The sequence below is a fragment of the Allobacillus salarius genome, assembly GCF_007559425.1.
Taxonomy (GTDB): domain Bacteria; phylum Bacillota; class Bacilli; order Bacillales; family Alkalibacillaceae; genus Allobacillus; species Allobacillus salarius.
Window position 1 is genome coordinate 1 of the sequence record NZ_VMHE01000006.1, and the last position, 57,671, is coordinate 57,671.

The 57,671-nt window shown below is 38.5% G+C and carries 54 protein-coding genes (1 of these 54 running past the window's edge); 48 read left to right on the top strand and 6 right to left on the bottom strand.

Annotation, left to right across the window (positions count from 1 at the left end; all coding sequences use genetic code 11):
* From FPQ13_RS05195 to FPQ13_RS05240, 10 genes are all read left to right on the top strand, one after another.
* A partial coding sequence (locus tag FPQ13_RS05195) for an RNA-guided endonuclease TnpB family protein (RefSeq protein ID WP_144088269.1) occupies positions 1 to 281 on the top strand: 281 nt, incomplete at its 5' end.
* 335 nt (positions 282 to 616) lie between these two features.
* Positions 617 to 1,468 (top strand): VOC family protein, encoded by an 852-nt coding sequence (locus FPQ13_RS05200; RefSeq protein WP_144088270.1) that lies wholly within the window; start codon positions 617 to 619, stop codon positions 1,466 to 1,468.
* A gap of 41 nt (positions 1,469 to 1,509) precedes the next feature.
* On the top strand, positions 1,510 to 2,070 hold the full coding sequence (locus FPQ13_RS05205; protein WP_144088271.1) for an NADPH-dependent FMN reductase: 561 nt from the start codon (positions 1,510 to 1,512) through the stop codon (positions 2,068 to 2,070).
* A gap of 119 nt (positions 2,071 to 2,189) precedes the next feature.
* On the top strand, positions 2,190 to 3,062 hold the full coding sequence (locus FPQ13_RS05210) for a DUF1028 domain-containing protein (RefSeq protein WP_144088272.1): 873 nt from the start codon (positions 2,190 to 2,192) through the stop codon (positions 3,060 to 3,062).
* A gap of 252 nt (positions 3,063 to 3,314) precedes the next feature.
* Positions 3,315 to 3,668 carry a PadR family transcriptional regulator gene (locus FPQ13_RS05215; RefSeq protein ID WP_144088273.1) on the top strand — a complete coding sequence of 118 codons (354 nt, stop codon included), beginning with the start codon at positions 3,315 to 3,317 and terminating at the stop codon, positions 3,666 to 3,668.
* Positions 3,637 to 4,155 carry a DUF2812 domain-containing protein gene (locus tag FPQ13_RS05220; protein WP_186278691.1) on the top strand — a complete coding sequence of 173 codons (519 nt, stop codon included), beginning with the start codon at positions 3,637 to 3,639 and terminating at the stop codon, positions 4,153 to 4,155. The genes FPQ13_RS05215 and FPQ13_RS05220 overlap by 32 nt, the downstream gene beginning before the upstream one ends.
* Before the next feature lie 191 nt (positions 4,156 to 4,346).
* On the top strand, positions 4,347 to 5,099 hold the full coding sequence (locus FPQ13_RS05225) for a hypothetical protein (protein WP_144088275.1): 753 nt from the start codon (positions 4,347 to 4,349) through the stop codon (positions 5,097 to 5,099).
* Between the two features lie 234 nt (positions 5,100 to 5,333).
* Entirely contained in the window at positions 5,334 to 6,302 is a 969-nt protein-coding gene (locus FPQ13_RS05230; RefSeq protein ID WP_246065366.1) for an alpha/beta hydrolase, read from the top strand.
* A 146-nt stretch (positions 6,303 to 6,448) separates the two neighbouring features.
* Positions 6,449 to 7,027, top strand: a complete 579-nt coding sequence (locus FPQ13_RS05235) for a class I SAM-dependent methyltransferase (protein ID WP_144088276.1) — start codon at positions 6,449 to 6,451, stop codon at positions 7,025 to 7,027.
* 65 nt (positions 7,028 to 7,092) lie between these two features.
* A complete protein-coding gene (locus tag FPQ13_RS05240) occupies positions 7,093 to 7,326 on the top strand; it encodes a hypothetical protein (protein WP_144088277.1) in 234 nt (77 codons plus the stop codon).
* 69 nt (positions 7,327 to 7,395) lie between these two features.
* Here the strand turns inward: FPQ13_RS05240 and FPQ13_RS05245 are convergent, their stop codons facing one another.
* Positions 7,396 to 8,340, bottom strand: coding sequence for a DUF4349 domain-containing protein (locus FPQ13_RS05245; protein WP_186279553.1), 945 nt, complete (start codon positions 8,338 to 8,340; stop codon positions 7,396 to 7,398).
* Positions 8,341 to 8,465: 125 nt separating this feature from the next.
* On the opposite strand from FPQ13_RS05245, the gene FPQ13_RS05250 reads away from it, so the two are divergent.
* The 16 genes from FPQ13_RS05250 to FPQ13_RS05325 all read left to right on the top strand — a co-directional run bounded on the left by FPQ13_RS05250 (position 8,466) and on the right by FPQ13_RS05325 (position 29,741).
* Positions 8,466 to 9,131 carry a TVP38/TMEM64 family protein gene (locus FPQ13_RS05250; protein ID WP_144088279.1) on the top strand — a complete coding sequence of 222 codons (666 nt, stop codon included), beginning with the start codon at positions 8,466 to 8,468 and terminating at the stop codon, positions 9,129 to 9,131.
* A gap of 14 nt (positions 9,132 to 9,145) precedes the next feature.
* Entirely contained in the window at positions 9,146 to 10,831 is a 1,686-nt protein-coding gene (locus tag FPQ13_RS05255) for an ABC-ATPase domain-containing protein (RefSeq protein ID WP_144088280.1), read from the top strand.
* Positions 10,832 to 10,856: 25 nt separating this feature from the next.
* Positions 10,857 to 12,002: a tRNA epoxyqueuosine(34) reductase QueG gene (queG, locus tag FPQ13_RS05260; protein ID WP_144088281.1), complete on the top strand. Its 1,146-nt coding sequence runs from the start codon at positions 10,857 to 10,859 to the stop codon at positions 12,000 to 12,002.
* A 513-nt stretch (positions 12,003 to 12,515) separates the two neighbouring features.
* Entirely contained in the window at positions 12,516 to 13,037 is a 522-nt protein-coding gene (locus FPQ13_RS05265; RefSeq protein WP_186279554.1) for a methylated-DNA--[protein]-cysteine S-methyltransferase, read from the top strand.
* A 119-nt stretch (positions 13,038 to 13,156) separates the two neighbouring features.
* Positions 13,157 to 13,630 (top strand): tRNA (uridine(34)/cytosine(34)/5-carboxymethylaminomethyluridine(34)-2'-O)-methyltransferase TrmL, encoded by a 474-nt coding sequence (trmL, locus tag FPQ13_RS05270; RefSeq protein ID WP_144088283.1) that lies wholly within the window; start codon positions 13,157 to 13,159, stop codon positions 13,628 to 13,630.
* 328 nt (positions 13,631 to 13,958) lie between these two features.
* Positions 13,959 to 15,602, top strand: coding sequence for a P-loop NTPase family protein (locus FPQ13_RS05275; RefSeq protein WP_186279555.1), 1,644 nt, complete (start codon positions 13,959 to 13,961; stop codon positions 15,600 to 15,602).
* A gap of 250 nt (positions 15,603 to 15,852) precedes the next feature.
* Positions 15,853 to 18,678: a 2-oxoglutarate dehydrogenase E1 component gene (locus FPQ13_RS05280; protein ID WP_144088354.1), complete on the top strand. Its 2,826-nt coding sequence runs from the start codon at positions 15,853 to 15,855 to the stop codon at positions 18,676 to 18,678.
* Positions 18,679 to 18,693: 15 nt separating this feature from the next.
* Positions 18,694 to 19,968, top strand: coding sequence for a 2-oxoglutarate dehydrogenase complex dihydrolipoyllysine-residue succinyltransferase (gene odhB / locus FPQ13_RS05285; protein WP_144088285.1), 1,275 nt, complete (start codon positions 18,694 to 18,696; stop codon positions 19,966 to 19,968).
* A 543-nt stretch (positions 19,969 to 20,511) separates the two neighbouring features.
* Complete coding sequence (locus tag FPQ13_RS05290) at positions 20,512 to 21,534, top strand: ABC transporter ATP-binding protein (RefSeq protein ID WP_144088286.1); 1,023 nt, start codon at positions 20,512 to 20,514, stop codon at positions 21,532 to 21,534.
* Positions 21,534 to 22,571, top strand: a complete 1,038-nt coding sequence (locus FPQ13_RS05295; RefSeq protein WP_144088287.1) for an ABC transporter ATP-binding protein — start codon at positions 21,534 to 21,536, stop codon at positions 22,569 to 22,571. Before FPQ13_RS05290 ends, FPQ13_RS05295 begins: the two co-directional genes overlap by 1 nt.
* A 24-nt stretch (positions 22,572 to 22,595) precedes the next feature.
* Complete coding sequence (gene opp4A, locus FPQ13_RS05300; protein WP_144088288.1) at positions 22,596 to 24,377, top strand: oligopeptide ABC transporter substrate-binding protein; 1,782 nt, start codon at positions 22,596 to 22,598, stop codon at positions 24,375 to 24,377.
* Positions 24,378 to 24,413: 36 nt separating this feature from the next.
* A complete protein-coding gene (gene opp4B, locus FPQ13_RS05305) occupies positions 24,414 to 25,379 on the top strand; it encodes an oligopeptide ABC transporter permease (protein WP_144088289.1) in 966 nt (321 codons plus the stop codon).
* 59 nt (positions 25,380 to 25,438) lie between these two features.
* Positions 25,439 to 26,293, top strand: a complete 855-nt coding sequence (gene opp4C / locus FPQ13_RS05310) for an oligopeptide ABC transporter permease (protein WP_144088355.1) — start codon at positions 25,439 to 25,441, stop codon at positions 26,291 to 26,293.
* Between the two features lie 62 nt (positions 26,294 to 26,355).
* Positions 26,356 to 27,111 (top strand): hypothetical protein, encoded by a 756-nt coding sequence (locus FPQ13_RS05315; RefSeq protein ID WP_144088290.1) that lies wholly within the window; start codon positions 26,356 to 26,358, stop codon positions 27,109 to 27,111.
* 187 nt (positions 27,112 to 27,298) lie between these two features.
* Positions 27,299 to 28,486, top strand: a complete 1,188-nt coding sequence (locus tag FPQ13_RS05320; RefSeq protein ID WP_144088291.1) for a NupC/NupG family nucleoside CNT transporter — start codon at positions 27,299 to 27,301, stop codon at positions 28,484 to 28,486.
* A 181-nt stretch (positions 28,487 to 28,667) separates the two neighbouring features.
* The gene (locus FPQ13_RS05325; protein ID WP_144088292.1) at positions 28,668 to 29,741 is read left to right on the top strand and encodes an undecaprenyldiphospho-muramoylpentapeptide beta-N-acetylglucosaminyltransferase; all 1,074 of its coding nucleotides are present in this window, start codon (positions 28,668 to 28,670) and stop codon (positions 29,739 to 29,741) included.
* Positions 29,742 to 29,828: 87 nt separating this feature from the next.
* Here FPQ13_RS05325 and FPQ13_RS05330 read toward each other — a convergent pair whose 3' ends face one another.
* Genes FPQ13_RS05330 through FPQ13_RS05340 form a run of 3 tightly spaced genes read right to left on the bottom strand, consistent with a single transcriptional unit; the run spans position 29,829 to position 33,612 of the window.
* Entirely contained in the window at positions 29,829 to 30,977 is a 1,149-nt protein-coding gene (locus FPQ13_RS05330) for a Ger(x)C family spore germination protein (protein ID WP_144088293.1), read from the bottom strand.
* A complete protein-coding gene (locus FPQ13_RS05335) occupies positions 30,974 to 32,074 on the bottom strand; it encodes a GerAB/ArcD/ProY family transporter (protein WP_144088294.1) in 1,101 nt (366 codons plus the stop codon). Before FPQ13_RS05335 ends, FPQ13_RS05330 begins: the two co-directional genes overlap by 4 nt.
* Before the next feature lie 8 nt (positions 32,075 to 32,082).
* Positions 32,083 to 33,612, bottom strand: coding sequence for a spore germination protein (locus FPQ13_RS05340; RefSeq protein ID WP_144088295.1), 1,530 nt, complete (start codon positions 33,610 to 33,612; stop codon positions 32,083 to 32,085).
* Positions 33,613 to 34,105: 493 nt separating this feature from the next.
* On the opposite strand from FPQ13_RS05340, the gene FPQ13_RS05345 reads away from it, so the two are divergent.
* From FPQ13_RS05345 to FPQ13_RS05435, 19 genes are all read left to right on the top strand, one after another.
* Positions 34,106 to 35,857, top strand: a complete 1,752-nt coding sequence (locus tag FPQ13_RS05345; protein WP_144088296.1) for an ABC transporter ATP-binding protein — start codon at positions 34,106 to 34,108, stop codon at positions 35,855 to 35,857.
* Positions 35,850 to 37,865, top strand: coding sequence for an ABC transporter ATP-binding protein (locus FPQ13_RS05350; protein ID WP_144088297.1), 2,016 nt, complete (start codon positions 35,850 to 35,852; stop codon positions 37,863 to 37,865). Before FPQ13_RS05345 ends, FPQ13_RS05350 begins: the two co-directional genes overlap by 8 nt.
* Before the next feature lie 26 nt (positions 37,866 to 37,891).
* Positions 37,892 to 38,821: a S1C family serine protease gene (locus FPQ13_RS05355; protein WP_144088298.1), complete on the top strand. Its 930-nt coding sequence runs from the start codon at positions 37,892 to 37,894 to the stop codon at positions 38,819 to 38,821.
* Positions 38,822 to 38,868: 47 nt separating this feature from the next.
* Entirely contained in the window at positions 38,869 to 39,600 is a 732-nt protein-coding gene (gene sigI / locus FPQ13_RS05360) for an RNA polymerase sigma-I factor (RefSeq protein WP_144088299.1), read from the top strand.
* Between the two features lie 6 nt (positions 39,601 to 39,606).
* Entirely contained in the window at positions 39,607 to 40,941 is a 1,335-nt protein-coding gene (locus FPQ13_RS05365; protein ID WP_186279556.1) for an anti-sigma factor domain-containing protein, read from the top strand.
* Positions 40,942 to 41,144: 203 nt separating this feature from the next.
* Positions 41,145 to 42,326, top strand: coding sequence for an ABC transporter permease (locus FPQ13_RS05370; RefSeq protein WP_186279557.1), 1,182 nt, complete (start codon positions 41,145 to 41,147; stop codon positions 42,324 to 42,326).
* Between the two features lie 5 nt (positions 42,327 to 42,331).
* The gene (locus FPQ13_RS05375) at positions 42,332 to 43,315 is read left to right on the top strand and encodes an ABC transporter permease (protein WP_144088302.1); all 984 of its coding nucleotides are present in this window, start codon (positions 42,332 to 42,334) and stop codon (positions 43,313 to 43,315) included.
* Positions 43,316 to 43,338: 23 nt separating this feature from the next.
* Complete coding sequence (locus tag FPQ13_RS05380) at positions 43,339 to 44,040, top strand: ABC transporter ATP-binding protein (RefSeq protein ID WP_144088303.1); 702 nt, start codon at positions 43,339 to 43,341, stop codon at positions 44,038 to 44,040.
* A gap of 125 nt (positions 44,041 to 44,165) precedes the next feature.
* Positions 44,166 to 44,786: a YhcN/YlaJ family sporulation lipoprotein gene (locus FPQ13_RS05385; protein WP_144088304.1), complete on the top strand. Its 621-nt coding sequence runs from the start codon at positions 44,166 to 44,168 to the stop codon at positions 44,784 to 44,786.
* Between the two features lie 451 nt (positions 44,787 to 45,237).
* Entirely contained in the window at positions 45,238 to 46,245 is a 1,008-nt protein-coding gene (locus FPQ13_RS05390; RefSeq protein ID WP_144088305.1) for a hypothetical protein, read from the top strand.
* Between the two features lie 21 nt (positions 46,246 to 46,266).
* Complete coding sequence (locus tag FPQ13_RS05395) at positions 46,267 to 48,018, top strand: methyl-accepting chemotaxis protein (protein ID WP_144088306.1); 1,752 nt, start codon at positions 46,267 to 46,269, stop codon at positions 48,016 to 48,018.
* A 65-nt stretch (positions 48,019 to 48,083) separates the two neighbouring features.
* Positions 48,084 to 48,869, top strand: a complete 786-nt coding sequence (locus FPQ13_RS05400; RefSeq protein ID WP_144088307.1) for an ABC transporter substrate-binding protein — start codon at positions 48,084 to 48,086, stop codon at positions 48,867 to 48,869.
* Positions 48,870 to 48,897: 28 nt separating this feature from the next.
* Positions 48,898 to 49,632 carry an AzlC family ABC transporter permease gene (locus FPQ13_RS05405; RefSeq protein ID WP_246065368.1) on the top strand — a complete coding sequence of 245 codons (735 nt, stop codon included), beginning with the start codon at positions 48,898 to 48,900 and terminating at the stop codon, positions 49,630 to 49,632.
* Positions 49,629 to 49,922: an AzlD domain-containing protein gene (locus FPQ13_RS05410; RefSeq protein WP_144088308.1), complete on the top strand. Its 294-nt coding sequence runs from the start codon at positions 49,629 to 49,631 to the stop codon at positions 49,920 to 49,922. Before FPQ13_RS05405 ends, FPQ13_RS05410 begins: the two co-directional genes overlap by 4 nt.
* Before the next feature lie 108 nt (positions 49,923 to 50,030).
* Positions 50,031 to 50,627, top strand: coding sequence for an NAD(P)H:quinone oxidoreductase (gene wrbA, locus FPQ13_RS05415; protein WP_144088309.1), 597 nt, complete (start codon positions 50,031 to 50,033; stop codon positions 50,625 to 50,627).
* Between the two features lie 233 nt (positions 50,628 to 50,860).
* Positions 50,861 to 51,112 carry an IDEAL domain-containing protein gene (locus tag FPQ13_RS05420; RefSeq protein WP_246065370.1) on the top strand — a complete coding sequence of 84 codons (252 nt, stop codon included), beginning with the start codon at positions 50,861 to 50,863 and terminating at the stop codon, positions 51,110 to 51,112.
* An 84-nt stretch (positions 51,113 to 51,196) separates the two neighbouring features.
* Positions 51,197 to 51,979 (top strand): M15 family metallopeptidase, encoded by a 783-nt coding sequence (locus FPQ13_RS05425; protein WP_144088310.1) that lies wholly within the window; start codon positions 51,197 to 51,199, stop codon positions 51,977 to 51,979.
* 449 nt (positions 51,980 to 52,428) lie between these two features.
* Positions 52,429 to 53,820, top strand: coding sequence for a class II fumarate hydratase (gene fumC, locus FPQ13_RS05430; RefSeq protein WP_144088311.1), 1,392 nt, complete (start codon positions 52,429 to 52,431; stop codon positions 53,818 to 53,820).
* An 82-nt stretch (positions 53,821 to 53,902) separates the two neighbouring features.
* Positions 53,903 to 54,112 (top strand): alpha/beta-type small acid-soluble spore protein, encoded by a 210-nt coding sequence (locus FPQ13_RS05435; protein WP_144088312.1) that lies wholly within the window; start codon positions 53,903 to 53,905, stop codon positions 54,110 to 54,112.
* A gap of 56 nt (positions 54,113 to 54,168) precedes the next feature.
* Here the strand turns inward: FPQ13_RS05435 and FPQ13_RS13705 are convergent, their stop codons facing one another.
* The gene (locus FPQ13_RS13705; RefSeq protein ID WP_246065372.1) at positions 54,169 to 54,525 is read right to left on the bottom strand and encodes a hypothetical protein; all 357 of its coding nucleotides are present in this window, start codon (positions 54,523 to 54,525) and stop codon (positions 54,169 to 54,171) included.
* A gap of 213 nt (positions 54,526 to 54,738) precedes the next feature.
* Here FPQ13_RS13705 and FPQ13_RS05445 point away from each other — a divergent pair, with 213 nt between their 5' ends.
* Both FPQ13_RS05445 and FPQ13_RS05450 read left to right on the top strand, forming a co-directional pair.
* The gene (locus FPQ13_RS05445; RefSeq protein ID WP_144088313.1) at positions 54,739 to 55,875 is read left to right on the top strand and encodes a DUF445 domain-containing protein; all 1,137 of its coding nucleotides are present in this window, start codon (positions 54,739 to 54,741) and stop codon (positions 55,873 to 55,875) included.
* Between the two features lie 82 nt (positions 55,876 to 55,957).
* Positions 55,958 to 56,317 (top strand): YlbF/YmcA family competence regulator, encoded by a 360-nt coding sequence (locus FPQ13_RS05450; protein ID WP_144088314.1) that lies wholly within the window; start codon positions 55,958 to 55,960, stop codon positions 56,315 to 56,317.
* A gap of 68 nt (positions 56,318 to 56,385) precedes the next feature.
* On the opposite strand, the gene FPQ13_RS05455 is transcribed toward FPQ13_RS05450, so the two are convergent.
* Positions 56,386 to 56,571: a YhzD family protein gene (locus FPQ13_RS05455; RefSeq protein WP_144088315.1), complete on the bottom strand. Its 186-nt coding sequence runs from the start codon at positions 56,569 to 56,571 to the stop codon at positions 56,386 to 56,388.
* 153 nt (positions 56,572 to 56,724) lie between these two features.
* On the opposite strand from FPQ13_RS05455, the gene FPQ13_RS05460 reads away from it, so the two are divergent.
* Positions 56,725 to 57,671 carry the 5' portion of a metallophosphoesterase family protein gene (locus FPQ13_RS05460; protein WP_144088316.1) on the top strand. Its footprint extends 289 nt past the window's final position, so 947 of the gene's 1,236 nt are visible here — the first part of the coding sequence; it begins with the start codon at positions 56,725 to 56,727; its stop codon lies beyond the right edge, outside the window.

Genomic DNA, 57,671 nt, shown 5'->3' on the forward strand with positions numbered 1-57,671 from the left:
CTAAAGCAATCAGTGAGGTCAGTTGGTCACAGTTTCGCACGATGCTTGAATATAAAGCCAAGTGGTATGGAAAGAAGGTCATAACCGTTGCAAGAAACTTCCCTTCAAGCCAGCTGTGCTCAAACTGTGGCTACCGCAATCAAAACGTTAAAAATCTCTCCTTACGCGAATGGACCTGTAATGATTGTGGGAAACATCACGATCGAGACCTTAACGCAAGTATAAATATCAAAAACGAAGCCATAAGACTTCTAACCGTAGGTGCTACGGGGCTAGCCTAATCAATAACTGGCGGTTACGCTGGTGTTCTTAGGAATCCCCCACTTCAAACAACCGTAGTTTGTTAAGTGGTGGGTAGTTCAAAACTCTAATAAGAATCGATTTTAAGCATATCCGCGATAATGGTATAACCCAGAAATAAGTAGCCCGATAATCAGCTATCATATGCATCTAACTAACTGGATCGAATAACTTTATTGGTATACTTGTGTTGACAAATTTTATTTACTTAAATATACTAACTTACAGAAAGTAACTTGAAGTGACTTTACAACCACTTCATCCATCGAGCGTTTTAGCTAACTTCGCCTCGATGGTTTGTTTAGGAGGAAATATAATGAAATTTCATCAACAGCCTGCCACATTCGTGGAACATGTCCAGCTTAAAGTTACCGATATAAATCGTTCAATCGAATTCTATCAAAAGATTTTGGGATTTGATATTTTAGACAAGACTTCATCAACTGCCAATTTAACAGCTAATGGAGAGACGGCAATCTTAACCATTGAACAACCTTCAGGGGTAACACCGAAGCAAGGAAGAACAGCTGGTTTGTATCACTTTGCCATTTTGCTGCCGACGAAAGCGGATTTAGCGAATTTTGTGGTTCATATTTCCAGAAATAATATACCTATTGGTTCTTCTGATCACGATGTCAGCGAAGCACTTTACTTCAATGATCCGGATGGCAATGGAATTGAAGTGTATTACGACCGTGATCCAGCTGAATGGACATGGAATGGTGAAATGGTTCATATGACGGTCGATCCACTCGATTTCGATGAATTATTAAAACATGCTTCTCAGAATGAACTGTGGCAGGGGATGCCGTCCGATACGGTTATGGGACATCTTCACCTACATGTTTCTGAAATGCAAACTGCAGAAGAATTTTATGTGAAGGGTCTAGGCTTCAATGTGGTGAACCGGTTTGGTGCTCAAGCACCGTTTCTTTCAACCGAAGACTACCATCATCACATCGCAATTAACACATGGAATGGCGTTGGGGCTCCATCCATGCCAGAAAATGGCGCCGGTCTAAAAGCATTCACCGTGAAGTATCCATCAGAAGACTCGCGCAAAGAAGCAGTTAATCGATTAGAAAAAATCGGTACAGCTGTTTCACAAGAAGGAGAACATTGGGTGTCTGTTGACCCATCAGGAAATCGTGTTTTGCTAGTAATTTAATTTACCATAAATCACTACAACCAACATAGGAGGAATTCATAATGAGTGAAAACTTAAACATTGGAATTATCGTAGGAAGTACAAGAGAAGGTCGTGTCAGCCCGCAAGTAGCCGAGTGGGTGAAAGGGATTGCAGACGAACGCAAAGATGCAAACTATGAAATCGTTGATATAAAAGATTATCAGTTGCCACTAATGGGTGAAGGTGAATCTGAAGGAATCGCCAAGTGGAATGAAAAGTTGGATGAATTGGATGGCTTTGTATTCATCGTTCAAGAATATAATCACAGCATTTCAGCTTCATTGAAAAATGCTTTGGATTTAGCCCGCGAGCCATGGAACAACAAAGCGGCAGGAATTGTCAGCTACGGTTCAACAGGTGGTGCGCGTGCGGCAGAACATTTGCGTGGCATTCTAGGAGAGCTTTCCGTTGCTGATGTTCGTGCACATCCAACACTTTCCCTATTTGTCGACTTTGAGAATTACACAACATTCAAGCCACAGGAGCTTCATTTAACAAATATTAACATGATGCTTGATCAAGTGAATGCTTGGTCTGGAGCGTTAAAGTTATTGCGTAAACAACTAGTCAATCAAAAATAATTAATCAGAAATCATTCCTCAAACACAATGAGTAGAGGAATGATTTTTCTTTTTATAACTAAACGTTTAAAAATTTTGATCAAATAGAAAATGGTGTTGAACAAAAGGAGTTGGGATGTATGGGTAAAACAAAAGATAATTTAGTTGCTACATATTCCATTGTTGGGTTGGATCCGAAAATAGGCGAAATTGGTGTAGCCACACAATCAAAATTTTTAGGTGTCGGAGCAGTCGTTCCATGGGTGAAAGCAAATGTAGGTGCAGTTGCTACACAATCACTCGCAAATACAAGCTATGGTCCAAGAGGTCTGCAGATGATGGAAGAAGGAAAAACGCCTCAAGAAGTTTTGGACGAATTGGTAAAAGACGATCCAGATGCATCGCTTCGACAAGTTGGAGTGGTCGATTTTAGTGGACGTTCAGCTACTTTTACTGGAGATAATTGCTACGATTGGGCTGGCGGTAAATCAGGTGAAAATTATGCTGTGCAAGGGAATATCTTAGTCAGTGAAGAAACGGTTACCGCGTTGGCAGATACGTTTGAATCGACGGAAGGGAAACCACTTGCCGATCGCCTGCTAGCGGCTTTAGAGGCTGCGCAGCAAGCAGGTGGCGATAAACGTGGTATGCAATCAGCTGCTATTTTAATTGAAAAAGAAAAAGGTGGGTACGGTGGGTATAATAACCGAATGTTGGATCTTCGTGTCGATGAGCACCCATCACCAATTAAAGAATTGACACGAATTTACCGATTACATCAGTTATATTTCAACCGAACGAAAGAAGGAAACATCGTTCCAATTGATTCAGAACGAAAGCAAAAGATAGCTGAAGTATTGGTTAAACAAGGTTATTTAACAAATTCATCAGTTGATGATCAATCATTTTATGAAGGATTGACGAACTATATTCATACGGAGAATTTTGAAGAGCGTGAACAAGAACAAGGAAAAATTGATTTGGAAGTTTATGAGTATATGATTCAATCGTAAAATTATAAAACAGTTGAATAGTAAATTTTTGAATTGATCTGTCGGTTGAACATTTAGGATAATCAGGTATTTATGATTTTTTAATCAGAGCGGAAATCTGAATACTTACCAAATTTAAGGTTGTATTAACGGTACTAGACTATAGTAGGTACCGTTTTTATTTTTGGAAAAAAATGTTGACTAACTGTATCGTGAGGCGATATAATAAATATACAGTGTATCGTCAGACGATATAGTTAGGGGTGAAAGAAATTGACTAATCAACTAGAACCTCCATTGACTGAGACGGTCTTTTATATTTTATTAGCTGTCAGGAAACCGCTTCATGGTTATGGAATTATTCAGGAGGTTGAGGAGATCACTAACAAGAGAATTCAATTAGGACCTGGAACGCTATATGGTGCAATTAAGTCATTAGTTCAAAAAGAATTGATCGAGTTAGTTAATGAAGATCTCAATACACGACGAAAAGAATATTTATTGACTGAAAAAGGCCTCACCCTATTGAAAAAAGAGCTAAAACGATTACAGGAATTACTTCAAAATGGCACCGAAAAATTGGAGGTTTCGATCAATGACGATGATAAAACGAAGGATCTTTATTAATTATGAAAAAGAAGAAAAGTGGTTAAATGAGATGGCTCAAAAGGGCTATCATCTCGTGAAGTATTCATTGACAAAATACACCTTTGAAGAAGGAGAAGCGGGTAAATATATCTACCGAATCCAATATGTTGGAAATAATACAGATGAAGAAAATGAGGAATATTTTCAAATTATGAAGGATAGTAACGTTGAATTGATTACCTATGCAATGAATTGGGCAATTTTTCGAAAAAAAACAGAAGATGGACCATTCAATATTTTTTCAGATTACGCGTCAAAAATCCAACATTATTATTCAATCAGTAAAATGCTTGGAATCTTGACTTTAGTGAACTTGTTTCTGGCCTTTTTGAATATTTCTTTTCAGACGAAGCTGAATATATTTGTTTCGATTTTCAGTTTCAGTGTCGTCCTTCTTATGCTGGTAACCATGGGATATTACTTGAAACAAGCCAAAAAGCTATCCGCTAAGAAAGAAAATCTATAACTCCAATGACGGACCTCGGATGGCATAATAAAATCAAACCATACGTTGTCAAACATTGCATAAAAAATATCATTAACAAATTTTATTTCCTTCTATCTAGTTCATCAAGTTTCAGACGCATTAAATTCCGTTGTCTCTACTCACGCACCTAACCATCGATGAATAATATTGATGGAGGGGTGATGAGTAAAATGAATGATCTTCATATTGAAACGGCAGATCAGTGGGTACGCATCCAAATGAAGCAACCAACAGTTTTTAATAATTTTCGATTTCACTTAGATGGTCAATATAAGGCATCGATTTTCAACGGTCAGGAGATTTATTTGGTTAACACTTCAGCCAGTGTTTTAACGATCGTTATGACAGAAAGTAGTTGGCGAGAACGAAAAGACGTTGTTTTCCATTATTGGTTAACAGCTCAGCGAGACGAACCAACTGAATATTTGCCAGGCGATATACTTGTCGCAAGCGATAATGTAAACGAGAAGTTGACTGGGTTTGTCGGTCATTCCGCGATTGTTATCAATCAAAATGAGTTGATCGAATCGCCAGGAGGTACACCGGCCATTGTGAAAGACACGATCGATCAATTCAAGATGAAACACCCTGAGCATGCTCATTTTCGACCTGTGAGTAGCGAAATGGGTGAGAAAGCTGCAGACTATGCAATTAATTATGAAAAAGAGTACAAGAAAAACTTGGATGAGGGAAATCCATCTCCGAAGTACTCTTATTTATCTACCCAGGATCTGACCGACCCGTGGGAATATATTTATTGTTCGAAACTAGTTTGGTTGGCTTATTATTACGGTGCAGATTACGAGATCGAAAATGATTTTTTATGGATGTCCCCGGAAGACCTATACACACAATTATCCAAAAACGAAGACTTTGAGAAACTGTACGAAAATGAGAATATTAATTTTTCAATTAATACGTAAAAAAACAAAAAGACTAATCAGACTGTCCGAGAGTTTCCAGACAGTCTGAATTCATTATGTAACTGTTTATCTAACTGCTTATGAATCAATTATTCTCGAACTACCATCGACCATATGCGACTCACTTTCTCAATATTTTCATGTATATCCCAAAATTCACTCTATTAAAATTATAGAATTTTCTGTATAATAGAACTACAGCTAAGATTAACAACAATAGAGAGGGGACGAGAAGTGTTCAAAACAAAAAGAAGAAAACGTTGGTTTATTAGTGGGTTGGTCGTTTTCACCCTACTCGTCACAGCTAGTATCGTGGCAAGTAATTTTTTCTATAACCTAGCGATTAAACGAGAGGTGAAAACATACTTGCAAGACAACGAGGATTTAGTCGTATCTGCAGAAACAATGGATGTATTTCTGACGGGGTCTTGGAGGAGTTGGTTTAGCCAGTCGGATTTTAAGCCAATGGAAATCGAATCATTTGATGGGCTATCACTTCGAGGCTATTATTTGGAAGCGGAAGAGCCGACAAATAAGACAGTCGTTTTTGCACACGGGTACTTAGGTAAAGCGAGAGATATGGCGCTTTACGGACAATATTATTATGAAGACTTAGGATACAATATCTTTACAGCAGATTTGCGAGGACACGGTGAAAGTGAAGGCGAATACATAGGGTTCGGTTGGCATGATCGGCTTGATTACTTGGATTGGATTGATGAGATTATTGCCATGCAAGGACCGGACACGGAAATTATATTGCACGGCTTATCAATGGGTGGGTCAACCGTATTAATGACAAGCGGTGAAGAACTGCCATCCAATGTAAAAGCAGTCGTCGCTGATAGTCCATTTTCTAGTACATACGATTTATTCGATTATCAAATGGAGCAAATGTTTAATCTACCAGACTTTCCGTTATTGCCAATTACAAGTAAGATTACGGAAATGCGGGCTAATTACTCTTTATATGATGCATCAGCTTTAAATCAAGTAGAACATGCAGAGCTACCGATTTTATATTTACATGGTGGCAAAGATACCTTCGTACCGACATCGATGGCTCAAGAACTTTATGAAAATACTCATAGTGAAACGGAAATTCACATTTTTGACGAAGCGAGTCATGGAGAGGCAATCGTTATGTATGAAGAAGAATACTTAGATACACTATATACGTTTATTGAAAAACATATGGATTAATCATTGAAGTCAGGAATGGAATGTTCCTGGCTTCTTTGGTTGCTTGAACTGTTAGAAACATGAAATCCTCGATGATGTTTAGATTGAAGTAAGTAAAGGCAATATAATAGAAGAAACAAAAGAATTTTATATAATGGGGTGTTGTTTTGAGTGAACATCAGTTTCATGCCGATCACGCACATTTTTTAATGAGTGAGGAACGAAGAAAAGTATTACCACCTGAAAAAGTGCTTTCGGACCTTGATTTACAAGAAAAAGATAAAGTAGCTGACTTAGGTTGTGGAAATGGATTTTTCACCATTCCAATTGCCAAGCAAACAACCGAGATGGTTACAGCAGTAGATGCACAGCAAGCGATGTTGGATCAACTGCGTGTAAATGTTGAAGCGGAAAATTTATCAAACGTTCGTTATTTACTTAGCCGGTTGGAAAAAATCGAACAACCAGATGAATCGGTCAATAAAGTGCTTGCGGCTTTTGTGTTACATGAGGTTGATGATTTAGATCAAACATTATCAGAGATTAAAAGGATTTTAAAACCAGGCGGAAAAACTCTATTGTTGGACTGGAAAGCGAAAGAGACAGAATCTGGTCCTCCGCTTCATATACGTATACCTGAAAGTGATTTGATGAAAAAAGTCGAAGAGATTGGTTTTGATTCGAAGGAAGTTTCAGTTAGTGAAAATCATTATGGCGTACTGGCTGAATTACCAGCTGATGAATAAGCAGAAAAGCAGCTTACCCGTTTATCAATCGTGAAAGCTGCTTTTTATGTGAAGCCGTTGAAAAAATGCTGAGACCCGTCGAAAAACTGCGTGAACCCGCCGATAAATTATGCAAAGCCGCCGAAAAACTTCGTGAACCCGCCGATAAATCGTGCAAAGCCGCCGAAAAACCGTGTGAACCCGCCGATAAATCATGCAAAGCCGCCGAAAAACTTCGTGAACCCGCCGATAAATCGTGCAAAGCCGCCGAAAAACTGTGTGAACCCGCGGATAAATCATGCAAAGCCGCTGAAAAATAACGTCAACCCGTCGATTAACTACCTCCAGCTGCTCAATCGATCACGACGGTAGAAGACTAGTCTTCTGATTTACTCGTTTGAGTGACTTCTCTTCTTCGTGCGTACTTTCCACCAAATGAACCCTCCAGCAATCAGGAGTGGAATTAAAATAGGTGAAAGTCCAACTAAAAAGACTACGAATCCTGAACCGATGGTAATGAGGAAATTAACTGTATTCATAAATAAACTTTGAGCTTTTTCTCCCGTATTTAAGTCATCTCTACCTTGTAATTCGGAAACTTTCACTTGGTTTTCTTGAATATTAATTGTGATCGTTGAGAATGCAACTTGATTGTCCAGGTAATCCATGCGTCCTTTAATTCGTTCAATGTCTTCTTGAACAGCAGATAAATCGTTGGATATTTTCAATAAATCTTCTGTCTTTTTTGCTTGGTCCATAAATGTGAGCAATCTTTCTTCCACAGCCTCTTTTGAGCGAAGCCTTGATTCTAAGTCAACGTACTCCTCACTTACGTCCTGACCATTCGAAACTTTTTCCATGACTTTAGCTGAGTTCTCTTCTGTGAATTGCATCATTTCTTCATAATGCTCTTGCGGTATACGTAGTTGGATTCGCCCATGTCGGCGTTCGCCTTCTCCAGATACGTTTTCTTCAGAACTTACGACATATCCACCGAGCTTGGCAACTTTCGTTCGGATTGTCTCATTCATCGTTGTCAGATCATCAACTTCCACTTGGATGTGTCCTGTATAAATAATCATTTGTACGTCAGGAAGCTGATTTTTTACAACTTGCTCATCTTCTTGAACAATTTCTTGCTCTTGGCTTTCTTCTGCTTCGCCCTCAAAACCGAGAGCTTTTTCTTCGGTAGCTTCATCGTTTGCCATTTCGTAGCTTGCATCTTCTGCCGTATCCATATCTATGTCGTTTAAAGCTGAAGGTGAATCACTAGAACAAGCAGTGATAAATACAGTGAATCCAATCAGAAATAGTTTTAAAGAATATCTTATCAAATAAATGACCCCCATCGTATCATTTGCAATATTAGACGTAGCTTAGGTGGAAATGTTACAACTAAATGGTTGAGGATTAGCGACAAAGGGAATTCAACGAACAAAAGGGATTGGAAGGGTGCCAGATGAAAAAGAGACATGTCGTACAGATCATTCTCGTACTCATATTTATATTATTTATATATTCATTCAATCAACGTTTATTAACAATATCACCGGAAACCATTCGGACATTTATCTATCAAGCCGGTTGGTTAGCTCCGTTGTTTTATATTGCTTTATATGCAGTTAGACCGTTCGTCCTCTTTCCAGCGTCCGTTTTTTCTATCGCTGGAGGGCTCGCGTTTGGTGCGCTCTTTGGTTTTGTATTTGCATTAATCGGTTCGGTTGCTGGCGCTTTCACAGCATTTTTTGTCGCAAGAAAGTTTGGACAGCGGGCCATTAACGCAAAACTGAAAGGGAAACTTGGGGATTTAAGTAATCGGTTTGAAGAAAAAGGGTTTATGTATATTTTAGTTCTTCGTTTAATGCCTATCGTTAACTTTGATTTAATCAGCTATTCCGCTGGGATTTCAAAAGTTCGATTAAGTGACTTTATGAAAGCGACGACAATCGGAATCATTCCTGGAACGATTGTCTATAATTTATTAGGTTCAAGCATTGTCAGCGGGAGCGCTGTCAAAATGGCTTCGGTCGCTATTTTATATTTCTTCATTGTCATTATTCCGTTATTATGGAGACGAACAATTATGGAAAAAGTAGAAAAACGTAGTGAATCAAAAGCAGGCTAATGGAGGAAGTTTTGATGGAACAATTACGACAAGAATTAAGACGAATCAATCAAAAAAGCTACAAAGCATATAAAGATATCGCCAACACGTACACATTCCCTGATTTTCGACTGGCGATTGATTACGTACAAGGTGATCCTTTTGCGGCACCGTCGAAAATCCGGTTAATTTTTTCAAAAGAAAAACTAGGCATTGAAAATAGCTGGTTTGAAACGAAACGAAGAAAAGTATATGTAGAAGATGTCATCAATCGTTCTGTGAATCACGCTATTAAACAATCAAAAGTAGTTGTAAGAGGAAGCGGCAAGAGTGGAAAAATTGAAATTGATGCTCCGGACCAAGTAATTTTAGAACGTTCGGCTGTTCAATTGAAACCAAATCAAGGCACGATTTGTCTATCCATTGGGTTACCTGCTAATGGTCGACGGATTAATGGAAAAGAAGCAGAAAAACTTTTCTTCGATGCATTGACGAATATCGTGAAACAGTCTGTGCTGTCATTGGACAAGGATAAAGTGATTCAAGCGATTCATTTGGCTGATCAGCATGATGCTTTGCGGAAAAAAATGCATGAAGAAGGCTGGATTGCTTTTGTTGCGAATGATTCAGTTCTCCCTAGAAAGAGCGGAGTCAGTACAAAGCCGATGAATGACGCCGTAGCTTTTCAAAGTCCGAAAGAAAAAGAAGTTTCTGTGGAACTACCGCATTGGAGTGAACCGTTAAAAGGCATGGCGATCAAAAAAGGAATCACGTTAATCGTCGGTGGTGGCTTTCACGGAAAAAGTACGTTATTACAAGCTCTTGAAGAAGGCGTTTATGAGCATATTACCGGTGACGGACGAGAGTTTGTTTTAACTGATCCAACAGCTACAAAAATTCGTGCTGAGGATGGACGCAGTATTACAGGTGTTGATATTTCTCCATTTATCAATGACCTGCCAAATGGCGCATCAACTAATAATTTTTCGACGGAAAATGCCAGTGGAAGTACGTCACAAGCAGCGAATGTTGTAGAAGCATTGGAAGCGGGTGCGAATACACTCTTAATTGATGAAGATACAACGGCAACGAATTTTATGATTCGAGATCAACGGATGCAGCAATTAGTCGCAAAAGAAAAAGAGCCAATTACACCATTTGTTCAGCGCGTGAAATCCTTGTATGATGAAAAAGGTATTTCAACGATCTTAGTGATGGGAGGCTCTGGTGATTATTTTCAAGTTGCCGATGAAGTCATTATGATGGATCAATATTATCCGAAAAATGTTACAAAAAAAGCGAAGGAAATAGCCGGAGAACCATTGAGTAGTCTGAAATCGATTGAATACAAACAGAATCGTGTACCAAATTTAAATGGGTTGCATTCAATGCTTGGCCATAAACCGAAAGTGCAGGCAAAAGGTAAGGAAACCATTTTATTCGGGAAAAATCCAATTGATTTAAGTTTAGTTGAACAAATTGTCGATGTTTCCCAAACTAGAATGATTGCAAATGTGTTAAAATATATGGCATTGAAGAAAACAAACGAACAGAAATCCATCACTGAGTGGCTGGATTGGATTGAACATCAAATAGATGAAAACGGATTAAGCTTCACTCAAAAAAACACACAAGAGCATCCGGGTGAACTAGCCCGTCCACGGCGGATGGAGCTAGCTAGTGCACTTAACCGAATTCGCAAGTTAACCATTTATATTTAAACGGTAAAAGAAAGGAGGGGTGGTCATGGACTTTCATCAATTGAAACAAGAATTACTTGAATACGGAGCTGAAGTCAATATTCAAAAAATTGGTTTTGCTTCGGCGGATACTTTTGATACATTGAAGCAGCGATTGTTAGTTCAGCAATCGCTCGGGTATCATTCAGGATTTGAAAAAGGTTCGGTTGAAGAGCGGACCACTCCTACCAAGCTGTTACCAAAAGCACAATCAATTATTTCAATAGCTATTGCGTACCCTTCGAGAATGAAAGATGCTCCGAAAAGCCGAAAAGGAGACCGACGTGGATTTTTCGCCAGAGCTTCGTGGGGGAAAGACTATCATGATGTATTACGAGAGAAGTTACGTTTGTTAGAAGAGTTTTTACATGAAAAAGTTGATGGTGTTGCGACAAAAGCGGTGGTCGATACCGGTGAATTACATGACCGTGCAGTAGCTGAGCGTGCGGGCGTAGGATTTGTCGGTAAAAACTGTGCGTTAATTACAGAAGAGTATGGATCCTATGTTTACTTAGGCGAACTCATTACGAACATACCATTTGAACCAGATCAGCCTGTCGAGGATGGCTGTGGCGATTGCAATATTTGCGTCGATGCTTGTCCGACAGATGCTTTAGTTCAAGGCGGGCAATTGAACGCATCTCGCTGTATCGCCTTTCAAACGTTAACGAAGAGCTTTCTACCGGATGAGTTTCGTTCAAAACTTGGTAATCGTATCTATGGTTGTGATACGTGTCAGCTAGTTTGTCCGAAAAATAAAGGAATGGACTTTCATCTCCATGAAGAGTTGGAACCAGACCCTGAGTTGGTGAAACCACGGTTGATTCCACTGCTGACAATATCGAACAGGGAATTTAAAGATAAATTCGGCTACATGGCTGGCTCGTGGCGTGGAAAGAAACCTTTACAGCGTAATGCGATTATTGCGTTGGCACACTACCGAGACGAAACAGCCGTTGATACGTTAAATGACTTAATGCATAAAGATCCACGCCCAGTCATCCGGGGTACAGCTGCTTGGGCGATTGGCAAAATCGGTACAGAGGAAGCGAAAGAACTCATCGAAACAGCGATGGAAAAAGAAACAGATGAAGATGTGTTGATAGAAATGGAAAAAGGCTTGGCGTTAACAAAGCAAGAAAGTGCGATGTAATAAAAAGGCCTGATGTGAAGTAGGCGGAGGCTGGGACAAAATTTTTAAAGTTGACTCAACGAACATTCTAATTTAGTAATGCGGAAAAAACTCGCTTCGGAAATATACTCCGCTTTTCGCAGGCAGCTGTTGAGCCTCCTCGTGCTACGCACTGCGGGGTCTCACCTAGGCTTTTCCTCCCGCAGAAGTCTCCGTATATTTCCTACGCTAAATTAGATTGTCATTCGTGTTTCTGAGTTTATAATTTAGATTTGTCCCAGCCTCGTTTGATGACTTGTCTTCTGCTAATTCTTTGACGAAAGTCATTCAAATCGAAAGCGACAAGAACAAAGACAGTTTAGTATAAAATCCGAACGGTGATTCATAAATATGCGAATCGGTTCGGACTTTCTATTAATGAAGTATATTTCCGAAGTAATAGACGAGGTTTTTGACTCTATTCTTTGTGTGTTAGTGTAAATCCGAGCTCCTGAGTTTCTTTTTAAATGGCGACTATACGGAGGGAGAATGGAAATGTCGACTCAACCATTGATCATACGTGAGATTGATTCGCCAATCGGAAAGTTGGTAGTAGGCGGAAAAGAAAACACTTTGTATTTTATTGAACATGGATCGATCGAAGAAAAAAGGAGTTGGATGAAGCAATGGATAAATAAAAACTTGCCAAACACCACATTGCATACAGACAACCGAGCATTCCAGCATGCAATCGACGAACTGAATCAATATTTTTACCATCAAAACCAAGTATTCACGACACCGATAAAATTATTCGGCACTCCATTTCAAACTCAAGTTTGGAACACACTTCGTTCCATCCCATACGGTCAAACAGTAACGTATAAAGATATTGCACAAAAAATCGATAATCCAAAAGCAGTCCGAGCAGTTGGCGGAGCGATTAATAAAAATCCATTATCGATTATCGTGCCATGTCATCGAGTAATTGGATCGAATAAAAAATTAATCGGATATCGTGGTGGATTGGATCGGAAAGAGAAACTACTAGTAATTGAAAATGCGGATGTTCAATAATAAAGCAATTGGGCTTTTGCAATTAAAATAGTTAGACCATCGAATCCATAACCGAATAAATGTCACGTAAATTATGATATAATATTTCCGTTCAACAAAGCTTAAGAGGTGTAAATATTATGGGAATACATATTGTTTTATATCAACCGGAGATTCCGGCGAATACAGGAAATATTGCTCGGACAGCGCTCGCAACGGGGGCTGAGTTACATTTAATTCGTCCGCTTGGATTTTCTACAGAGGATAAAATGTTGAAGCGTGCAGGTTTGGATTATTGGCATAACGTGAATATTCATTATTATGATTCGATTGAAGAGTTATATGATGCTTTTCCGACAGGGAGTTATTATTATATAGAGAACTTCGGTACGAAACATTATACCGACTATGATTTCAGTCACCCAGAAGAAGAAATATTTTTCGTATTCGGAAGGGAGACGGACGGGATTCCAACAGCTCTACTTAAAGGTAAAGAAGATCGCTGCTTGCGAATTCACATGAATGAAAAAGTACGCTCATTGAATTTATCAAATACAGCAGCAATTATTGTTTATGAGGCGCTTCGTCAACAAGGCTTTCCGAATTTACACTAGGACAAATAAAAACACCAGTCATCGAATCGAATCGATGGCTGGTGTATTTTTTGCCCAATGAAAATTAGCGTTTTGCTTCATAACCTGATGCGAAGATTGAAACAAGAAATGTAATACATACGCCAATAATTAGTGCGAGATTCATGTAGCATCCACCTCTTCTTTAAGCATACTTTATGATTTGATTATAGCTGAAATTTATTCTGTTGTGAACTATAAACCGACGAAACGTCAAACAAAGTTCGTAAAATTGTTTGCTGTAATTATGAAATCAAATGTTTTACAACGAATAAAGTATAGAGGAGTCCTTATTTAAAGGAGGCTAATGATGACAACGCACTCATTTACGTTGGAAATGTATGTTGAAGAAATATTAAAAAAGAATATTATTCCGCGGACGAGTCACGAACGTCTATATTTGGCAATTCAGCATGCGATGGAAAAAAACAACCATCACCTTCTATATGGGATGGATGAATTGCTAGAGCAGCTGCTTACCCGGTATTTCCGTCCAGCCGCAAAAGGATATGACATTCGTAAAAGAATGCTTGTGCTAATCGGTCCACCGGGAAGTGGTAAGTCAACATTCGTTCAGTTCTTCAAACAAGCGTTAAGTGATTTTACGGAAACAGACCAAGGAGCGGTTTATCGAATATTTAATTGTCCTCTTCATGAAAATCCACTTCATGCATTGCCACAATCTCTTAAGCGAACAATTAAAAGTGTGACCGGTTATGAAGTTCATGGTGAGTTATCTCCGTTAAATACTCACAAACTTACAGTTGAATGGGGAAATGACTGGCGAAAAATTCCTGTAGAGCGGATAACAATTTCTGAAAATGAGCGAAGAGGCATAGGGACTTTCTTGCCGGGAGACCCACAAGTTCAGGAGATTTCTGATTTAATGGGTGAGGTTGATTTTTCTACAATTACAGATTACGGTTCACAATCTCACCCATATGCCTACCGCTATGATGGGGAGCTTCAAGTAGGTAATCAAGGCATATTGGAATTACAAGAACTGTTTAAGCTGTCACCAAAATTACTTTATCCATTATTATCTGTAACTGAAGAACAAAAATACAAAATACCACGTCAGGCAATGACTCATAGTGACCTAGTCATAATCGGTCATAGCAATCCTGAAGATTTTGAACAATTTTTTGCATCATCAGAGAACAGGCCTTTGGCAAGTCGAATGATTATTCAACGCGTGCCATATAACTTAAATCTTGATGAAGAGGTTAAGCTTTATAAATCAAAACTAACGGAACAAGATCTAATAAAAATTCAACCTTTTGCTTTAGAATCACTTGCAGCCACCGTCATTTATTCTAGATTGCAATCTAGTCGACACGAAATGACAAAGCTTGAGAAGATTTCGTTGTACCAAAGTAAACAGCCTCCTTATGAATCGCTAAAACAAGAATTCACTGATGAAGGTATGGATGGATTAGACCCTAGATTAATCTTTCATATACTTTCTATGGCTATGGCGAATCGACAGGAAATTGTGACTTGTGAATACTTGCTTCATTTACTTTCAAATGAAATTAAAAGCGATTTGAGATTTCATATAACAGAAAAAGAAAAATTTCTAACAGCAATCGAGCAAGGGAAGCGATATTTCTATGGAGAAATTGAACATTTTCTATTAAAAAATTTTGCCGAGATTGAGAAGGATTTCGTCGAAATGAGCACAGATGATTATCTTCTAAATAGGAAGGAGGATGATGGATTTTTAACAGCCATTCATGAACACTTCAACGAGAAGGATGAATCGATTCAGTTTAAGGAATTACCTGAGAAAATAAAACATCGTATTTGTCAACTGAGCGTAAACCAATGGATATTTATAAATGGAGACTTAAGTAAGTGGTATAAAAGAAAAATGTTACCGAAATTATCAAAAAATGAACATCAAATGAATGCTGAATTGGAAAAAATTATTAAAAAATACGATGACAGTTAACTCAGTATTCTGAACATTGAAAGATACTAGTCAAAAGTAGGGAAATTTCGACTCAAATCCTTCACTCTTATGCATTTATCATATATACTAGTTGGAGGATAAAGCCGTTTTCCACTCGGACTTCCAAATAGTTTGTGAATCCGGTTTAGCGGGTAAATGTGTTATGGATAATCGAGCGGATAAACGACATGAATATCATTAAGGACAATTGGATGAAAGTCCAAAATTGATGGGGGTAGTAATCGTGGCTATGGATGGGTCTAGCAATCGTATTTGGGAAGCTTTTCACGGTCCCAATATGGGCTATGTAGAAGAGCAATATGAACTGTTTTTAGACGACCCGGATGCAGTAGATGAATCGCTGCGTCATATTTTTGAGCAATACGGGGCACCGGAATGGATGGATGCCGATCAAGGTGGTGGTCAAGTAGCGCCGCAGTCAGGTGGCAGCACTTCATTTACTGACTTGAAAAAGTTAACAAGTGCAATGAAGTTAGTTGAGGCCATTCGTCGACATGGTCATCTCGGTGCAGATATTTATCCAGTTGGCGGTCATGATCAATCGCATGATTCGTTAATCGACCTTGAGAGTTATAACTTAACAAATGAAGATTTGAAAAAAATCGATGTTAAGTTACTAGCAGGTCATGAACATAAAGGAATTAATAACGGCTACGAGTATATCGAGCACTTGAAACAAAAGTATTTAGGAAAAACTTCATATGAATTCAACCATATCCCAGATGATGAAGAGCGCGAATGGCTTTATCAGCAGGTTGAAACAGGAGCATTTGAAATTGACTTTTCAGATGAAGATAAAAAAGATCTACTAAAACGACTAGGTGAAGTTGAGGGCTTCGAAGCATTCTTACAGAAAACGTTCGTTGCACAGAAACGTTTCTCCATTGAAGGACTAGATGTGATGGTACCAATGCTTGACCATCTTGTTAAAAATAGTAACAAAGATTCCGTTGAGCACATCATGATGGGCATGGCTCACCGTGGGCGATTGAACGTATTGGCTCACATTCTTGGAAAACCGTACGACAGAATCTTTTCTGAATTTGCTCATTCTCCAAACAAGGAATTGGTACCTTCAGAAGGTTCGACCGGAATTAATTACGGTTGGACTGGAGACGTTAAATACCATTTCGGTGGAAACTTTAAACAAGATGAATCAAAAACGAAGATCACTTTAGGTCATAACCCTTCACATTTAGAATTTATTAATCCGATTGTTGAAGGATACACGCGTGCTGTCCAAGATGATCGTTCAAATAATGGTGAAGCAAAACCGGACTTCAATAAGTCATTTTCTGTACAAATTCACGGAGATGCAGCGTTTATCGGTGAAGGTGTTGTCGCTGAAACACTAAACCTTGCGCAGCTTCATGGCTACAAAACTGGTGGGGCCGTACACATTATCGCCAACAACCTAGTTGGCTTTACAACCGATAAAGTAGAAGGACGTTCTACAAAGTATGCATCTGACTTGGCGAAAGGATTTGAAATGCCTGTTCTTCACGTCAATGCGGATGATCCGGTAGCTTGTATCCGTGCAGTTGAATTCGCTTATCAGTATCGCAGAAAATTCCAGAAAGATGTCGTTATCGATTTAGTCGGTTATAGACGTTATGGTCATAACGAAATGGATGAACCACGCGGAACTCAGCCATTGTTATACCAAGAGATTGATGCGCATGATACAGCATATGAAGTATATGCGAAGCGTTTAGTAGAAGAAAAAGTTCTTTCTGAAGATGAAAAAATGAAGTTTAAAGAGGATGCAATTCAAAAACTTCGTGACATTTATGATGGCATGAAAGAGCATGAAATTCATGAAACGTATGTGCCAGCATTGCCGGAAGGAGTTGCGGATGAGCTTGATTCAATCGAGACGAAAGTTAGTCAAGATGTTTTGAAACAAGTAAACAAAGATATGTTGAAACGTCCAGAAGACTTCACTGGATTTAAGAAACTCGAAAAAATTCTAAATCGTCGTGAGAATGCATTAGAAGAAGGTCAAAAAGTCGACTGGGCACTCGGTGAAGCACTTGCTTTTGGAACCATTTTGAAAGACGGTACACCGATCCGAATGACTGGTCAAGATTCTGAGCGTGGAACTTTTGCTCACCGTCACCTCGTTTTGCGCGACGTTAAAACAAATGAAAAGTACAGCCCAATGCACGGTATTGAAGGAGTCGATGCTTCCTTTAGCTTATATAACAGCCCGCTATCTGAGGTTGCAGTTTTAGGGTTTGAGTATGGCTATAGTGTGCAAACAGACGATACACTTGTCTTATGGGAAGCTCAGTATGGAGACTTCTCGAATGTGGCACAAGTAATCTTTGACCAGTTCATTTCATCTGGTCGAGCTAAATGGGGACAAATTGCTAGTCTTGTTATGCTTCTACCACACGGTTATGAAGGGCAAGGACCGGAGCACTCCAGTGCACGTCTGGAACGTTACTTGCAGCTGTCAGCAGAAAATAACTGGACAGTAGCGAATGTGACGACTGCTGGGCAATACTTCCATCTATTAAGAAGGCAAGCTGCGATTGTTGGAAAAGATAACGCTCGTCCACTGATTTTGATGACGCCGAAGAGCCTTATCCGAAATCAACGCGTTGCTGTTGATGGTACTGAACTGAGCGAAGGAAAATTCCAGCCAGTCTTGGAGCATAAAGAAACAGGAGACAACCCAGAATCCGTTAAACGATTAGTTATCGGAAGTGGGAAAGTTATGGTTGACCTTGAAGAAGCATTAGATGGCAAGGACAATACAGAAAGCTTGCATTGCGTCAGATTAGAACAAATTTATCCATTCCCAGAAGACCGACTGAAAGAACTTTTGAAAAAATACAAAAATGTTGAAGATATTGTATGGGTTCAAGAAGAACCGAAGAATATGGGAAGCTGGGAATTCGTCAACGACAGAATTCGTGATATTATGAAGAAGAAACAGAATCTGTTATACGTAGGTAGACCTGATCGTTCTTCACCTGCCGTTGGTGATCCAAACATTCACAAAGCAGAACAAAGTCAAATCATTGAAGAAGCACTAAAGCTTGACTAAAAGGAGGAAAATAACGTGAAGGAAATCGTTGTACCGGAATTAGCCGAATCGATTACTGAAGGTACAGTAGCTGAGTGGTTAGTTCAAAAAGGTGAAAAAGTAGAAAAGGGAGACGCCATCCTTGAATTAGAGACAGACAAAGTAAACGTTGAAGTTAACTCTGACTTTACAGGCGTTCTTGCTGAAGTTCTTGTAGAAGAAGGCGACGACGTAGAAGTAGGAGACGTTATTGCTAAAATTGATGAGAACGGTGAAGCTGGTGGTAGTTCATCTGAATCAAGCGAAGAAACAGTTGAAAAGGAAGAAAAGAAAGAAGAACCATCTACTGAAAAGCAAGCGGAAGAAAAGAAAGAAGAACCTGCTAAAGAAGAAAAAGAAGAAACAGATGCAACAGACCAACCAGTTGCTTCTCCAGCGACACGTAAACGTGCGCGTGAACTTGGCATTGACTTAAATGACATTAAGCCAAAAGATCCAGTAGGTCGAATTTCCAAAGAAGACGTAGAAGCAGCAGCAAGCCAAAAAGCAGAAGGCAGCAAAGCGAAGTCTTCGAAGAAAGAAGAAACCAGCGAGAAAACAGAATTCGACAAACCGGTTGAGCGTGAAAAGCTTTCTCGTCGCCGTCAAACGATTGCTAAGCGTTTAGTTGAAGTTCAACAAGAAGCTGCAATGTTAACAACGTTTAATGAAGTTGACATGACGAATATTATGAAGCTTCGCAGTGAACGTAAAGATGAATTCTTGGACAAACACGGTGTCAAATTAGGCTTCATGTCCTTCTTTACGAAAGCTGTTGTTGGTGCCTTGAAAGAGTTCCCATTAGTGAACTCTGAAATCCAAGGCAAAGAAGTAGTGAAGAAGAAGTTTTACGACATTGGTATGGCTGTGTCAACAGAAGAAGGACTAGTTGTTCCTGTTGTTAGAGATGCCGATCGTTTAAGCTTCGCAGGAATTGAAAAAGAAGTTGGGGACTTGGCTAAAAAAGCTCGTGATGGAAAACTGACATTAGACGATCTAAGTGGAGGTTCATTCACAATCACTAACGGTGGTATTTTTGGATCCTTGCTATCCACGCCAATCTTAAACTCACCTCAAGTAGGTATTTTAGGAATGCATACGATTCAAAAACGTCCAGTCGTTATGCCAGATGACTCAATTGAAGTCCGCCCAATGATGTACTTGGCACTTTCTTATGACCACAGAATCATTGACGGAAGAGAAGCTGTTCAGTTCTTGGTTCGTGTCAAAGAAATGATTGAAGATCCATATGATCTATTGTTAGAAGGATAATAAAATAACACCATTGAATATTAACTAGCTTAAACTATGAAAAAGGTACCTATGACGTATGAGATTACGTATAGGTACCTTTTTTGCTTGTATAATGAAATGTTTTACTAATAATTTTTGATATGAAATTTTCTTGAGAATATTTTATTATAATCAGTATTCAGTTTATTACCCATGGAATTCTTACCTATTAATACGATAGTAGTAGAGATGTTTAATGAATTTGAATGCTAATAGTAAACGTTTTCATAAATGGAAATGTTGAAAATAGTAAGAAAAAAAGAAAAATAACCTTCGTTAATTACATCATTCATGATATAATAAAACATACTTGTAATAACAACGTAATATTTCGACTATTTACATAGTTTAAATAAACACTAAAATTAAATATTTTAAAAAAGTCTTGAAATTACAACTAATTTTGTATAATATATTTATTAACCAATTTCATTTACTGTACATAAATAACTGTTATTACATTTTAAGTATTTTTTTGAAATTAAAATTCTGAATTAATCTAAAACAACAGAGGTGCTTTCGATGAGCGAACATACAAAAGAAAATAAAGGCCCACTTCTAGAGGTGAAGAATTTAGAAACAGCATTTCCGATTGACGGGGAGTACTACAATGCAGTGGATGATGTTTCATTTACTGTTGACCGCGGCAAAATCGTCGGTGTCGTAGGAGAATCGGGTTGTGGGAAAAGTGTAATGTCACTATCGATTATGCATTTGCTACCTAAGGGGATCGGCAAGATAAAAGGTGGACAAATTCTATTAGATGGAAAAGATATTACCAATTATAACGATAAAGAAATGAATAAGATTCGCGGCAAAGATATATCAATGATTTTCCAGGAACCGATGACAGCATTAAACCCTGTTTTTACAATCGGTTTCCAACTTGAAGAAGTTTTGTTCAATCATTTCAAAATTTCAAAGAAAGAAGCTAGACAAAAATCTATTTCATTGTTGCGTAGTGTAGGTATTTCAAGATCGGAAGATGTAGTTGAGGAATATCCACACCAATTATCAGGTGGTATGAGACAGCGTGTCATGATTGCAATGGCGATTGCCTGCCAGCCGCAATTGTTGATTGCTGATGAACCAACTACCGCTCTAGATGTGACTGTTCAAGCACAGATTCTTGATCTTTTAAAAGAGGTACAGTCAATTAACGATATGGCAATTGTACTTATCACACATGATTTAGGTGTAGTAGCTGAAATGTGTGATGACGTAATTGTTATGTACGCGGGAGAAATTGTTGAAAAAACATCTGTAGAAGAATTATTTGAAAATCCGAAACATCCATATACGGAGAAATTGATTGATTCGATCCCGAAAATGGGTGTGAAACAAGATCGACTCGGTTCCATTCCAGGAATCGTTCCTTCATTGAAAAATATGCCGCGGGTAGGATGTAAATTTGCTGACCGTTGTCCGAGAGCAATGCCGGAATGTACGACGATTACTCCATTACTTGGCGAAGTGAAAGACGGTCACGAGGTGTCATGTATCTTATACGATGAAAGCCGACCAAAAGAAAGGGCGAATGCGTAATGGCGACAACTGAGACAATCACAAATGCAGAAGTCAAGAAAGAACAACGTGATGCGAAAGAAAATATTCTCGAAGTCAAAAATCTTAAAACCTACTATCCGATTAAAGGTGGTTTTTTCAGAAGAACAGTAGGACACGTAAAAGCCGTCGATGACATCAGCTTTAATATTAAAAAAGGAGAAACATTTGGTCTTGTTGGTGAATCGGGTTGCGGGAAATCCACAGCTGGCCGAACACTTCTCCGTTTATTGAAACCAACTGATGGAGAAATCATTTTTGATGGCGAAAACATCACCAATCTAGTCGGCAATAAACTACGGAAGAAAAGACAAGATTTTCAAATGGTTTTCCAAGATCCATATGCATCGTTGAATCCGATGCAAAACGTCGGTGAAATCGTTGCCGAACCGATTCGTAACTACCACAAAGGTAAAAGCAAAAAAGAAATCGAAGAAGAAGTCAGAAATTTATTGAATCGAGTCGGACTTCCACAAGATGCTTATGATAAATACGCACATGAATTTTCAGGAGGTCAAAGACAGAGAATTGGGATTGCTCGAGCGCTTGCTTTAAACCCGAAATTCATCATCGCTGACGAGCCAGTTTCAGCATTAGACGTTTCGGTTCAATCACAAGTGTTGAATCTATTAATGGATCTCCAGGATGATTTTGATCTTACATATTTGTTTATCGCGCACGACCTAAGTGTAGTAAAACATATGAGTGATCGAATCGGAGTTATGTATCTCGGAAACTTAGTGGAATTGGCCGACAATGAATCAATTTACAATGAACCACTTCATCCTTATACACAGGCATTAATTTCTGCCATACCTCATCCAGATCCAAAGATGAAAAAGGAAAGGATCGTTTTGGAAGGCGACGTACCAAGCCCCTCTAATCCACCATCCGGATGTCCGTTCCATACAAGATGTCCGATGGCTAAAGAGGAATGCTCAGAAATTAGGCCTACTTTAAAGGAGGTGAAGACAGGTCATCACGTAGCTTGCATCCTTTATGATGAAGACGTCAATTAATATTCAAAAACAGGGGGAAAGAAAATGAAGAAATCATATTGGCTAATTGCCATGATGCTTGTTCTTACAATGTTCCTAGCTGCTTGTGGTGGGGATGACAATGAAGAGCAAGGAAGTGAAGATGAGGGTACAGAAGAAGAATCCTCAGAAGAAGGTACAGAAGAAGAGTCTTCGGAAGAAGGTTCTGAAGAGGCTTCTGGTGATGGTGAACCAGTTGATGGAGGAACATTGATTTATGCAATTGACTCTGAGCCATCTGGTCCACTTGACATCAACTTCTATAGCTCAGTTACTGAAGCTGAAATCAACCAGTTTGTTCAAGAAGGATTTGTTGAATATGATGAAGAGTTTAACCCAATCCCTCATTTAGCGGAGTGGGAAACAGAAGATCAAAAAACATACAACTTCACAATTAAGGAAGGCGTAAAATGGCATAACGGTGACGATCTAACCGTTCATGACTGGGTATTCGCTATTGAAACACTAGCACATCCTGATTACACGGGTCCTCGTTGGGCTAACGTCCAAACAATCGAAGGGGCTGCTGACTTCCGTGAAGGAAATGCGGATGAAATTGCAGGGTTGAATGTTAAAGGCGATTACGAAATTGAAATCACATTTGACAAAGCACGTGTTAACAACTTATTGAATCTATGGACTTACCCAATGAACCAAACAGCATTCGAAGGAATCGAAGTTGCTGAAATGGAAGAATCTGCACCATCTATGACTGAACTTGTAGGAACAGGACCATTCAAAGTGAAAAACACTTCTGCTGGTGAATATTATGAGTTGGAAAAGAACGAAGACTACTGGCAAGGCGAGCCACACTTAGATGGACTGACAGTGCGTGTTGTAGCTAATACGTCTGTAATCGGTGCTCTTGAAAACGGTGAGGTTGACATGGTTCCAGTTCACCCAACTCAAGGTGAAGAAGCAGATGCTTTAGACAATGTTTCTGTCATCACATACCCAGGCGTATCTTACTACTATGTAGGATTCAAACTAGGCGTATTTGACAGTGATGCTGGTGAAATTGTTGAAGAAAAAGAAAAATATAGTAACAAGAAATTGCGTCAAGCACTATGGCATGCAATCGACCGTGAACAGTGGATCGAAACATTCTTCGGCGGTTATGGTAAAACGCTAAACGCACCAATCCCTACGTCTCACTGGATTGCTGCAGATAACGATGACTTGAAACAATACGAATACTCTACTGAAAAAGCTAAAGAATTGCTAGCTGAAGCAGGTTATGAAGATACGAACGGTGATGGATTCGTAGAAGACCCTGAAGGAAATGAGTTTGTCTTATCATTCTCTCACTACGATACTGGTAATCCATCATTTGAAACTCGTGCACAAGCACTTGTACAACAGTGGGAACAAATCGGTGTCAAATCAGAACTTCAAATGGTAGAAGTACAAAACTACTATGACATGATTGAAAATGATGATCCTGCAATCGAAGCATTTTTCGGCGGATGGAGCGTCGGTGCTGATCCAGACCCAACTGCTCTATGGGCTTCTGACCAGCTTTGGAACTACCCACGCTTCAACAATGAAGAAGCTGACAAACTTTTAGAAGATGCACTTGATGTAGAAGTTGTTGGCGACGATAAAGATAAGCGTAAAGATGTATACACTGAGTGGCAGAAACTTGTAAACGAAGAAGCTCCTGCATTGATCATTGGTGAGCTTGAAGAAGTTTACGCTGTCAACGAACGTGTAGGCGGACTTGAATACGATGTAACAGGATTCAACAACGCTATGAACTGGTTTGTTACAGACGGAGCAGATAAGTAAACCATCCGTTAGTATGAAACGATAAGGAGAATTGACATGTTAAAATATACACTCCGAAGATTACTAGGCATGATTCCAATGCTACTCCTTATCTCCATTGTAGTGTTTTCCCTGGCTATGTTTATGCCAGGGGATCCACTTGGTGGAGAAATTGATCCAACGAATTCCGATCCAGAGTACATTGAGGAAATGAGAGAGAAATTAGGATATAATGACCCGATACATGTTCAGTACTGGACTTGGGTCACCAATTTTGTCCAAGGAGACTTTGGTAAATCAACACAGTACAAAGTACAAGTCTCAGAACTCGTTAAATCTCGAATGCTGAACACGTTGTTTCTGGGTATAAGTTCGATTGTCATTACATATATCTTCGCTTTCGCAATGGGGATGACTGCCGGGAGAAAAGCTTACTCAAAATTAGATCATTTCATCGGCGGATTAAATTATTTTGGCTTAGCAGTTCCAAACTATATTGCTGGTGTTGTTATCATTTATTTCTTCTCCTTTAAGTTAGGATGGATTCCATTTGGAGGGTCACATGAAATCGGGCTACAACCAGGTACATTGGAGTATTGGATCAGTCGCTTCCACCATGTGTTAGCGCCTGCAATCGTACTCGGTGCTTTAAGTACCGCCAGTTACACGCAATTTTTACGTAACGATATTATTGAAAGTAGTCGAAAGGATTTTGTTCGAACCGCAAGAGCAAAAGGAACATCAGAGTCAAAAATCTATAACAGTCATATTTTAAGAAATTCCGTAATACCCCTAATAACGTTTTTAGGATTCGACATTGTAACCATTGTTAATGGTGCGGTCATCACAGAAGCAATCTTTACGTACCCTGGAATAGGAACCTTATTCTTAAACTCGGTGAACAATCGTGATTATTCCGTACTGATGACTTTAACAATGTTTTTCTCATTACTCGTATTAATTGGAAACTTAGTGGCAGATTTACTATATGGAATAGTGGATCCGAGAATTCGCATAGATTAGGAGGAGTGGCTGTGGAAACCAATACAATTACTAACGCTGCACCAAAGCCACAAAAGAACATGTCGCCATGGGCGATAGCCAGAAGAAAATTTGTTAAAAATAAATTGGCCATGATCAGCTCAGCTTATTTATTATTTATCATTATCATTTCATTTTTGGCTCCTTATATTACGACAGCAGATATAAGCCTCGTACAGATCGGACAAATGGAGCTTCCTCCATCCGCTGATCATTGGTTTGGAACAGATAAAAGTGGCCGTGATGTCTTTACGAGACTATTATATGGTGGACGAGTTTCATTGCTCGTCGGAATGGCTTGTACTGTAGCAGTTACTATTTTCGGAACGATCGTCGGCTCAATCGCCGGATATTTCGGAGGAAAAATAGATAGTATCTTAATGCGTTTTACGGATTTCGTTTTGAACTTTCCATTCTTAGTTTTCGTAATCGTACTAAGTGCAATTCTATTCGGACAAGTAGATGGTGTTTGGGTATTGATCCTTGTCATTAGTGTACTAAGTTGGGGCGGCGTTGCTCGTCTTGTACGTAGTAAAGTTCTGACGGAAAAAGAAAATGAGTATGTGTTAGCGGCAGTATCAATCGGTACGACCCCGTTTAAAGTCATTACTAGACACTTACTACCAAACATTCTATCCACAATTATTGTTCAATCAACTATTCTCTTTGCAAATATGATTGTAGTAGAATCTGGTTTAAGCTATCTTGGCTTCGGTGTACCTTCATCAACACCAAGTTGGGGGAATATGTTAAAGGCTTCCCAAGAACCGGATGTATTGCAACATATGCCATGGATTTGGGCGCCGCCCGGAATCGTATTAGTTTTGACAATCCTGTCAATTAACTTTATCGGTGAAGGAATTAAAGATGCGTTGAATCCAAAATCTTATCGTTAAATCATAACTCGCTCATTAACTACATATTAATGAGCGAGTTTTTTTGCGTGAGGAGTGATTAATTGTTTGACGATCTTGAAAAATGGATGATAAATATACCAACCCTTCTCCATGGTCACGAACTAATTGATCTAGATGATGGAAAAACGAAACGAATAGAAGGGCTTTCTTCAACTCACACACCTGTTTATCCATTTAATATGGAAAACTTTCTGCAGGAATTAAAGAAATATGAAAATGAAAAAAATAGTTATCCGCGTAAAATATTTGATAAGAAAAATACTTTATTGAAAGCAGTGAGTTTACCATTTTCTTTCGAAGATACAGTCACCTATCGCTATCCATTGATACGTGAATGTAAACTAGAGCAAATAATCAAAATAATCTTGATTGATTGTTCTAATTCGATGAATCACCTGCTGAATTCAAACAAGTTACCTGTAAACTTAAATTCTTCTAAACACCTAACGTTCTTTCTTTATCATCGTGATTCGATCTTTTCCTGGTCAAAACAATTGAACTTACCAACGATTGAAGGATCTACATCGATTAGCAATTGTCTAAGGCAACTACATGATTTAATGAAAGATGACACGATCCATTGGTCTTTTTCCATTGAACACATCAGTGATGGAAGAATTTCAACAGATGAGTATCGTTCGATCTTAAATTACCTTTATGAGTATGCTAAGAAAGGTCATGATTACACTTTATATGAAGTTCGAAAACAAGGTTCACTGACTAGTTCACTAGGTGAAGCGATTCTTAATCAATTCCCCACTTCTGTAAATATCTTTGCGAAAACAGTAATGATTTAAAATTCGACTAATTTGTTAAGAAGAAAAGTTATTCAAAATGATACTGAGGTACCTCTAAAAAAACAATGAGAAGAACTAAAAGTAATATAATTTTGTTCCCCTTTTCTATTGCTTAAAAACTTATTTCTTGATACATTTAAAAATAGTTTAAAATCTTTTTTTGTTCTATTTATGAGGAGGAGACAATATGGGAATTATATTAGCCATTGTCGCAATAGCTATCGTGTTGGGGCTAGCATGGTTATTATCAAATGATAAAAAGTACATACCATTCAAAGGTATAGGAATTATGTTAGTTGCACAGGTGATCATTACCTGGTTTATGTTTAATACTTCCGTTGGGGAAACAATTATCTTAGCGATTTCAGACCTATTTAACAAGCTAATCTCATTTGGCCGTTCCGGTGCAGAATTTGTTATCGGAGGAATTGAGATATCGGGTGATCAAGTATTCCTTTTTGATGTCTTAATGATTATTATCTTTTTCGCTACGATCTTATCCGTTTTGACGTATATAAGAATTTTACCGATTACAATTAAATATGTCGGTGCTGTTTTGTCTAAGATTACTGGTTTACCTAAAATTGAATCATTTAACGCTGTTAACAGTCTGTTCTTTGGTCAATCTGAAGCGTTACTCGGAATTAAATCACAGTTTCACCGATTAACAGATAATCGTCTGTATATCGTTAGTGCTTCTGCGATGGGTTCTGTATCCGCTTCCATCGTTGGTGCTTACATGACGATGATTCCACCAGAGTATGTTTTGGTTGCGCTACCACTGAACATGTTCAGTGCTTTGATCGTTGCATCAATTATTGCACCTGTTAAAACAGAAGAAGAAGACGATGAAGTTGATGTAAAAGATGTTTCCGGCGCAAAAAGTGTTTTTGAAGCGATGGCAAATGGTGCACTAGACGGTGGTAAAATTGCTTTAATCGTTGCTGCTATGTTAATTGCATTTTTAGCATCTCTAGAACTTGTCAACTGGATCATCGGAAGTATTTTCACTGGAGTTACATTACAACAAATTTTAGGTTATGTGCTTGCTCCACTTGTGTTCTTAATGGGTGTTCCAATGGATGAAGTTATTAATGCGGGTAGCTTAATGGGGACTAAAATTATTACAAACGAATTTGTTGCAATGACTCAATATGGAGATATCTCCGCACAGTTCTCCGATAAAACGAAAGCTATTGTTTCAGTATTCTTGACAAGCTTTGCGAACTTTAGCTCCATCGGTATTATTGCTGGTACTGTTGCTGGTATTAGTTCTGAAAAAGGAAGAATCGTATCACGCTTTGGAATGAAGCTATTAGTCGGTGCGACCCTTGCATCTGTTCTATCTGCAACAATTGCTGGATTGTTTGTCTAATTACTTCAACAATACTGCATCTACATGAAATTTTATGTAGATGCAGTTTTTTATTATTTTTCTTGTTATGTAGGAAATATGATAGTAATAATGATTCCAATGGAAATATGACCATAGAATAGTATAATGAATAAAGTATAAAGAATAGTTTAAGACATAACTGCAGAAAGGATGGGAATCAGTGGAAAAGCAAACGATTTTATTTACCGGAGGTGGGACGGCAGGCCATGTCGTCGTTAATCTGGCACTAATTCCCGAGTTTTTGAAAGAGGGATATGACGTTCATTATGTCGGTTCTTATGAAGGTATTGAACGTGAACTAATCGAAGGATTATCTGGAGTGACCTATCATGCAATTTCAACTGGAAAACTTCGGAGATATTTGTCAAAAGAAAATATAAAAGACCCATTTAAAGTGATGAAAGGCGTCTATCAATCCAATCGGTTAATAAAAAAAATAAAGCCTTCGATCGTCTTTTCCAAAGGTGGGTTTGTATCAGTACCCGTTGTCATCGCATCGAAATTTAAAAACGTACCGGCCATAATCCATGAATCAGATATTACACCAGGTCTAGCGAATAAAGTCGCCTCAAAATTTGCGCGTTATATTTTGACGAACTTCCCTGAAACGGTAAAGTATTTACCGGAAGAGAAGGCGAAGTATGTCGGTGCAATCATTCGGGAAGAACTTTTTCAAGGCAACCGTGAGCAGGCTTATGAATTTACTGGATTTACACAGAAGAAGCCTGTTTTGTTAGTAATGGGTGGTAGTGTAGGTTCCGTCAAAATCAATGAAGCAATTCGAGAAAAACTACAAACGCTGACAAAGAGATTTCAGATTATCCACTTATGCGGTAAGGGTAATATTGATTCGTCCATCCAACAAGAAGGTTACATTCAATATGAGTATGTGACAGATGAATTAAAAGACTTGCTTGCAATCAGTGATATCGTTATTTCCAGAGCGGGTGCCAATTCCATTTTTGAATTTTTGGCTTTGCGAAAACCGATGTTATTAATTCCGTTATCTTTACAAGCAAGCCGAGGAGATCAACTACTAAACGCAGAGTCCTTTGAAAAACAAGGATTCGCTTCGGTGTTACAAGAGGAAGAACTTGACGGAGACCGACTAGTCGATCATGTGAATGAGTTATATAATGAGCGGTTCCGTTATAAAGACCATATGGCAAAATATGAACCGAGAAAAACAAAAGATGAAGTTATTCAATTAATTAAAGAAACGATGAAAAAATAACTAAGACCCGAATGTGCATTTAGTTGCATCATTCGGGTTTCTATTTTTAAGAAATCGAAATGCTCACATCATTACGATAATTACCGGTTACTGTGTGATTCCATGACGAAGTATTTCTGTTGTGACATCGATATCAAATTGAAAGTTTGGATATTCTTTTCTCCATTCCTCCTCCGTTAATTTTTTATCTCCTTTAAATTTAGCGTTCCAAAAAGTCCCGAAACCTAAAGAATCTACATTCAATTCTTGTGTTTTTTCTAACAGTTTACTTATATTTTCCTCAATTTTTTTTGCCATATCTTTTTCAAGCATATGGATGACTTCTTTGCTTTCCAAATCCAATTCTTTAGTAAGCTCTCTAATATCACCTTCAAATCTTATCTTTATACTAAAGTGATATTTTCCTGAGTCTTTTGGTGAGATCTGAGAAGCACTCTTGATTTGCTGCATTGTAATTTCAAATGTTTCTTCTTCAGGAGAAGGCTCAAAATCTTCCATGAATTGACGATAGTTCTCTGTGGGTAACTCAATTTGTAACTCTCCAGCTTTAAATTCATCAAGAATCAATCGGACATAAAAGGCTTCATGTAAATCAATCGTATCGATAAATCGGTCATCCTGGAATAAACCAAGTCCTGTAACAATCACCCGATCTTCTTCTATTGATAAGACTGGAGTGATTGGATCGACTCCAACCTTTAAATAATTTTTAATAAATTCATGTAAGCTACTATCAACAATCTCTTCCTTCCCAATCACCTGATCCAGTAACCGATAAATATAAATACCAACATTAGGCGCTTCTTCAAACACTTGAGCATTGAGCACTTCTCTTGATGGCATTTCCGAAACGGTTATATATACTAAATCAGAAACGAATTGGTTTCGTTGCAATGTGTCTAAGTGAGGCCAAATGCCTTCTTTAGCGAGATCAGGTCCATAGACGACAGCCCTTAGTTGTCCGGTAACTAATTTTTTTGCTGTTTTTGCAAAGGCAAGATGAAAAGCATCTTGAGCTGTTCGACCAGATGAGTGTATTGGAGAATTCACATTGCTTAATTGTTGACTAAACTTATAAGTTATAAATGTACCAAATACTTCTGGACCGTCTTCACCTTTATCAAATCCGGCAGTAGTAATAATTCCTAAATCTTCTAGTACTCGTTCTTCTGCACATCCAGTTAATAACACCACGATACTTAAGATTAGAAAAAATTTTTTAATTTTCATTTTCATTTTTTAGTACCCCTAATTCTTTTGATGATTGCAAAAGGAAATAAAAGTATCGGAAATAAAAACACAAAGAATATACTGGAAATGTCAGCAACATCCAAAAGAGCTTCTAATTTTATTGAAGATTGAATGAAGTATAAACCTATTGCCGATAAAATAATAATTGCCCAGATTGAATGCTTCTGCTTAATTTGGTGTATTCTTTTGAGACTACGTGTGATTAACCAAGCATACAAAATTAAGTTTGGCAAGATAATAAAGATCCAATAAGAAACAGCGAAAATATCAAGTCTTTCAAAGATGGAAAAAGAAATTATTTTATACATGCCTAATACAGGCCAAATCAGTGACTCTAGTTGCTTTGGAGCATAAAAACCAATTGAAATAATAACACTTATAAAAAGTATGACTACAGCCGCTAAGACACCTAGTTGACTATAAAACATCGCTTTATCTTTGTTTCGTACATAAGGATATATAAACCATAAAACTTCAATACCAATGAATGAATAAGCTGACACACGTAATCCTTGAAGCAAGCCATTTCGATCCAAATTAAACAGCGGAAAATAATTATTCGTATCAATCATACTGGCGGGTACTGCCAATAAACCAAATACCCAAATGGTTAGTAAGAAAAAGAGAAAAGAAACCCCAACTATTACACGGATTCCTCCATAAATGCTGTAAGCTATTAAAATTGTAATCAAGAATCCGATAATGAACTTTGAAAGTTGAGGAAAAATGAAAACTACAATAAACTCGGTATACTTTGCAAGTGCGCTTAAGTATACAGTAAAGAAATAAATGATGAACAAGTAGCAAATTAACTTAGCAAACCAGTTACCGAATGTCTCTTGTAAAATTCCATATAAATCTGTACTTTTATAGGTTTTCAGAATAAAAATGGTGATTGCAACAATCGAATGAGCAATCAACGCAACTAGAATCAGTACTAGCCAACTATCTTGCTGTGCATAATTATAGACTCTTCGTGGATATTCAACTATTCCAACACCAATCAAAATATTATATAAAATAAAGAATAAATAGCTTGCACGAAACTTTAAATGTGTAGGAATATTAAGTTGATCCTTCATTTAATCACCTATTCATCGATATCTTTTCCCTTTGTATTAAATAGTGGATGTTGGTCCGCATTACTTTTTTTCCGCTTCGTTTTTTTCGGAAGTAGAGAAGTGGCGCGTCGTTTGTTCAATGCAAATGGGATGCGAACTTGTGACTGATCAAAATCCGAGAATCTAAATGGATAAATTGGTGCTGTATATGGACGATGCAACGAACGCAGCCGCAGTAAATGAATAATGATAAAAGCTACCATGAAAAAGATCCCGACGAAACCAAATGTTCCCGCAAGTAAAATAATAGGGAACCGTAATATGCGTAAAGACGTCCCCATGACATAATCAGGTGTCGTAAAGGAAGCGAGTGCACTTAATGCGACTAAAATAATCAAAATATTACTCGTAAATCCAGCTTGAACGACCGCCTGTCCAATAACAATACCACCGACAATCCCCATTGTTTGACCTACCTTTGTCGGTAATCGTGCACCTGCTTCACGAATGAATTCCATCATGGTTTCTAAAATTAGCGTTTCCATCAAAGGTGGAAAAGGCACTCGATTACGCGATTCGCCGAGTGACAACAGGAGTGCTTCTGGAATGACTTCATAATGAAACGTCAATGCGGCGACATATAAAGGCGTTAATGTAATGGACATAATCATGGCAAACATTCTCATTAAGCGTGTAAATGAACCGATGACCCAACGTCCATAAATATCGTCTGTCGATTCAAAGAAGCTCGAAAATGTAATCGGTGCAACAATTCCTGCTGAGCTATTATCAACAAGGATACCAATTTTTCCTTCTTTGATGCTGTACGTAAAACGATCCGGCAGTTCCGTAACAATATACTGTGGGAAAAAGGAATACGGATTATCTTCTATTTTTTGACTCAGAACAGAAGCGTTCATTATATCTTCACTTTGCAAGGAAGTAAGCCTCTTTCTTAATTCATTTACATTTTCTTCATTTGCAATGTCATTCATATATATCATTTGAATCTCATTCGGAATTTTATTACCAAGAATAAATCGTTCAATTTTTAAGTGAGGTGTATCGATCATGTTACGAACCATGTTTAAATTTGTTTCAATGGATCCAGTAAAAGCCATTTGCGGACCAAAAATGAGTGATTCGGTTTCTGCTCGATCGATTGACCGATGTTCTTGAAGTGGGACAGAGTGCATGAGACAACTTTGGTCGTTTTCGATATAAATGCATACGGCACCTTGGAGTAGCTTTTTAGCAATCTCGTCTATATTGCTCTCTTGTTTTGAATTCGGTAACACAATCATATTGTCGATTGCTTTAATGTCTAATGTTTTTTTCGCTTTTTGAATGGGTGATATTATTTGTTCGTATACTACTTGAGGCTTAATAATCGAATATAAAAAGTAGAATCCCACTCGTTGATTGCTTTCCGTTTCAACGACTTTCATCGTGAAATCCGGACTACTATTCAACGCTTTTTCATTTAAATCTTTTTCTACTTCTTCCAATGTAGAAGGAAAAAGACTTTGTTGTTTTTTCTTCGTTGATTTTCGCTTCATAGGAATCTCCCTTAATTATCCTTTTCAAGTAGTATGTGAGTTGAACGAAGATTTATGTAAGCAGATGCCTTAAGATTATCTTTTATTTTTTAGATTTTTTAAAAAAGTGGTTGAATTCTTAACTTTTAATGGTTATACTCTTAACAGCAAATCAATTTTAAAGGAGGTCAGGGAAATGTTGAATAGTAAACGAATGAACAAGGTAAAATTGCATAATAAAACAAAAGTCCGTGACCTTGCTGGAGTCGATCGTGATTAAGCAATTCATATCCATTTTGTAAGTTTGCAAATTAAGATGCTTATAAGATGAATGAATAATGAATTGTTGATTTAATCTTTTAATCGAATGCACATGCCGTGGGCTATATAACCCACGGCATTTTTTTGTCCAAAATTAGGTTACTTAGGACACTTTTGTGCATGTCTAAAATCGAATACAGCAAGTCGGAAACAATCTACGTTATTAAGAACGGGTTTAAAAGGAGGGAATCAGATGATTTCCGTATTTCGAAAATTATCATGGTATTTTAAGGAACAATGGCTAAAATACACGTTAGCGATTTCAGCATTAATCGTTGTCAATATTTTAGGCGTCATTCCACCTATACTGGTCGGTCAGGTCATTGATTTAATTCAATACAACCGTCTCACACAAGAAAATTTCACGTATTATGTTGTTCTGTTTATCTCGATATTGACAGTCAGTTATTTGCTGTCTATTTATTGGGACTACACATTATTCGGAAGAGCGATTTTATTAGAGAAAAAAATGCGTTCGAAGCTAATGGACCATTTTATGCGTATGACATCGCCTTTCTACAGTCGTTTCCGGACGGGTGATTTGATGGCTCGTAGTACGAATGATCTGCGGGCACTGAACATGACCGCCGGCTTCGGCATATTAACGTTAGTCGATGCAACTATTTTTATGGCACTGATCATTGGTGTCATGGCAATTGTGATCAATTGGAAATTGACACTTGCTGCGCTTATTCCTTTGCCAATCATGGCAATCACTATGCAACGATACGGCAAAAAGATTCATGAGCGTTTTATGGACGCACAGTCGGCATTTAGTGATTTGAATAATAATACACTCGAATCGATCCAAGGTGTCCGGGTGATCCGAGCTTTCGTGCAAGAAAATCGTGATACCGATCGCTTTAAGGAACAAGCGGAGGATGTATTTCAACGAAACATCTTAGTTGCGAAGTTGGATGCGCTTTTTGAACCAACCATCAAAGTGTTGGTCGGTCTTTCTTACACAATTGGAATCGGTTATGGAGCGTTTTTTGTCATGCAAAGTGTCATAACCATCGGCGAATTGGTTACGTTTAACATCTTTTTAGGCATGTTGATTTGGCCAATGTTCGCAGTTGGCGAATTGATTAATGTCATGCAACGGGGAAATGCTTCACTAGATCGTACTGGAGAATTGTTATCCCAACAAGCGGATGTATACGATCCAAAGAATCCGATTCAAGTAGAGCGGGTTGAAAAGATTATATTTGACGATGTTACATTTCGTTATCCAAATGCGCCTGACTCCAGCTTAAATGATGTTTCATTACGTATCGATAAAGGAGAAACGGTTGGAATTGTTGGTAAAACGGGTGCAGGTAAAACGACTTTATTCCGACAATTATTAAGAGAATATCCGCCAAGCGATGAAGGGACAGTATTCATCAACGAGCATCCAATTCAAGCGTATACACTAAAACAAACACGTGAATGGATTGGTTATGTACCGCAGGACCATATTTTATTTTCCAAAACGGTTCGAGAAAATATTTTGTTCGGTAAAGAGAACGCAACTGATGAGGAAATTTACCAGATTTTAGAGATGGCCTCTTTGAAGAAGGATATTGAAGAACTGCCAGAAGGACTCGACACACTTGTTGGAGAAAGTGGTGTCACACTATCCGGTGGGCAAAAACAACGGGTATCACTTGCTCGTGCGCTCATTAAAAATCCTGAGATCTTGATTTTAGATGACTCATTATCGGCAGTTGACGGTCAAACCGAAGCGAAGATTATTCAACATTTGAAAGAAGAACGAAAAGGAAAAACAACTTTGATCGCTGCACACCGTCTATCAGCAGTGAAACATGCCAATGAAATTATCGTACTCAAAGACGGAAGAATTACTGAACGCGGCTGTCATAATGAATTAATGCGCAATAAGAACTGGTATTACTCTCAATACAAAAAACAACAAATGGAAGGAGGGAACCAAGATGAATAATCCTTCGACAGAAAAACGATTGTTTGATTATGCCATGCAATTTAAGAAAACGATTTTCATTGGACTATTTTGTTTGATCATTGCAGTGGCATTAGAACTAACCGGTCCATTCATCGCCAAAAAGTTAATTGATGACCATATTGTCGCTGTTGCCAATCATTATGTGGAAACAGAGGGTGAAGCAGCAATCACTTATAATGGGATGCAATTAGAACGACTTCATGGCGAGGAGCAAAATCAGGTTTATACTTTATTCCAAGATGGTTTATCATTTTACTTTTTAAATGACCGAGTACCTTTAGATGCGAAGCTGATTAGTAATAATGACGGGCAATTTCAATTCGAATACCAGAATCGCTCGATACAGGCAACGGGTGAAAAGCTAGCAGCTAATGAAGTATTTCTTTTTTTCAAAAGAGAAATAGAGCCGATTCTATGGTTACTTGCTTTATATATGGGACTCATTCTCATTGCATCGATCTTTTTATATTACAAAACGTATTTGCTTCAGTATGTGTCCAACCGCATTGTCCAGAAAATGCGCGGTGATGCGTTTGAACATATTCAACGGCTACCTGTTTCTTATTTTGTCGATCAACCTGCGGGAACGATACTATCGAGGGTGACAAATGACACAGAAGCGATTAAAGAGTTGTATGAACGTGTGTTAGAGGTATTCGCATCAGGGTTTATTTATATTACCGGTATATTTATCGCACTTTTCTTATTGAATGCAAAATTAGCTGCCATTTGTCTTGTTCTCTTGCCGATTTTATATGTTTGGATGAAGGTGTATAAAAAAGTCGGTGGGAAATATAACCGTGTCATCCGGGAAACGAATAGCCAAATTAACGCGAATATTAATGAATCAATTCAAGGGATGCCTATTATCCAAGCTTTCAACCAGACGGATCGAATGAAGGATGAATTTGAAGCGTTAAATGAAAAGAAAAGAGATTTCCAAACACGGATGAACACATTTACATCTTACTCATCCTTTAATCTCGTCGATCTATTTAGAAACTTAACCTTCGTTGTGTTTATTCTATATTTCGGTGGTGCTTCATTAAACGCGACAAGTGTCGTGACAGCTGGTGTGCTATATGCATTCGTCGATTATTTAACCAGGTTGTTTGAACCAGTGGAACGTATTATTAGTCAACTCCCTCAATTAGAGCAAGCACGCGTTTCTGGTAGTCGGGTTTTTGAATTATTCAATGTACCAGGTGAGGAGGTCAAAGAAAAACCTTCCAAACGCTATGATGGAGAGGTTGCATTTGATCAAGTTTCATTTGCTTATGAAAAGGACCAATTCGTGCTTAAAGACATTTCATTTAACATCAAGCCAGGAGATACTGCCGCTTTTGTCGGACATACAGGTTCAGGTAAAAGTACAATTATGAATTTGTTATTTCGTTTTTACGATCCGACACATGGAGTAATTCGTATTGACGGGAAAGATATCAAAGCTGGGTCGAGACAAGAAGCACGGCAACATATTGGCATTGTGCTTCAAGATCCGTTCATATTCACAGGAACAATCCTTTCAAATATTACGATGAATGATCCGTCTATTTCACGAGAAGATGCGATTCAAGCGTTAAAAGCCGTCGGGGCAGATACGTTTATTGAGCAGCTCCCATTACAATACGACGAGCCAGTCAAAGAAAAAGGAAATGAATTTTCAACGGGTCAACGTCAATTGCTATCGTTTGCTAGAGCACTGGCTTTTGATCCAGCAATACTGATTTTGGATGAAGCAACGGCAAACATCGATACAGAAACGGAAACGATGATCCAGAAAGCGTTGGATGTTTTAAAAACAGGCCGAACGACATTAGTCATTGCTCATCGTCTATCAACCATTCAGCAAGCTGATCAAATTTTTGTCTTAAAACATGGTAAGATAATAGAAGAAGGGAAACACGATACCTTATTGAAAGAAAAAGGCGAATACTTTAAGATGTATGAAATGCAACACGGCAGACAGCCGGAAAATGTTTCCTAAGACGATTGGCAAATGAGGGAAGAACGATGAGTGACAGAGATCAAAATGAACATGGGCCAACCAACGAAGATGTAAATCTTAATTCGCAAGCGGATCATTCATTGAACGAACAATCACCACCCGAAACCGCGGACGAACGTGATCTGTATGAAAATTTAACCGAAGAAGAAATTCGTGAAATTATTCAAGAACAAAGAGGAAAACATAAACAAACAGCTAATGACAGCAAGCCAAAAGGCCCCCCGTTTCCAAAATGGGTTTTTTGGCTTATAGCTGTTTTTATGGTCATTAACTTAGCGGCAGCTTTGCCGAGAATTTTTTCTATTCCTGCGATTGACTTTCTGCAAACATCTGTAACGTTATTCATGGATGAGGAGATGCAAACGCATAAAAAATCCATTGCATTAGTCGATACGGGAACGAGTAAGGGGACGGGCTTTTCCATTCACCCAGAAGGATATGTCATTACGAATCATCATGTTATTGAGAACAGGGAACAACTTTGGGTTTATATGAATGAAAAGGGTCCGTATGCTGCTGAAGTGATTCATACATACGAAGAAATAGATTTAGCTGTTTTGGACTTGGAAGGAAACGAATTTCCTTATCTAGACGTCAATCAAGAACCAGGGGATTTAACGGGACAATCAATTTATTTTATCGGCAATCCGTTACGGTTTAGCGGAATAGCCAATGAGGGAAAAATAATTGGTAAAACAGATGCTATATCCATTGAAGAAAATGCATACATGCTTGATGCACCTGTTTATAAAGGAAATAGCGGTAGTCCTGTCATGACTGAGGATGGACAAGTTATCGGTGTGATTTATGCAACAAAAGAAGACTCAGAACATGGCCGAATCGGTTTAGCGATTCCAATTGAAGCACTACTTGAACAAACAGGCGATTCCATTTTACCGAAATCTAATGACAAATCTTCAAATGAACAGTCTTAATGCGAATAAATGTTTCGAAAACTATAATGAGTTGGGAGTGATGAGGGGTGTTCAGCCGACAGAAGAGAGATGACACAACCCTCGAGCAACAAGTTCTCCAAGTGCAAGCAGGAGACGAACAACTTCGTCAGCGCCTTATTGAAGACTATCAGCCTTTCATCGCTACCAGTGTGTCGAAAGTCTGTAAAAGGTACATCAATCAAGAGCAAGATGATGAATTCAGTATTGGTTTAATTGCTTTTAACGAAGCGATTGATTCTTTTCATGAAGGTAAAGGTAGTTCGTTTTTCACTTTCGCTCGACTGGTAATCTCAAGAAAAGTCATTGACTACATCCGTCAGCAAAAACATCATCGTCGAACCGTCCCCCTAGAGTATTCAGACGATTCGAATGAGACGTATACGGACGAAAAAAGTGTATCAGAACTTTCAAAGAGTCAGTTTATTGAAAATGAACACGCTTGGAACAGACAAATTGAAATTGAAGAATATAATGCACAGTTACAGAAATATAACCTATCATTTGCGGAATTGGTGAAGTTTTCACCGAAGCACCAAGATGCAAAGCGACAGGCTCAAAAGATTGCTAAGATTATATACGAGCAACCAGAAATACGTCAATATGTTATGGAAAAAAAGCGGTTGCCGATCAAGAAAATTTTGCCCCTTGTTGACGTCAGCAAGAAAACAATTGAGCGAAATCGCAAGTATATTCTTGCTGTATTTATATTACTCAATGAAGATTTTATTTATCTAAAAGAGTATGTAAAGGAGGTGTAGATCAGCGTGATTAAAGGTGTTTTGATTGAAAAACGAAAAACATATGCCATCGTTTTGACAGAGGATGGTGACTTTCAGAAAACGGGTCCTGTCAGTGATATCGAAATTGGTGAAGAAGCAATCGTTCCTCCAATTGAAGATCGTCAGTCTTTTGTATCCGTTTTCAGTAATCTGTTCAAACATTCGTCCATTCGTATTAGCACCGCTTTAGCACTTATTTTAATACTTATTTTTCCGATATATTCTTGGGTTGGTCAGTCGAACAATGCTGAAGCATATGTCAGCATTGACATCAACCCGAGTATCGAATTGACGGTCAATAAAAACGATGAAGTGATTGATATAACGGGTTTAAACAAAGATGGCACCATCTTAATCAATGAATTAAAATGGCAGGATGAATCCGCGGTTGACTTAGCTGAGGCAATCATTCAAAAGAGTGGAGAATTAGGTTATCTCCAAAAAGACCATGAAGTAATGGTTGGAATCAGTTATTTGAATGATGAAGACGAATCCGACTTGCTTGGTCAAATATCCGAAAAGCTAAATAACTATAATGATCGCATTAAAGTAGCTATGTTCACAATACCGGAACATGTTCGCAAGCAAGCACATCATAAAAATCAGTCCATGAATTTAACTTATGCGAGCGAAACATTGACAACCTATTATGAAGAGCAAGAAAGCAATAAATCAAAAGATACGAACGTTTCAAAAGACGAAGAGGATGTCGATCAAGAAAATGAAGCAGAGAACCCAAACAGTCGTTCAAATGCTCACGAACATGAACAAAAAGTAGAGATTATGAAACGATTCATTAAGCGTTCGAATGCCGATTCCTTGCCGCCCGGGTTAATGAAGAAAATACAAGAAGATCAATCTCTCCCTCCTGGATTGGAAAAGAAAGAGAATAAGCAAGATAAGTCTTCAATAGATTCACAAGAAGACGATGAATCAAAAGACGAAAATGAAACCGAGCGAGATCGCCACCCTTCAAATAAAGAAGACGACCATCCGTCAGATAAAGGAAAAGATCATCCTTCTAACAAGGTAGAAGACCATCCTTCTAATAGAGATAAAGATCACCCATCGAACAAAAAAGAAGATGAAACTCCTTCTAACAGTGAAGAAAATAATACGTCACCTAAAGAGAAAGGTCATCCTTCAGATGAAGAGGATGGCCATCCTTCTCATTCAAATGGGAACGGTCCTCCTGATCGCTCAGAGGACCACCCATCCAATAAAGGCGAAGGTCATCCGGCTAACAAGGGAGAAGATCATCCGTCTAATAAAGATGACGACCATCCATCGAACCGAGGAAAACATTCGGATAAAGAATGATGAAATTATAAATGAAGATAAAACATAGACAAGTCGTGCAATGATTGAAGAGATGAATCAGTGCACGACTTTTACTATGTTTCTTTGCTCGGCTTCAACTACCTAAAGTACTCCTTATACGAAAAAACTTTATCGCAAGTTAACGGGGAAGCGAAAATATACTATAATGGTTCCATATCAAAAAGTGAAAGGGGTGGTGAATATTGTTATATCATCTATGGATAAATGAATGGAAGCGACTTTGGAAATCACCGACCCTTTTATTATTTACGTTATTATTACCGATAGCGCTATTTACAGTAGTCGGATTCGTTGTCTATTCGACTGTTCAAGAAGAGCTTGATGACGTTGAAATGATTATAGTCGATGAGGATGAAACGTTTGAAACAAAGGCGCTGATCGAACAGTTGGCCGGTGATCAAACATTGGCAGAACAAATTGATTTTATAAACGGTGGGACCGATCTTCAAAAACATTTACGTCATCCAAAAGAGGCGGCAGCAATTATTCAGATTCCTGAAGGTTTTACTGAACAGCTTCGTTCCGGAAATAATGAAAATATTACGATTTACTTGAATGACCAAATCCCTTTTAGTTCACAATTAGCACAATTATTTTTGGAGAGTGGACAATCTTATATCACATCAGCACAAGCAGGTGTTAATACAGTTCACCATTTTTATAGCAGTGAATTAGAAGGCAAAGAGCGGAAAGATGTATTGCAGAAAAATACAATCCATTTTACGTTTTTGGCCTTAGGAAGAAATGATCTTTTTGATATGCACGAAGGCGTTTCCAGTGGTTTGCTCAGCTGGAATGACCAAGCTGTATTAACGGGTATTTTACTTATTTACTTTTTGACATACATATTACTAGTGAGCCTCTTTCAACCGAAAGAAAATCAAGCTATTCAAGAACGTTTACAGCTGATTGCCGTGACAAAGGCTAAGCAACGGTTGGCAACGTTCCTATTTCATATTTCATTTAGTTGGATTTATTTATTTGGGTTGGTATGGGTAATATCCAAGCAGTTTGAGACGTACTTGTCATTTAGCTGGCCATACGTATTCCAATGGTTTGGTATGGCTGTGATTCTGTCCGGAATGTTTATGGTCACCGACCGTTTGATTAAGGAACGAGCAAGTAAATGGTTTGTATTCATACTGGCTTCTGTTGCTTTACTTTTAGTCAATGGATTTATTATTCCACCCGCCTATTTACCGGAGTATATACAGGCTACTTGGTTGATGCCGGTACGCAGCTTGTACACAGGGTTTGCTACTCTATTGACACACAACCAATGGCCATGGGGCGAATGGATTTTTATGTTGATTGGTACAGGCATTATTCTCTTGTTAAACGGCTTGCCTAGGAGGAAGGTGTAACGCTGATGTTTATCATATGGAAGTCGATTTTCAAAAGAAAAACGACGTGGGTATTAATGGTATTGATTCCAATCGTATTAGGAATTGTTATTTATCCACTGGTCAAGGATACGATGAGTCAAGTATCGGTGCCAATTACGGTTGTCGATCAAACTGACCAGGCAATCACAGAAGAATTGTTAACAGAAATTGAAGATCGTCCTTTCCAAGTCACCAAAATGGATTCATTAGATCTTCGTTTATTATCAACAGGTGAAGCAGAAGCCATTTTTGTTTTCAATGACGAAATGGAAGCAAATATTTTCTCCGGAAATACAGATGAGATTGTAACGTGGTATCGGACTGAAAATAGTTATGTGGACGGTTTATTCAAAGAGAAGCTCGCATCAGCGATTATGAGTCGGGTCGTCCGGGCAGAAGCGGCATCGATTGTTTCTCATTATCGACCAGAAGCGGATTGGGATGAAGTTTATCAATATGGATTGAAATATTTTGAGCCACGCCCAATTTTTGAAATGAAATTTGAACAAATCAGTGGTGCCCAAAATACCTCATCAAACACGAATGATTCGGAAAACCGATTACTGTTTATCATCATGTGGTTATATTTATCGATGCTTATTGGCTATTTTACAAAAATTTTATATGAATGGCGAACTGATGGAATTCTGGAACGGCTGAAGTTACTTCAGCAAACTCAGTACTATTATTGGTCTTGGTTCATTGGTGTGCTCGCAATTACTTATTCGTTTTCATTCGTGGCAATCCAACTGATAGAAGTGCCGTTGAACAATTGGGCGTATTTCATTCCATTCGGTACTGTATTGATCTATTTTCTATTTTTCATTCTCGTGAAAAAGAAATGGTCGATGTATGCTTGGTTAATTAGCTATAGTGTAGCTTCCTTTATTATTTTTTTATTGGCTGATTGGCAAATCATAGAAAGTGAATGGATGTATTTATTTATACCAACATGGTTGCTCGGATAAATATGTGAAAGAGAGGTGAGGTTATGCTGCAGTTGAATAATGTATCCTACCGAAAGAGTAAAAGTGATTTAGTCAATAGTGTCTCAGCGACTGTCCATGCAGGGGACCGGCTGACAATCTTTGGGCCGAACGGAGCGGGGAAGTCGACCCTCATGCGGCTCATGGCTGGCATTATTAAGTCGACGAGTGGAACGATTATGTATAATGATTCATTACAAACTAAAAATGCAATTGGCTATATACCACAACAATTAGCGTTGTTTGAAAATTTAACCGTGAAAGAACATCTTCGCTTCTATCAAAAAATGACTGGCAATAATTCAAAAAGTTTTATGAATGAAATGATCGAAACGCTACAATTGAAAGACTTTTGGAATAAACAGATTGATGAACTAAGTGGTGGCATGAAACGTAAAGTAAATCTCGCTGTAGGAATGATTCAACAACCGAAAATTGTCTTTTTAGACGAACCTTTTGTAGGTGTGGATTTAGCAGCGAAACATGATATGCTCAACTGGTTAAATCAACTGAACAGTAGAGGAATCACTATTGTTTTTGTGACACATGATTGGCAGGTCATCCGTGAGTTAGCGTCTAAAATGTGGTTAATGGAAAATGGGGAATTATTGCAAAAAACAACCGTCGATGAAGTTGTCGAAGACCGCGTCGAATTGACGGGTGTGTCAACTGCCCTCGACAAAATGGTATCATTCCACCGGACATAATAGTTATCCATTAATGTGAAATCAGATACTTTATTTCCAGAAAATATTGGAAGGGTCAAATTAAGCATATTTCCTCCTTCTCACTTCATACTAACGAGTAATATCGTGAAAGGAGGAGTTTTTATATGCGCAAATATTTGATGGCAACATTTTTTGCTACAATCATGATGCTTGCAGCTTGTCAGTCAGACGATACTGGAATGGGGAACGAAGACGGACAAACAAACTATGAACAAACAGGGTATAATGATACAGCTAACCAAGATAATCGGGGTCATGGTTTCCAAATGAATAATGGGCATTATGGAAATGGTGTACAAGACAGAATTAATCAAGGTACTAAACCTAATGACGGTAACTATGGTGAAGCAAACCAACAAGATAATTTTGAGATGGCTGAAGAAATTGCGAGACGAATCGTGAACAATGTTGATGGCGTTGAGGATGCAAACGTCATGACAAATGGACAAAACGCTTATGTGGCAGTTGAGTTAGGGAATAACCGCGACACGAATGGAAAGGAAAATGACATTAGTCAACAGTTAAACGATCAGATTACAGATGTTGTTCAAACATCGAGCAATCAGATTGACGACGTGTATATAACAGCGAATCCGGACTTCGCTGGTTCGTTAAATGATTATGCAAATAGCATCGAAAACGGTGAGCCGGTTGAAGGTCTATTTGAAGAAATGAATGATATGATCGAACGAGTATTTCCTAATCGACGCGAAACAAATAATTAATAAATTTTAACCGAAAGAAATCAGCTTTATGTGCTGGTTTCTTTTTTGTTTTTGGCTGTGTTAAAGCTTAATGTTGATTTTTAATGATGTAGTACTAAGTTGTTGAAATGTGATAAGCGAAGGTGGCGAATCCTGCGGGTCAACTAAGACCGGCCACGTCCTGTGGCCAACGTTGACACTTGCCGTCCATGGCGTCGGAAAGCACGAGTCTCGAGACCCCGCAGGCCATGCTTTTAGGCCGAGGAGGCTCGAGCCGTGCCCGCGATATAGAAGACACTGCGAGTAATCGCAGATGTCGCCTTATGCCCTGTGGGTAAAAGCGTCCACCGATAGCGGATCACAATATCAACAACGGACTTTAACAAAGCTTTGTTTTTAAGCACAAATGACAATAGATTGATTTGAGCGAAGGACATTTTCATATATATGACTTAAAGAGGAGGCGACTATTATGAACGATTTCTTGCAAATTCAATCGGTGAGCATCCAATTGGGTCTGTTTGCAGATCATATGGATGTTTCTTATGTAGATTCTCTTCCGCTTACACATGCCTCGTTATATGGAAAAAATCAGGTGCCTAGCATCGTAGTTATAGATGAAAACGGTTATTATCGATTACTGGTATCTAAATTTTTGAAAAATAGCGAAAAAAAGCTGGCGATTATTCGGGGAATGATTTATGCTGATTTTTATAGAAGGAATCAATACATGAAAAATACGAAGCGATTTCGCCATTCATTGGATATTCAATCGTATCGAGAAAAATACGGAGCAAGTGAAGTTGACCGATTGAATGAAGCATTTGAAGCGGTTGCATTTTTATGCTTACAAGGTCACGGGAATGTATACGATTACGTAGTGGAAAACCAACACAATTTGCTCCCGTGGCAAAAAAGGTTGGGACAAGAAATTAAGGTTCGAAAACGGCAGCAATCCATTATTCACTCAACTTCTTTGTTACGAGAAGGATGGGCGAGTATAAAACAAACTGAGATTCTATCAAATGTGTTGTCGAAAAAAGATGCAATTGAAGCGACATTATTATTTAGTCAAATGAACCAACGACCAACAGGTATTCGCTTGCATGAATTAGGCAAGACGCTTTTGCAACAACTGTCTGAAGCGGAAATCATACAAGCCGTTGAAACGCTTACCGATGAAGAATTAATTCATCACGCATATACAAAGTCCGTCCACGAACGTGAAAACATTTCCATCATGTTTACGAAAGAAAAACATCTGGATGATTATGAAATAGTAAAAATATTTCTAATACACTTATCAAATCTCGATCTTTATCCGATATTAGAGGTAGACCGTGTGAAAACAAAAGAAACGGGGGAATTAACGGTCTATTACCAAGCAAGAGACATACATAGGAATGCTTATTTTCAACAGCTACGTTTATATTTACAACAAATTTGGGGCGAGAAAGTTTTTATCAAGCCAAAGAAATGATTTAGAAAGGGGGGGAGATTGGTGAAAAAAAATAAAAAGAACAAGGAACGTACTACAAAAAAAGCAAAAAATAAACCAGTCAAAAGAAGGGGGATTTCACTCGGTGCGAAATATGCATGGATTGTAATTACCATTATGCTCTTTTTCGTCATTGCATCAGGCGTTGTGTACATACTCTCTTCTCAGTCTGAAGTGAAGCTGAATGAACAAGAGACGAAAACAAGTGTCGCAATTGATATCGGCAATATGGAATCAGCATTTCGGGCAAAGAATGGTTTGCTGGGAGATTATATTACCTTTAAAACAAATGACTATGTCAGTCAGTATGAAGAATTAAATCAATCCTTTCAAAACATCGAGGAAAATGTGCGCCAATACTTGGATAAAGAGCAGAGAACCCTATTAAACCAAGTGGTTACAATCAATGAGGAAATCAATACGATTGTTGAGGAAGAAATTATCCCTAATGTTCAGGATCGGAACGAAGGGGATGCTATTGCAAGCCGGATGAAAGCGACCATTATAAGCCGGGATGCTGTCGGACTGCTTACCCAGTTAACGGAGTCCGTCCAAGCTGAATTTGAACAATCCAAAAATGAGATGAGCTCTTCTTTCCAACAGATGCAGATTGCGTTAATGCTAGGAATCGTACTAGCCGTCCTTATGGCAGTTTTGTTGTTGGTCATCGTCAATCGTCGTATACGTAGAAATATCCACGCGGTCCAAGACGTCGCAAATGAAGTAGCAAAAGGCAATCTAACTGTTGCTGATGTTTCTGTAAAAGGTAAAGATGAAATTGCAGATTTGGCACAATCGATTAATTCAATGAAAGCGAGTTTACATGGAATCATTCATGACGTTAATTTTTCGAATCAATCGATTACCAATCAATCAAACGAGTTGAAGCATGCTGCGGAGTCATTAAAAGAAGGTAGCGAACAAATTGCCTCAACAATGGAGGAATTGTCCTCCGGTTCAGAGACGCAAGCGGAAAGTGCTTCTCAAATATCTGAGCTAACAGAAAAACTGGTCGGTCGAATGAATCTTTCGGTTGAAAATAGTGAGCAAATCTCTTCTACTTCAGAAAAAGTGATGAACTTATCTGTTTCGGGCAGAGAAAAAATGGCTGACTCGGTAGCTCAAATGAGTCGGATTCATACGATTGTTGAAGATTCAGTTGCTAAAGTGAAAGGTTTAGCGAAACAATCTGGTGAAATTTCACAACTGGTTGAGGTAATTAAAGATATTGCCGATCAGACGAACTTATTGGCATTAAATGCTGCCATCGAAGCTGCACGTGCTGGAGAACATGGTAAAGGATTTGCTGTCGTTGCTGACGAGGTGAGAAAGCTTGCTGAACAAGTAGGCAATTCAGTTAGTGATATTACATCAATCGTTTCTAACATTCAAAATGAATCAAACATCGTCTCAGAAACGCTTCAGGCAGGATATGAAGAGGTGACGGTAGGTACGAAACAAATTCACTCTACACAAGAAACGTTTGAGGGAATCGATGAAGCAATTGCACAGATGAGCCATCAAATTCAAGAGATTACTTTCAATTTACAAGATGTTTTAAATGAAAGTGTGAATATGAGTGGTTCCGTAGAAGAAATTGCATCCATTTCAGAGGAATCAGCAGCTGGAATTGAAGAAACGGCCGCGTCTGTTGAGCAAGCGAGCCATTCGATGGATGGGATTTCGAAGGTTGCCAATGACTTAAATCAGTTGGCAGGAGAATTAAATAGAAAAGTTGAAAAATTTCGTTTATAATAGATGAAAACATTTAAAGACTGTGTTGAGCAGTCTTTTCTTTTTATTTACTGGAGGGATGAGACATGCGGATTGTTTCTATTTGTCCGAGCAATACCGAAATTATGGCCTATTTGGATTTAATGAATTTAGTAGTTGGTGTAGACGACGATTCTGATTGGCCAGAAGCGGTAAATGATCTGCCGAAAGTAGGCCGCGACTTAAGTGTTGATATGGATGCAGTAGAACAATTACAGCCAGACTTGGTATTGGCTTCTTTAAGTGTTCCAGGTATGGAAAAGAATATTGAAGGATTAAAAGAGCGCAATCTTCCTTATGTTATTTTAAATCCAAACTCGTTGGATGAGATTGGAGAGGATATTCTGACGGTTGGGAAGTTGACAGGTTATGAAGATCGTGCGAACCGCGTATACAACGAATACCACGAAACGATTAATTATTATAGAGAAAAATCCCTTGAAGTGTCCGTGAAAAAAAGAATTTATTGGGAATGGTGGCCGAAACCGATTTTTACACCAGGTCGTAAAAATTGGTTGAGCTATATTAGTGAATTGGCAGGTGCAGAAAATGTATTCGCTACGTATGCGGATGCGAGCATCCAAGTTGAATGGGAAGAAGTTTTAGAAAAAGATCCAGACGATATTTGCATGGTATGGGTTGGTGTGCAAGAAGCGAAAATGAATCCAAAAATTATTAAAAAAAGAGAAGGTGCAGATCAGCTTCAAGCAGTACAGCAAGACCGCATTCACGTTCTTGAAGAACACTTGTATTGCCGCCCATCTCCACGATTATTGGAAGGATTGAAGAAGCTTGCCCCGATACTACATCCAGATATTTTTAATAGAAAATAAAGTGGCCTGAGAATGGGGAGGAGACGAAGTGAAAGAGGAAGTAGTCATGGAAACAGAGCAATCAATCGGATCGGCGTTTAAGCAAGGATCGCTTGCAGGAATGCCTATTTTTCTAGGTTATATGCCAATTGCTATCGCCTACGGTGTACTAGCAAGCCAGTCTGGTTTGACGATTTTCGAAACAACGATGATGAGTGTACTCGTTTTCGCTGGAGCAGCGCAGTTTATGGCCGCGAATATGATGGCTCAAGGAGCATTGTTTTTACAAATTGTCGTAGCCACGTTTGTTTTGAATTTCAGACATTTTATTATGAGTATGTCCTTCATGAACCAACTGAGACATTATTCTTTACCGTGGAAATTCGGACTATCACTCGGATTGACGGATGAAACATTCGCTGTTTCGGCGTTACATAAGAAAGAGGCAAATAAAGAGAACAGTATGTTTTTTTATTTAGCGCTAATTTTGACAGCATACTTTTCTTGGATTGCGGGTAGTTTCGCAGGTGCGCTCTTAGGTGAGATCATTCCATCGCAGCTGAGTGATAGCATGGGAATTGCCTTATATGCCATGTTTATCGGATTGTTGACTCCTTCTGTCAAAAAGGAATGGCGAATTGGTGTAGTCGCAGTTATTAGTATGTTACTTAATTACATTTTCAGTGAATACATTGGTCTCGAAACAGGATGGTCAATCGTTCTAGCCACAGTAGTGGGAAGTTTAATTGCGATTCCAATGATGAAGGAGGATGATGTCCAATGACGATGTTAACGATACTCGGCATGGCGATTGTGACAATGGTGCCACGCTTCATTCCTGCATTTATTATGGATCGACTTGCGTTAAAGCCATGGATCAATAAATGGTTAAATGCAATTCCTTTTGCTGCATTAGGTGCGTTAATTTTTCCAGGAGTCATGTCTGTCATAGAAGAAGCACCTTGGGTAGGAATTATAGGTGGTCTTGTAGCAGCAGCGATTGCGCTGTTAAATCTGAATGTTATTTTTTCTGTAATCGGTGCGATTGTTACAGTATTTTTATTAACTATGTAATATACCTTTCAGCGTTAAAGACAAGTTTTCCTCAAATTCGTTTAATTCCTTGAAAGCTGGGGAACGCTTTAATAGAGAATAGATATCGTTGAAAGGAGTTTTGTTTAGATGGCTAAAATCGCAGTCATTTATTATAGTTCAACAGGTGCTAACTATCAATTGGCACAGTGGGCTGAAGAAGCTTTAAAAGAAGCTGGTGCAGAAGTGAAGTTATTGAAAGTCCGCGAAACAGCTCCGATGAAAGCAATTGAAAGTAATCCAAGTTGGAAGAAACACTATGAAGAAACGAAAGATGTACCTGAAGCAAGTACGGAAGACCTTGATTGGGCAGACGGATTTGTTTTCAGTGTTCCGACACGTTTCGGCAATGTGCCTGCTCAAGTAAAACAGTTACTTGATGAAGCTGGAGGTTTATGGGCACAAGGAAAATTGGTGAATAAAGTCGTTACTGCAATGACATCTGCACAAAATCCACATGGTGGACAGGAGCAGACATTAACAGCACTTTACACATCGATGTTTCATTGGGGAGCCATCGTTGTAACGCCAGGCTACTCTGCTGAAGAAATTTTTGCAGCAGGTGGAAACCCTTATGGAACAAGCTCTACAGTAGATGGTGAAGGAAATCTTCAAGATGATGTTGAAAAAGCTGTGAAACATCAAGCGAAAAGAGCGTATACTATTACAAAACAAATTCATTCATAATGTTTTTAATTACCCCCACAAACAGGGAAGATCATCCTAATGAATATAATATACAGCTTAGATGAACCTTTCGCAGAAGCGAAGTTCATTATACACCTCTCTCCCAACAGAGGACTTTCCCTGGCAGCATAGTAATGCCAGGGATTTTTTCAAACTTTATATAGTCAGAAAATTATTGCAATTTAAGGGGTATTTGGGGTAAACTATTAAAAAGGAGATAAGGGGGCATTACAATGATGAAGAAGCAATTCAGCTCCTATAAACTATCACGCTTACACTTTTCCAATGGACACTTACCGATAATGGCAAGAAAAGAAATGAACTATGAAATCAAACTTGCAGCAAGGTTAATCTTAGATGAAGCAATTTACCAATGGAATAAAGAAAATTTGGAAACTAAAATTGATGCTGCAATCGACAATCAAAATGAAAAAGAATTTCATCGATTAAGTAAACAATACGCGCACTACGTTATTCATGAATAATGGAAACGAAAAAAGCTACTTTCGGGTAGCTTTTTTTGTTACAATAAATGAAGATTGAAATCTGATTAGTAAAGAGGGTACAACATGAGATTTGCATACATACTTTTCGTTATATTTCTGCTAGCACTATTTTCAGGCTGTGGAGTGAATGGAGAAGCGAAAACGGTGGATTCGTTAGATCAAATACAAAAAGAACAATTACAGAAAGAAAAAATTATAACAATCAATAGGGCAAATGAGGTGTTTGCAGAAGCTGTAGCCGGTGAAGAGAATGAGGATGGTGTCACTGTCGTTGGCGAACCAGATTCGGAACAAGTCATCGTGAATAAAGATCGCAAACTCCCTGACGGATATGAGCCACCAGATTTGATGATTCCTGATGTGACGTTTAAAGCAGTTAATGAAGAACGAAAGCATTTAAGGAAACCGGCTGCATTAGCCTTGGAAAAATTATTCGAAGCTGCAGAAGATGAAGGGATTGAATTAGTAGCCGTTTCAGGATACCGCAGATATGAAACGCAAGTATATCTGTATAATCGAAATGTTGAAGTCAAAGGAAAAGAGTATGCTGATCAATATTCTGCAAAACCTGGACATAGTGAACATCAAACAGGACTCGCAATGGACGTATCTGCAGCATCAGTTGCATTTGATTTAGTTGAAGCATTCGAAGAAACGCCTGAAGGCCAATGGGTTGCGGAAAATGCTCATGAATTCGGCTTTGTCATTCGTTATCCGAAAGGAAAGAGCGACATTACCGGGTACAACTTCGAACCATGGCATTTACGATATGTCGGTCCAGAGATCGCAACAAGCATACACGAACAAAACGTCACGATTGAAAAGTTTTTTGGATTAGTTGAATAAGTCATAAACCCGAACGATTTTATCGTTCGGGTTTTTTGGTTGATTAGCTTTTCATCAACACTTCGGCGCTTGTCGTCGAGTCGCCCGATAAAAGGTTCCAGCCGCGCGACAGGTGCACCGAGCCACCCGATAAACGCGTCGAACCGCCCGATAAACGGTTCTAGACGCCCGACCAGCCCGTCGAACCGCCCGACAAACGTCTCGAGCCACCCGACAAACGGTTCCAGCCGCCCGATAAACGCGCCGAGCCACCCGACCAGCGCGCCGAGCCACCCGACAAGCGATTGCCTGCGGAAAGTAACATAGATTCAGCGGAATACCCTCATTGTAAAGATGAATTTCCTCGAATTATCATCTATTCTGTCACAATTCATTTAAAAAAATTGCAATTCGCATTATAATAAGATATAGGAATGAAAAAATTGCAGATTAATGAGGAGGATACTTGAATGGATTACCGCATTGAACGAGATACAATAGGAGAAATGAAAGTTCCGAGTGATAAGTATTGGGGAGCACAAACTCAGCGTAGTTTTCAAAACTTCCCTATTGGAGATGAAAAAATGCCTGTTGAGATTATCAACGGCTTTGCAATTTTGAAAAAAAGTGCTGCTCGTGCCAACGCACAGCTAGGGTTGCTTGATCCCGTGAAAGCTGATGCGATTGCACACGCTGCAGATCGAATTTTAAGCGGAGAATTGACTGAGCATTTCCCGTTAGTCGTTTGGCAGACAGGTAGTGGAACTCAGTCAAATATGAACGTAAACGAAGTCATTGCCTACGTTGGAAACGAGTGGCTTGAACAGCAAGGTAAAGAAGTTCGACTACACCCGAATGATGACGTCAACAAGTCACAAAGTTCTAACGATACGTATCCAACAGCATTGCATATTGCGGCAGTTAAAAAAGTTGAAGAGCATGTTCTGCCTGCACTTCAGCAAATTAAGCAAACGACGAAGCAAAAGTCTTATGAATATATGGACCTTGTCAAAATTGGACGAACGCACTTACAAGATGCAACACCGATTACACTTGGTCAAGAGATCAGTGGTTGGTTCCGCATGCTCGAAAAAACGGAATCTATGATTGTTGATTCATTAAAATACGTTCGTGAAATTGCACTTGGTGGTACAGCAGTCGGTACAGGAATTAATGCACATGCTGATTTCGCTGATGTCGTTGCTCAAAAAATCAATGAGGAAACAAATGGTCAGTTCGTTTCTGCGAAAAACAAATTCCATGCATTGACGAGTCATGATGAATTAGTTCATACACACGGCGCATTAAAAGGTCTTGCGGCCGACTTAATGAAAATTGCTAACGATGTCCGTTGGCTAGCAAGTGGACCGCGTTCTGGTATCGGTGAAATTACAATCCCAGCAAACGAGCCTGGAAGTTCCATCATGCCAGGGAAAGTTAATCCAACTCAGGCTGAAGCATTAACGATGGTAACCGTTCAGGTGATGGGGAATGACACGGCAATTGGTGTTGCTGCGAGCCAAGGAAACTTTGAATTGAATGTGTACAAGCCTGTGATTGCTTATAACTTCTTGCAATCTTGTCAGCTCCTTGCCGATAGTATGATCTCATTCGATGAGCGCTGCTTAGCAGGTCTCGAGCCTGACCATGAAAAAATTGAGCAGTTCCTGAATGACTCACTCATGCTCGTAACAGCACTGAATCCACATATTGGATATGAAAATGCTGCAAAAATTGCGAAAAACGCACACGAAAAAGGATTAACCTTAAAAGAGTCTGCCGTTGAGACTGGCATTCTTTCTGAGGAAGAATTCGAACGCTTAGTTAAACCAGAAGAAATGACGAAGCCGAACGTTAAATAAGCTAACAATATTTACCGTTTATTTTTACTCATATTATTTTGCCCTCCTGAAGAAACTAGAGATACACAGGAGGTGAATGACAATGGCTTCTAACCAAGGAAATAATTCTAACCAATTAGTCGTACCTGGTGTTGCCCAAGCTTTAGACCAAATGAAGGTAGAGATTGCCCAAGAATTTGGTGTACAGCTTGGTCCTGACTCCACTTCACGTTCCAACGGTTCTGTTGGTGGTGAAATCACTAAGCGCCTAGTTCAAATGGCTGAACAACAACTAGGTGGAGGATCTAAATAATCACACAAACAATAGAGGGTCATGAATACATGACCCTCTTCATTTATACATATTGCTTATTCAGATTCACTTTCTTCTCCAGGAGTTGGGAAAGGCGCATCATTTTCGAGAATTGCATGAGCTTCGGTAATTTGATTCCTTTCACCCCGTATATAGCCACCGGCCATTCCTTCATTAATCATTCGATCAACATCGAGATCATAAGCGCTACGACCTTCATTTTCCAGATCGAGCGTATACTGTTCTGCATCCATTGAGCTGTCAGCAGCAATTTCCTGATTGTAAGATGGTACCTCATCAGGCATATCGCGATAATTAATACCATCTTCACTTCGGTCGGCCTCCGTTACACCGTCTAAATTTAAATCGTGAGCTTTTCGTATCGTCAATTTTTTTCGTTGTTTTTTTGACATGAATCATCCCTCCTCATCCATTATCTTTTGATTTAACGGACAGAACATACCGCAAGCTTACTGGAAAAACAGTATGAAGTTTGTGCTTAAACAGGTACTGAAAGGGAATGTAGTGATATGAAGGGTATGTGCCAACTAACGTTCATAAAAGCTTTAAATGAAGTATTTTATATATAAAAATTTACTCTCAATTTCAAGAAGGGGTCTTCAATCATGAATTTTTTGATCTTATCTCTCATCATGATTTTCATTGGAGCATTGATTGGTGGCGTGACAAATTTATTAGCGATTCGGATGCTTTTTCGTCCATATACTGCAAAATATCTTGGGAAATGGAAAGTACCGTTTACGCCTGGTTTAATTCCAAAGCGTCAAGATGAATTAGCGAATCAACTTGGTCGATTAGTGACAAATTATTTAGTGACGACAGCATCCATTCAATCCAAGTTAAGAGAGCCAATTTATCAAGAACAACTGGAAAAATTTTTGCGACGAAATTGGCAAGAAATGAATGAACAAAAACTGACTTTACATCAATTGATAAATAAAACAGGATTTTCTCTAACGGAGGATCAAATTGCAGAATCGCTTAAACAGTCTTTGGGTAAACGACTGACGACACTATATCAAAAAAATAGACATAATCAAGTCAAGGAGTATATCAGTGAAGCTGTTGATGAACAGGCTTTACAATTAATCCCACAAATCAGAATGCACTTATTAAGAAATGTTGAACAATACATTCAAAGCATAGAAGGAAAGCATCAACTATCTCAATTTGCTGATCGGTTTTTACGTGAAAAAGGATTTTTAGGAAGGATGGTCGTTCAATACTTGGGGGAGAAACGAATTAGTGAAAAACTGTTACCTTCCATCTTGCAAGTCCTGCAATCCGGCGAACTGGAGGAAACAGTAGATCGCCTACTAACAAAAGAATGGCAGCAAATAAAGCAATATGATCTACAAACGATTCAAGAAAAGATATTCCCGCATTTTGATGAAAAACAGGTCGCCCAAAAGATCGTCGAGGCCATCGATGTGAATAAACAGATTAATCGTCCACTTTCGGACATCCTTGATCCTTATGGGGAACGTATTGAAAAAGCAGTTATTCCTCAAATCGCAAAGCAAACGATTGATTCTTTAGCGACACGGTTGCCACGTATGATGAAACATCTGAATTTGGCTGGACTTGTTGAAAATGAAGTGAAAAATTTTGAAATCCAAAAGCTTGAAGGCATGTTAATCGAAATTACAAAAAGAGAGTTAAAGATGATTACGTATCTCGGAGCATTATTAGGAGGTGCGATTGGTTTCTTCCAAGCCATTCTCGTGTCAATCATCGGATGATGACCTATTCCTATACAGTGAAGATGATTTTTGTTACAGTTAAAAGAGTCAAAAAAGGCATGAAAATTGAGGAGGAATCATTGTGGCAAATATTTATGATTTAGCTTATGACTTAGAAAAGGGCTTGAGAAACAGCCAGGAATTTCAACAGTTGAAAGAAGCGTATGATAAAGTAATGAACGATCCATCCGCTAAGCAAATGTTCGATAACTTCCGCGAAACTCAATTAGACTTGCAACAAAAGCAAATGCAAGGTGAAGAAATTTCAGAAGAAGAAGTTGAAAAAGCGAGACAAGTCGTTGAGCTAGTTCAACAAAATGAAGATATTAACAAATTGATGGAAGAAGAACAGCGTTTGAACACAGTTATTTCTGACATCAGCCAAATTATTACGAAACCATTAGAAGAGCTTTACGGTTCAGACAATAATGATGTTCAGTAAACGAAAAAGACCCCAAGCGATATGAAAACGTTTGAGGTCTTTTTTATAATGAATGACGTTGTGTCGCATTAACGGTGAAACAACAAAAGGCGTCCATCAGGTGATACGAGACGATGAGTAATATCAGCATGTCCGCTTTCACTTAATTTTTCCTTCCCCATGGTCGTTGCCGCTTCATCATTTTCCGCTTCAAATGATTCATTTAATAACGCTTCTCCAGTCTTCGAATAGACAGTCAAAAAATATGTTTTCATGTCATTTTCCCTCCACTTGTGTACCCATTTACTTTTAACTATATGGATTTTTGATCATTTTGTAAATAGTGAATACTTATTCACTAATAACCGAACGTGCATTCGTGTTATTTTTCTGCTAAAATGGAAATAAGAAAATGAGGAGGTTATCTGATGAAACCAACCATTCGTTTTATTCATGCTGCAGATTTGCATCTAGACAGTCCTTATGTCGGTATGCAACACTTGCCTGAATCTATTTTTAAAGACGTCAAAGAAAGTACATTGTTGGCATATAACCGTTTAATCGAATTAGCTATAGAAGAAAAGGTCGATTTTGTTTTATTTGTTGGAGATTTATTTGATCAGCAATCGACTTCGATCAAATCAGTCATTACGTTAAAAAGAGGCCTAGAGAAATTGAAAGAGCATAGTATTTCTGCTTATATCAGTTATGGAAATCATGACTTCGGTATGGGCGATAAGGTTGATTTAACATTTCCAGATAATACATACGTTTTTCAGTCAGAAGAGATACAACGATATCCGTTTCATAAAAACGGCGAAGAAGTCGCGCAAATTTACGGCTTCAGCTACGAAAAACGAGCGGTCAAAAAGAAAATGGTTCGTGAATTCAACTTCGATCGTCCGGATGTATATCAAATTGGAACGTTACATGGAAGCATTCAATCCAATACAGATCACGATGTTTATGCGCCTTTCCAATTAGAAGACTTTGAAAAGCACGAAGCCGATTATTGGGCGCTTGGCCATATCCATAAGCGTGAAATTCTTTCGGAAAATCCATACATCATTTATCCGGGTAATATTCAAGGTCGGCATATTAATGAACCAGGCGAAAAGGGTTGTTATATAGTCGAGATGAGTCCACATCAAACTGAGGTTGAATTTCATGCGTTACAAGAAATCATCTTTGAACAACGAACAATAAATAATTCCGAAGCAAACAACTTAGAAGAGCTAACAGAAGAGCTATTTCGTATGAAGGAAAGCTGGCGAAACTCTTCTCATAAATATATTATTCGACTTCATTTACATTTACCGGAAACATTCACATCCACCGTTGAGCAGTCACAAATTGATGAATTGCTTGAGCTACT

Bases quoted from the DNA above. Each gene is read 5' to 3' on its own strand.
- FPQ13_RS05200 (WP_144088270.1), top strand. From the start codon at position 617: ATGAAATTTCATCAACAGCCTGCCACATTCGTGGAACATGTCCAGCTT.
- FPQ13_RS05205 (WP_144088271.1), top strand. From the start codon at position 1,510: ATGAGTGAAAACTTAAACATTGGAATTATCGTAGGAAGTACAAGAGAA.
- FPQ13_RS05210 (WP_144088272.1), top strand. From the start codon at position 2,190: ATGGGTAAAACAAAAGATAATTTAGTTGCTACATATTCCATTGTTGGG.
- FPQ13_RS05220 (WP_186278691.1), top strand. From the start codon at position 3,637: ATGACGATGATAAAACGAAGGATCTTTATTAATTATGAAAAAGAAGAA.
- FPQ13_RS05225 (WP_144088275.1), top strand. From the start codon at position 4,347: ATGAATGATCTTCATATTGAAACGGCAGATCAGTGGGTACGCATCCAA.
- FPQ13_RS05240 (WP_144088277.1), top strand. From the start codon at position 7,093: ATGCTGAGACCCGTCGAAAAACTGCGTGAACCCGCCGATAAATTATGC.
- FPQ13_RS05250 (WP_144088279.1), top strand. From the start codon at position 8,466: ATGAAAAAGAGACATGTCGTACAGATCATTCTCGTACTCATATTTATA.
- FPQ13_RS05255 (WP_144088280.1), top strand. From the start codon at position 9,146: ATGGAACAATTACGACAAGAATTAAGACGAATCAATCAAAAAAGCTAC.
- queG (WP_144088281.1), top strand. From the start codon at position 10,857: ATGGACTTTCATCAATTGAAACAAGAATTACTTGAATACGGAGCTGAA.
- FPQ13_RS05265 (WP_186279554.1), top strand. From the start codon at position 12,516: ATGTCGACTCAACCATTGATCATACGTGAGATTGATTCGCCAATCGGA.
- trmL (WP_144088283.1), top strand. From the start codon at position 13,157: ATGGGAATACATATTGTTTTATATCAACCGGAGATTCCGGCGAATACA.
- FPQ13_RS05275 (WP_186279555.1), top strand. From the start codon at position 13,959: ATGACAACGCACTCATTTACGTTGGAAATGTATGTTGAAGAAATATTA.
- FPQ13_RS05280 (WP_144088354.1), top strand. From the start codon at position 15,853: ATGGATGGGTCTAGCAATCGTATTTGGGAAGCTTTTCACGGTCCCAAT.
- FPQ13_RS05290 (WP_144088286.1), top strand. From the start codon at position 20,512: ATGAGCGAACATACAAAAGAAAATAAAGGCCCACTTCTAGAGGTGAAG.
- FPQ13_RS05295 (WP_144088287.1), top strand. From the start codon at position 21,534: ATGGCGACAACTGAGACAATCACAAATGCAGAAGTCAAGAAAGAACAA.
- opp4A (WP_144088288.1), top strand. From the start codon at position 22,596: ATGAAGAAATCATATTGGCTAATTGCCATGATGCTTGTTCTTACAATG.
- opp4B (WP_144088289.1), top strand. From the start codon at position 24,414: ATGTTAAAATATACACTCCGAAGATTACTAGGCATGATTCCAATGCTA.
- opp4C (WP_144088355.1), top strand. From the start codon at position 25,439: ATGTCGCCATGGGCGATAGCCAGAAGAAAATTTGTTAAAAATAAATTG.
- FPQ13_RS05320 (WP_144088291.1), top strand. From the start codon at position 27,299: ATGGGAATTATATTAGCCATTGTCGCAATAGCTATCGTGTTGGGGCTA.
- FPQ13_RS05330 (WP_144088293.1), bottom strand. From the start codon at position 30,977: ATGAAAATGAAAATTAAAAAATTTTTTCTAATCTTAAGTATCGTGGTG.
- FPQ13_RS05335 (WP_144088294.1), bottom strand. From the start codon at position 32,074: ATGAAGGATCAACTTAATATTCCTACACATTTAAAGTTTCGTGCAAGC.
- FPQ13_RS05340 (WP_144088295.1), bottom strand. From the start codon at position 33,612: ATGAAGCGAAAATCAACGAAGAAAAAACAACAAAGTCTTTTTCCTTCT.
- FPQ13_RS05345 (WP_144088296.1), top strand. From the start codon at position 34,106: ATGATTTCCGTATTTCGAAAATTATCATGGTATTTTAAGGAACAATGG.
- FPQ13_RS05350 (WP_144088297.1), top strand. From the start codon at position 35,850: ATGAATAATCCTTCGACAGAAAAACGATTGTTTGATTATGCCATGCAA.
- FPQ13_RS05355 (WP_144088298.1), top strand. From the start codon at position 37,892: ATGAGTGACAGAGATCAAAATGAACATGGGCCAACCAACGAAGATGTA.
- FPQ13_RS05375 (WP_144088302.1), top strand. From the start codon at position 42,332: ATGTTTATCATATGGAAGTCGATTTTCAAAAGAAAAACGACGTGGGTA.
- FPQ13_RS05380 (WP_144088303.1), top strand. From the start codon at position 43,339: ATGCTGCAGTTGAATAATGTATCCTACCGAAAGAGTAAAAGTGATTTA.
- FPQ13_RS05385 (WP_144088304.1), top strand. From the start codon at position 44,166: ATGCGCAAATATTTGATGGCAACATTTTTTGCTACAATCATGATGCTT.
- FPQ13_RS05390 (WP_144088305.1), top strand. From the start codon at position 45,238: ATGAACGATTTCTTGCAAATTCAATCGGTGAGCATCCAATTGGGTCTG.
- FPQ13_RS05400 (WP_144088307.1), top strand. From the start codon at position 48,084: ATGCGGATTGTTTCTATTTGTCCGAGCAATACCGAAATTATGGCCTAT.
- FPQ13_RS05410 (WP_144088308.1), top strand. From the start codon at position 49,629: ATGACGATGTTAACGATACTCGGCATGGCGATTGTGACAATGGTGCCA.
- wrbA (WP_144088309.1), top strand. From the start codon at position 50,031: ATGGCTAAAATCGCAGTCATTTATTATAGTTCAACAGGTGCTAACTAT.
- FPQ13_RS05420 (WP_246065370.1), top strand. From the start codon at position 50,861: ATGATGAAGAAGCAATTCAGCTCCTATAAACTATCACGCTTACACTTT.
- FPQ13_RS05425 (WP_144088310.1), top strand. From the start codon at position 51,197: ATGAGATTTGCATACATACTTTTCGTTATATTTCTGCTAGCACTATTT.
- fumC (WP_144088311.1), top strand. From the start codon at position 52,429: ATGGATTACCGCATTGAACGAGATACAATAGGAGAAATGAAAGTTCCG.
- FPQ13_RS05435 (WP_144088312.1), top strand. From the start codon at position 53,903: ATGGCTTCTAACCAAGGAAATAATTCTAACCAATTAGTCGTACCTGGT.
- FPQ13_RS13705 (WP_246065372.1), bottom strand. From the start codon at position 54,525: ATGTCAAAAAAACAACGAAAAAAATTGACGATACGAAAAGCTCACGAT.
- FPQ13_RS05445 (WP_144088313.1), top strand. From the start codon at position 54,739: ATGAATTTTTTGATCTTATCTCTCATCATGATTTTCATTGGAGCATTG.
- FPQ13_RS05455 (WP_144088315.1), bottom strand. From the start codon at position 56,571: ATGAAAACATATTTTTTGACTGTCTATTCGAAGACTGGAGAAGCGTTA.